The organism is Nonlabens sp. MB-3u-79 (assembly GCF_002831625.1).
Classification (GTDB): Bacteria; Bacteroidota; Bacteroidia; order Flavobacteriales; family Flavobacteriaceae; genus Nonlabens.
Map to the genome: position 1 here is coordinate 1,848,530 of NZ_CP025116.1, position 57,671 is coordinate 1,906,200.

A 57,671-nucleotide genomic window follows, 5' to 3' on the forward strand; every position below is an offset into this window, starting at 1 on the left:
TTCCCCATGCCTAATCAGTTGAACTTTTTACTTCGTTATAGTGTGCAGAACAATGATAATGAGCTGCAAAAACATGTAGTGAACTCCTTGATTAAAATGGCTAATGGTGGTATATACGACCAAGTAGGTGGCGGTTTTTCTAGGTATACTGTTGATGAAGAATGGCACATACCACATTTTGAAAAAATGCTGTACGATAATGCTCAGCTCGTTAGCCTTTATGCGGCTGCATATCAATTAACAGGAAATGAATACTTTAAAATAATTATAGAGGAAACATTAGACTTTGTTCATGTAGAGCTCACTCAGAAGGAAGGAGCCTTTTATTCATCCATAAATGCGGATAGTACAACCAATAGCGGTGGCCTAAAGGAAGGTGCCTTTTATATCTGGACTAAAAAACAGTTAGAAACTGCTATAGATTCAGAGTTGGAGCTATTTTATTCCTATTATAATATCAATGAAGCTAGGAAGTGGGAAGATGATACGTACATTTTATACAAAACAAAATCAGACGTAGTATTTTTAAAAGAATTCGGTTTAACTCAACAGGAATTAAATGTCTTGGTTCGTGATTGGAAGTCAAAACTAGATGCTTATAGAAAAGATAGAGAACGACCTTCTACTGATGATAAGGTACTCACGTCTTGGAACGCATTAATGCTTAAGGGTTACTTAGATGCTTATCGCGTTCTAGGGAACAAAGAATATTTAGACCGAGCAATTAAAAGTGCCGAGTTTATAAAAACGAAACAACTAAATAAGGACGGCTCGCTATTTCATAATTATAAAGATGGTAGAAGTACTATAGAAGGCTTTTCTGAAGATTATGCACACACGATTGATGCCTTTATCGCCTTATATCAGGTAACACTAGACGAAAAATGGCTAACTACGGCTAGTGATATTATGAAGTATTCCATGATCCATTTTTACGATAAAAACAGCGGTATGTTTTATTTTACTTCTGATCAACATACTAACTTGATCACTCGTAAAACAGAGGTTGTAGATAATGTCATCTCTTCGTCAAATTCTGTCCTAGCTACTAATTTATTCCAATTAGGGCATTACTATTCGAATAAAGAGTACTCTAAAATTTCAGAACGTATGCTGTCTAATATTCATAAGGATATGAAAACAACGCCTTCTGCTTATGCTAATTGGTTGAATTTATATTTAAACTATTCTAACCCTTACTATGAAGTAGCTATTTCTGGAAGTAAGGCTATGGAAAAAAGCAAGGAACTGCATTCTTATTACTTGCCTAATATATTAATTGCAGGTGCCGCTGTTGATAGTGACTTATCTATTATGAAAAACAGATTTAATAAAGACAATACGTATATCTATGTATGTGTAGATGGTAGTTGTAAACTTCCTGTCACCGATACGAAAAGTGCGGTTGATCAGCTTTTAAAATAATTAATTCTAAAAAATCTTACCAGGATTCAAGATTCCTTTGGGATCCATAAAACTTTTAAGAGAACGCATCAAAGCAATTTCTTCTGGAGTACGGCACAATTCTAAATAGGCTTTTTTATGAGTTCCTATCCCATGCTCAGCACTTACGGAGCCTCCTATTTCTTGGAGTCCGTCGTAGATGCAATGGTCTATTTCTTTTTTGAGTGCTACACGGAGGTTTTCTTTTCCTATCATAAAATGAATGTTCCCATCTGCCACGTGACCAAAAGCGTAGATTTGTTGCACACCTTTAATCGCAGCTAGAGCTTTATATCTGGCAGCGATATAGGAACCTATTAATGGGATGGGCAAACTGATATCAAAATGCTGGTCGTGGGTCATAAAATCTACCAGGTTATTGACATCTTCTCTGATTCTAAAAAACCACTCTACATCGCTAGGAGATTGCGCCATTACCGCATCTAGAATCATTTCATTTTCCAAGGCTTTTTCTAGTAAATCCTGGAATTCTGCTTGATTGTTAGTCAGATGACTCCCTAATGCTTCTGTCAGAACATAATACTGATAATCATAAGGTAAAGGCGGTTTTACCGCAGCACTGGTACTGGTCATTTGCTCGTAACTATTTTTCCAAATCAGTTCAAAGCCACTTAGCTTTCCAGCAAGATTGCTGTCCATAAATTTTAAAAAATCTACCACTTTATTATAGTCATTAAAACCTATGTACGCGGCGCTGCGGCTTGTAGGCGCTTCTTCTAGTTTTAGAACCGCTCGAGTAACTATTCCTAGGGTACCTTCACTACCTATAAACAATTGTTTGAGATCGTAACCACTATTATCTTTAATGATTTTTTTCATAGAAGAGATCACAGTTCCGTCGGGAAGAACAGCTTCAAGTCCTAAAATAAGCTGTCGGGTCATTCCGTATTTGAGAACACGTAATCCTCCGGCATTTGTTGAAATAACACCACCTATTTGCGCGCTACCTCTTGCTCCAAAGTTCAAAGGGAATAACAATCCTTTCTCATTTACCGCCTCATGTATGTGCTCCAGAATAACCCCTGCTTGCACAGTCATGGTTCTGCTTGCGGTATCGATCTCTTCTATTTTATTCAATCTTTCTGTAGAGATCACTACTTCGTTTCCAGTAGTTTCTGTGCTTCCCACTAGATTAGTGAGACCGCCGTGAACTACAACCGGAAATGCTTCTTGGAAACATATTTTCATGATCTCACTTACCTGCTCCGTGCTTTCTGGCAGGAGCACGCACAAGGCTTTAAGAGGCTCGTCCATATGCCATATATGATGGTACCTATGGGACAAGGCATTTTGCTCAAGTATTTGTTCTTCTTTAAGACAGTGAGAAAAGAACTCGTGTGCGATCATGGATAAAAAATATTGGATAATTACTACAGGTGTAAGCTAATCAATTATAGCTCAATTTTGTTTTGTTTTTTTTACCCTTCCCATAATTGTCCTCGATGTGGCTTCAAAGCATCCCTTACTGAAGGCATATGTTCTTCTTCTAGTGCGATAAAGGCGATGTGATGCCTGTCATTTATCGCTTCTACACCAGTGGCGATGGAAGCTACTTCTTCACTCGCTACAAAATCATCCAAGTGAATGAGGTGGTGTGCTGCTGTTCTAGCTGCATCTGGACCTTTAAAGTCCCAAATCAATTTTAATTTTCTCATGAATCGTTTCTAATAAAATTACCTTTGTTTTCTGCAAAGGTCTTGAAATCTTCCATATGTTGCAGTGTTTGCTGCTTAAATAATTTAGGTTGTGCTTTTGCAACTACTCTCATCATACCCGTAAACTTAAAAATACTGGTAGCATTCCATAAAGTAGTTGCTACTAATTGATTATTGATGCTTGTTTCGCTTTCGCGAAAGCGGTTACTCTGCTTATTAAGTACGCCACTAGTGCGGTAGGTAGCCTCCCATAAGTGAGGTAAGTCTACAGATGTGATTTGTTCCTTCATCGTAATGGTTGTTCCAGCAACTCTAATTTTCATTTCTCTAGTGCTATTTTCTTCTCCAGGATTTCCCGAAAGATCTCGAGAACTTACCAGTCCTTTTTGCCAATGTTTAAAATAACTTTGATTTTTAAACAATTCCATTACTTCATTAATAGGAAGTAAAATTTCAATAGAACACTCGCTTTTTATCATAATGGTTAAGTCGTTCAACCTGTTCTAAACTTAATTAGATTTAATAAAATAACAAGTGAAACACTGCGTTTTGAAAGGCAATGTTAAATAACTATTTTTGCTATCCTTGAAATGAAAGATATGATGTATATAAAATATAAAAAAAGCCTCCTAGGTATAGCGGTGTTGCTATTTTCTTTGGTATCCTACGCTCAAAAAATAGAAGACGCCACCTTTCTTACCATAGATGGGATGGACTATGATGCAGGGACTTTCATGAAATTTTATTTTAAGAATATAGATATCGTTCAAGACGAAGAACAAAAAGATATTGATAACTACCTGGATCTATATATTGACTACCGTTTAAAGTTACAGCAAGCTTATGAATTAGAGCTGGATAAAAAGGAAAGTCATATTAGAGATATTCAAAGTACTCGTTCTAGTTTGGCACAACCTTATTTAACAGATAATAAAGTGACAGCAAGCTTAGTTAAAGAGGGATATGAGCGAGGTTTGCAACAGGTAAGCGCGAGCCATATTCTAATTAAAGTAAGTCGGGGAGCTTCTCCTTCAGATACTTTAATGGCCTGGAATAGGATCGAGGCTATTTATAAAGAACTTCAACAAGGTGCCGATTTTGGATCCCTTGCTAGAACTAAAAGTGAAGGTCCTAGTGCAGGTAACGAAGGAGGTTTAGGCTGGTTCGGTGCTTTTGTGATGGCTTATGAATTTGAGACAGTCGCCTACGAGACGCCAGTAGGTACCTTTTCAAAACCTATAAGAACAGATTTTGGATATCATATCGTTTATGTAAATAATAAAAGAGCAGATCCTGGAGAAGTGACCGTAGCGCACATCATGACTTTTGATAAACAAGAAGAGGGTGAGCAAACAGCAGCGAGCCGTATTCAAGAAATATACCAACAACTGGAGGAAGGAAGAAGTTTTGAGGAACTTGCTAGAGAATTCTCTGATGATGAAAATAGTGCTGCTCGCGGGGGAAGGCTCGATAAATTTGGTACTGGTGGAATAGACGAGACTTTTGCAAATGCTGCTTTTGAACTCCAAGAAAAAGGAGCGTATAGCAAGCCGGTAGAAACTAAGTATGGCTGGCATATCGTTCAACTACTGGAAAAGCATCCTCTAAAAACTTTTGACGAGTTGGAAAGGGAGCTTAGAGATAAAATTCAAAAGTCACCACGTTCTAGAAAGATTACTGAGGCGTTTACGGGTCAGCTTAAAAAACAATATCAAGTTCCTGGAAAATTAGTATTGCCTAAGGAAGTTTATGATCTCGTGAACGATAGTTTAATCTTGGAGAGAAAGTACGTTTTTGATAAGAATCAACCCGCAAACACCACCGAGCTTTTTAAAATTAGAGAAACCAACTATACCATCACTAACTTTCTTTCTTACGTAGAGCAAAAGCAATTAAAGGAATTCACTTTTTACGCTAATAAAAAAGAAAAGTTAGACGCCTTTTATGAGGCTTTTGTAACGGAGAAAATTATTTCTTACTACGATTCTAATTTAGAGAGAGATAACGAAGACTTTAGATTCTTATACAATGAATTTAAAGAAGGCTTCTTAGTGTTTGACCTAATTGAAACACAAATATGGAATAAAGCAGATAATGATTCGGTGGGGCAGCAGGATTATTACAATCGCTATAAAGGCAAGTATACATGGAAACGCAGGTTAGATATTGACCTTACGCAAAGTACATCAGAAGAAGTGGCTCTTGAAGTTAGAAAAATGTTGCAACAAGGAATCGCCACAGATTCTATAAAAGCCCGTCTTAATGTTGATAATAAAACTAAAGTGATGATTTCTTCTGGAATAGTAGAAGACACATACCATAGATTGCCGGACGATTTTGAAGTGCAATTAGGAGTTTCTAAAGTACATCATGATGATGGAGATAGTTTTTATAAAGTCATACAAGTAAATGAAATCATAGAGCCATCTGTTAAAAACATAGAAGAATCAAGAGGTAGGGTCATTAATGATTACAAACAAGAGCTAGAAAAAAACTGGATAGAGGATCTTAGAAAAGGTCATCAAATAGAAATTCATAGAAAGGTGTTCCAAAAAGTAAAAGCTCAAATAAAAACACAACTTGATTAAAAAGACCCTATTTATAACGCTTTTCATTTCCTTAGTCTCTTGTGGGTACTTTACAAAAGAGACCCCGCCAGATACTGTGGTAACTTTAGGTGCGCATTATTTGGATAAAGATGATATCGCGCGACTTTTACCACAGGGGTATACACTACAAGACAGCACTCAAATTGTAGATGCATATATAAATAAGTGGGCAACAGATCATTTGTTAATGGATAATGCAATCGATAATATTTCACAAGACAGACAGGTGCAACTGGATCAATTGATTGAAAATTATCAAATAGAATTATACGCCCAAGAATACCTGGGAGAATTAACCAAGCAAAATCTAGACACACTCATCTCAGAAAAGGCAATTCTAGCTTTCTATGAAAAACGCAAAGAGGACTTTAAATTAAATGAAGATTTGGTTCAGTTTAGGTTCGTTCAACTAGATCCTCTTAACACTGATTTGCAAAAAATAACAAAGTGGTTCAATAAAGGCGACGTAAATTCGTTGAAGAAAGTAGACAGCCTTAGGCTATCTTATCGTAATTATTTTTTAAACGATAGCATCTGGATAAAAAAGAGTGCCCTTTTTGACGCTATGGACGTGATCAACGTAGCAAATGAAAAGTTATATATAAAAGAGAATAAAACGTGGAAGCTAGAAGATAGTCTTGGCGTATATTTGGTGCGATTTAATAAGGTGCTTAAACGCGGGGATCGCGCGCCTTTATCCTATGTAAAACCTACTGTAAAACAGGTGTTGCTCAACAGGAGTAAACTTGCTTATATTAAAAAATTAGAAAAAGATTTATTAAATGACGCTATTAACAGTGATAAACTTCAAATCAATAACTAAATACCTGGCCATTATTACTGTTTTCGTTTTCGCGAAAGCGGTAACTGCACAAACTGCAGTAGAGCAAGATGTTGTAGCTTTAGATAACAAGAATGTACAAGAAACGCTGGCCGCAATGGACAGTGTGAAACCCCGTACAAAAACCCGATTTCTTATAGAAGGAGTGGCTGGAGTCATCGGTGATTATGTCATCTTAGGGTCCGATATCGTAACTGCAAAAGCTCAAGCAAAGAGAGAAGCAGGTATATCTGATATCTCCAGCTGTGAATTGATGGAAAGCTTGCTTTCAGAAAAAATGTATGCACATCATGCCATTCAAGACAGTATCACCATAGGTGATCGAGAAATAGAAGGTAGAACAGAAGGTCAAATTCAATATTTTAAGAATGCCCTTCAAACTAACGATGATCAAAAGATCGCAGACTTTTATAAAAAGGAGAATATTGCACAGGTGAGAGAAGCTTTAAATCGTGTCAATCGTGACGGACTACTAGCACAGCGTATGCAAGAACGTATTACCGAGCAGGTAGAAATCACTCCAGAGGAGGTTCGTGAATTTTATAAATCCATACCAGAGAAAGATTTACCACTTTTTAATACAGAGGTAGAAATGGCTCAAATTGTGGTAATACCAGAGCCAGAAAAGGAAGAAGTAAATCTGGTAATTAATAAATTAGCAGGATATAGAGCAGACGTTATTGATAACGGTGCTGATTTTGCAGCAAAAGCAACGCTTTATTCTGACGATACAGGGACGGAGCGTCAAGGTGGGGTTTTATCGCTTAAGAGGAATGACCCATTTGTAAAAGAATTTAAGGATCAAGCTTTTTCACTCCAAGAGGGTGAAATCAGTGAGCCTTTTGAAACCATGTTTGGTTGGCATATTCTTTATGTAGAGAAAATACGTGGACAAATTAGAGATGTGAGACACATTTTATTAAAGCCCTATATTTCTGTAGCACAAGTTGAAAATTCAAAGGCAGAGTTAAACGCTATGCGAGATCGCATTATCCTAAATGAGATCAGTTTTGGAGATGCTGCAAAAGAAATTAGTGATGAAGAAAAGACAGCTCAAAATGGTGGTAAAATCATCAATCCTAACACAGGAACTGGTAGAATAGAAGTTACCAGATTAGAATCTGATATGGCTTCTACCTTACAATTTCTTGAAAAGGGAGACCTCAGTGGTGTTATAGAAGAAACGGACCCTCGCATGGGATCAACAAACTTTAAAGTAGTTTATATTATTGATAAAATTCCAGATCATAAAGCAAATTATGCCAATGATTATTTGAAAATCAAAGATTTAGCCTTGAAGGATAAGCAAGTAAAGGCTATCAATAAGTGGCGTAATGAAAAAATTACCGATACTTATATCAAGATAGGAGCAGAATACAAAGACTGCGATATTCTTAATGCCTGGAATTAATTCTCATAAAACCATCCCTTCATGTCAGATGTAGCTGCGATAGATCACTTGGTAAAAAAACACCAGGAGCTTAAAAAAGAAATTGCCAAAGTAATAATAGGACAGGACAATGTCATCAATGAGATATTGATTGCGGTTTTCTCTGGGGGTCATGCGCTTCTTGTAGGAGTTCCAGGACTGGCAAAAACTTTAATGGTAAACACTATATCGCAAGCTTTAGGATTAAACTTTAAACGCATTCAATTTACCCCAGATTTGATGCCTAGTGATATTGTAGGTAGTGAAATTTTGGATGAGAATAGGACTTTTAAATTTCTAAAGGGACCTGTTTTTTCCAACATCATTCTTGCAGACGAGATCAACCGTACACCGCCTAAAACTCAGGCGGCACTTCTAGAAGCCATGCAGGAGAAATCAGTAACTGTAGCGGGTCACAATTATAAATTAGATGCTCCCTACTTTGTACTAGCAACTCAAAACCCAATTGAGCAGGAAGGAACCTATCCTTTGCCGGAGGCACAGTTGGATAGATTTATGTTTTCTATCAATTTACAATATCCCTCTTTTCAAGAAGAGGTAGATGTGGTAAAAGCAACTACTGGAGATCATAAGCCAGTGGTAAATGCGTTATTTACAGCCCAAGAAATTGTGGACTTTCAGCAATTAGTAAGACGTATTCCAGTCGCAGATAATGTGATTGAATATGCGGTTACTTTGGTTGGTAAGACACGACCTAAAAGCGATGCAGCACCAGAGATTGTAAAAGAATACTTAGATTGGGGCGCCGGACCTCGAGCTTCACAGAATCTTATTTTAGCAGCAAAAACGCACGCAGCCGTTAATGGTAAATACAGTCCAGATATTGAGGATGTAAAAGCCGTTGCGACAAGTATTTTAAGGCATAGAATCATAAAAAATTACAAAGCAGAGGCCGAAGGTCATACCGAAGAAAGTATCATTGATCGACTGCTGTAGAAAAGAACCCTTAGTTTTGATATACTCCTACCTTTAATCGTTTCCAGACAAAACTGGAAAGAATCGAGCTTTCGTTATGTATGGAGAACGTTTAAATTGATCTTACATAAATTTGGCTTAGACTATACTCTCATCTAATAGTTTTTTAAATCTCTATTTCCGAGCACCTGTTTTCTGTAATGACAGAAAGTGTTTATCTTATATTTAATCGTTCCTCCCAATGTATCATGTGGTTTAGGTCTTTTTTGATACAGAAAATACCATTATAGATATTTCTAATCACGCTTTCGCGAAAGCGGAAACATTACCATCGTTATCGTTAATTGTAGAACTGATAATATAAACAGGGTGAAATTATCAAATTGACAAAATAAGAACCTTGGACAGCTTATTATTTTAAGAATGTCTAAACAACTGTGGTAGCGCGGTGAGACTTTCATTTTACGTAGCATTTTTGTAACTTCGCGTTCCTAAAAAAAATTGATTAATTAAATTTAGATATATGGCTTTTGATATAGATATGATTAAAAAGGTGTATGCTGAGATGCCAGCGCGCGTGAATAAAGCACGTGAAACTACTGGTAAACCACTTACACTTGCTGAGAAGATTTTGTATTCTCATCTTTGGGATGGTGTTCCTGGCAAACCCTTTACTAGAGGAAAAGATTATGTTGATTTTGCCCCGGATCGTATCGCATGTCAAGATGCTACGGCTCAAATGGCTTTGCTACAATTTATGCAAGCTGGAAAAGATAAAGTTGCTGTGCCTACAACGGTACATTGTGATCACTTGATCCAAGCTAAAAATGGAGCGTCTATGGACCTTCAAAGCGCATTGAATACTTCTAACGAAGTGTTCAACTTTTTAGAATCAGTATCTGATAAGTATGGAATTGGTTTCTGGAAACCTGGTGCCGGTATTATACACCAAGTAGTTCTTGAGAATTATGCATTCCCTGGAGGAATGATGATAGGAACAGATTCTCACACCGTAAACGCAGGAGGACTAGGAATGGTTGCCATAGGAGTAGGTGGAGCAGATGCTGTTGATGTTATGGCAGGAATGGCATGGGAATTAAAATTCCCTAAATTGATAGGGGTGAAACTTACCGGTAAATTATCTGGATGGACAGCGCCTAAAGATGTCATTCTTAAAGTGGCTGAAATTCTTACTGTTAAAGGAGGAACTGGAGCTATTGTAGAATACTTCGGAGAAGGAGCAATGAATCTTTCCTGTACAGGAAAAGGAACCATTTGTAACATGGGAGCTGAGATAGGAGCAACGACTTCTACTTTTGGTTATGACGATTCTATGGAGCGTTACTTACGTGCTACAGATAGAGCTGATATTTCAGATGCAGCAAATGAAGTCAGAGAGCATCTTACAGGAGATGCTGAGGTGTATGCTAATCCAGAGCAGTATTTTGATCAAGTAATTGAGATCAATTTAGATACCCTAATGCCACAAATTAATGGACCATTTACTCCAGACCTTGCGACAGAATTGGGTGCCATGAATGAAAAGGCGACTAAAAATGGATGGCCACTTAAAGTGGAATGGGGACTTATAGGTTCTTGTACCAACTCTTCCTATGAAGATTTATCACGCGCGAGCTCTATCGCCCAACAAGCCATTGATAAAAAGTTAAAAACTAAAGCAGAATTTGGTATCAACCCAGGTTCAGAAAAAGTGCGTTACACCACCGAGCGTGACGGAATCTTAGGCATATTTGAAAAATTAGACGCTAAAATATTTACAAACGCTTGCGGACCATGTATAGGTCAGTGGGCGCGTTATAGCGATCCTAAAAATGCTCCTAAAAACTCCATCATTCACTCGTTCAATAGAAACTTTGCAAAACGTGCCGATGGTAACCCTAACACTCACGCCTTTGTAGCTTCACCAGAAATGGTTGCCGCAATTGCGATTGCAGGACGTCTGGACTTTAATCCTATCACTGATACATTGATCAATGAAGACGGAGAAGAAGTGATGCTAGATGAGCCTACAGGATGGGAATTGCCTCCTAAAGGTTTTGAAGTAAAAGATGACGGTTACTTAGCGCCGCAAGAAGATGGAAGTGGTGTAGTAATTAAAGTGGATGAAGATTCAGAACGCATTCAAATATTAGAGCCATTTACACCTATAGGTACGGATATTTCTAAAGCAAAATTGTTGATCAAAGCATTTGGTAAATGTACCACCGATCATATTTCTATGGCAGGGCCTTGGTTGCGTTACAGAGGTCACTTAGATAATATTTCTAACAACTGTTTGATAGGTGCAGTAAATGCGTACAACAAGCAAACCAATTTGGTGAAAAGTCAGTTAGATGGTGAATATGATGCTGTGCCGGCAACGGCCAGAGCTTATAAAGCTGCTGGGATTCCTTCTATTGTTGTAGGAGATCATAATTATGGGGAAGGTTCTTCTAGAGAGCATGCTGCCATGGAGCCACGTTTCTTAGGTGTAGTTGCTGTGATTGTGAAATCATTTGCACGTATTCATGAGACCAACTTGAAGAAACAAGGGATGTTAGGACTTACGTTTGCAAACGAGGCAGACTATGACTTGATCCAAGAAGATGATACCTTTAACTTTGTAGATTTAGCCTCTTTCTCTCCAGATAAGCCACTTACGATCGAAGCTACTCATGCAGACGGTTCTATGGAAACGATTATGGCAAACCATACCTATAATGCTGCTCAAATCGGCTGGTTCCATAAAGGAAGTGCCTTGAATAAAATTAAAGAAGAAAACGCCGCTTAATAAAGCGTTTTCATTATATTAAAAAGCCTCTTAAGAAATTAAGAGGCTTTTTTTATGGGTTGGGTTTTCGCTTGCGCGAAAGCGAGGACTATATAATCCTTTTTAAGATTTTAATCTTTTATCAGCTCTTCTAAATTTCTTGTAAAAGGATATTCCAAATAGAGCTAATTGAACGAGAGCTACTAAAAACAGCAGTTCATAAGTTGATTTCTCTCCTCCACTAAGAACAAAGTATACAGCTAGGAATAAAAAGATCTTTGAAATGACTAGATATCTAAAAGGGGATCGTATAAATGTATAAATCTTGCTCATGTTTCATTTTTTACTACTGCAATATAGAAATTTGATCTGATATTTCTAAAACTTTATTTATACGTTGGTCCTGAAGCTAGTATTGTTTTTCATAAGTTTTAAGTTATCAATAATCTGTCAGTCTTATCTGTGTTTCTCCATAAACGCTGTGGAGTTTTTAATGGGTGGCATTTCTGAGCTCGTCAGATCATGGCGACTATTTTTACTGGAAAAAAGTAAGAGAGTTAGTAGTAATGAAGTATATTTCATAAGAATTGGTTGGATGCTTTTTTACAACAATAATTTAACCATTTTAATTGCAGTGCGATCTATCTTTGTTTCATGTCTCAACAAATTACAACCCTCACATTTTTCAAATATCCCAGCCTCCAACAAAAGCTTTGGGCTTTTGGAATGATGCAATTTGCTCATGCACCTTTAAAGAAAGTAAAAGGATTAGAGTTTTACAAGCTTTTAGGTTCGGGTAAAAAGAATTTTGATCCCCTACCAGACTGGGGTGTTTATGGTTTGTTGCAAGTTTGGGATAATGAAGCAAGTGCAAAGGACTTTTTTGCAGAGGCTAAGCTCTATAAACGTTATGTAAACCACAGTGCACAACAGCTTACTTTTTACCTCAAAAGCATCAAAGCTCATGGACAGTGGTCCAAGCAAAATCCATTTGAATCTAGTGACTTATTAGATGAGAATAATGAGATGATTGCTGTTATTACTAGAGCTACGATTAAGCTTAGAATGCTTAAGAAGTTCTGGGATTACGTGCCTATTTCTCAAAAGGATCTCGTAGATAATCCCAGTTTATTGTTTACCGCTGGAGTAGGAGAGCGACCAGTGACACAAATGGCCACTTTCAGTTTGTGGGAAGATGCAAGGGCTTTAAAAAAGTTTGCTTATCGCAGTCAGAATCATCGCCACGCGGTGCAACAAACACAAGCCTTGCAGTGGTATAAGGAAGAGATGTTTACCAGATTTCAACCTTTTAAAATTACAGGTCAGTGGAGTGGGTTTGAAATTCCACCATCTTTAATAAGTAACGAACAATAGATTTGGAAGAGCATAAAGAAAAAAAATTCAATGACTTTGGTTTAGCTGAGAAGTCAGAATCTGATGGGTACCGAGCGGTCAATAAAGACGGTTCTTTTAATATCACTAAAACGAACGTTCCTTTTTTTGAAAGACTCAACTTCTTTCATAATCTGGTTACGATGAGTTGGTTCCATTTTTTCGTTTCTATTTTAATAGGATATTTTATAGTTAATTTTCTGTTTGCAGGTATCTACATGTGGATCGGTGTAGAAAACCTGACAGGAACTTATGGCATCACCAACTTAGAACAATTTACAGAAACCTTTTTCTTCAGTGCTCAAACAATTACAACCTTAGGCTACGGTCGGGTAGCACCTATAGGACTTGCAGCAAATATAGTTGCAGCGATAGAATCCATGCTAGGATTGTTGACCTTTGCACTGGCTACAGGTTTGCTTTATGGTAGGTTTTCAAAATCACGCACCAAAATAAAATACAGTGATATAGGTGTTATTGCTCCATACTTAAATGGCAACGGCTTTATGATACGGGTGGTGAACCCACAGAATAATGAATTGCTAGAGGTCAATGCAGATTTAAGTGTCTCCTTTAGAAAGGAAGGATCACAGCATAGAGAATTCCACAATTTAAAACTAGAAAGAAACATGGTGTTTTTCTTTCCATCAGTCTGGACAATTGTGCATCCTATTGATGAGATGAGTCCGCTTTATAAAATGACAGAAAAGGAATTTGAAGAAAGAAACGTTGAGTTCATTGTGATGCTCAAAGCATTTGATGAATCTTCTTCTCAAACGCTGTACTCTAGATCTTCGTACAGGGCAGAAGAAATAGTTTGGGGGGCTAAATTTACGTACCTCGGGCAACATAAAGATGGAAAGCTGCATATAGACGTCAGTGGCTTGAATACCTATGATCAACGAGATTTACAGTAAGAATTTTTAGAAAAGCCTTTTAAAAAAGGCACTCAAAAATGGTTTTGAGGTCATAGGAAGCATGATGCTTAACTCTTGTACAAAACTTGTTTCTTCATCTAGAAAAGCAAATATCCTTTTGATCTTATTCTTCTTGTAAAGGGTGTGAAACACTCGAGCACCCCGGTCGTTATCGCCATGCAGTACGTCTAACATGATCTCATCATAAAAGCGAAATTTCTTAGAGATCATTCCGTGATTTATATCTCGATCTGAAAGAATATTGTCGACCAATTGAGCGGCTTTTTTCTCACTCATTTTAAAACTATAACCTGTAGAAGGTTTTACCCAGCCGCCAGCAGTTCCAATTTTAAAAATATTTTTTTTATGGTGTTGTTCAAACTTATAGGTGCTCATAGGGATGATACCTTGCTCGGTTTTCTCAACACTATAATTCTCTATTTTTAAAAAATCGCTGATGTATTCTTTTAGATACCTGTCGTAGGTTTCATCGCTTACCACATCTTTAGAGAAGTAGGTAAACTCTACCAGTGCTTCTGTTTTTGAATAGGGTAAAATATAAGTAAAACTCGTGGTTCCTAGATCTCTTAAACGGTAATCCATCATCACAAATTCTTCGGGATTAAAAACCGGTTGTTCTGTTTTGATGACCCAACCTTTAAAATGTTGTAGTAAGGTGATGGCCTGTGTGTCTGTAAAAAAGGCTTTGTCGATTCGGCTGTCCAATACCAAGTCTGCAGTAATTCTCGAGTGATCGCATTCTATTTGTTGCACCTTATTTCCGTACACCTTCTGTACTTTCTCTTCTAAGAGTTGGAAGTTAGGGTGTTGTTGTAATTTCGCTTTCGCGAAAGCGATAAAATCACGGCTCTCAATGGTCTTATAAACATATCCATCAAGATCCAGATGTATAAAATCATGAGGCATGATAAAGCTGCCTTTATCCCAGCTGTGAGAGATCAAATGATCCCAGAGACCTTTACCTTGCTCCCAATACGACCAAGTTTTTTCCAAAGAATTTGCTTTAAAGTCATCGATGACGACGACTTTAAGATTGGTTTTACGACGCAATAATTCTTGCACCACATGACTGCCAGCGCAGCCCATACCTATAATCGCTATATCGTAATGATGATCCATAGACTAATTGCAAAAAATAGTTGAACGCCATATAGATGATAAGAAATAAGCTTATTACCTCGGAGTTTAAATTGAAGTGAAACGGCATGAAGTGCCCCCGCAATAATGAACCAGCAAAGATAGTTGAACCAGTCTGCGCCGCCCTCAAAATGCCAGAAACCTGCAAAATCACAAATTTGTTCTAGAAAATAATCAACACCTACCATTAAGGCAGCTCCTGTGGCAATGATGGCGATGGGAGACTTGAAAATGCTTTTGGCAATTACATGAGTAGTAAAGGTGAGCAGGGCCCAGTTCACCCCTATGAGTAGTGGAATGCCATCTAATTTAGGGCCAAAGTTTTTACCGTAATAATAATCGCCAAAAAGACTCCCTGTATGCACACCTATCCATTCGACCCCTATTCCTGTGATCATAAATGCCATAAATAAAAGCAGTTTATTACGAGAATCAATTTTAAAAAAGAAGATTAAAAAGAACAGCAAATACATGATGGTAAATGGCGACTTAGGAAGAAAGAAATCTTCATACCCAATCGCAATTCCTATCAATGCTGCTAGGTGCAAAACCCATAAAAAAACAATGGCTATTCTCATAGAGCTGTTTTTAAAATAAGGTCAGAAGTGATTTGAGCACTTAATAAACACAAAGGGATTCCTCCCCCAGGATGCACTGAACCACCCACATGATACAAGTTTTTAATTTTATTATTGAAATTAGGATGTCTTAAAAATGCGGCAAATTTATTATTGCTCGCTGCCCCGTAAAGGGCACCTCTATAAGAGCTAGTATTGGATTCAATCCCCTGAGGGGTAAGGATGTATTCGGTTTTAATATGCTCTGCGATGTCTACGTTTAGGCATTTTTTAATTTTCTGGATGATGCGCTCTTTTGATTGGGTAACCATCTTTTCCCAGTCTTGTCCATAATCACCAGGCGCGTTGATCATCACAAACCAATTTTCATGACCTTTAGGCGCGTCTTCTGGAGATTCTTTGCTCGTTATGTTGATGTAAACGGTAGGGTCTTCAGAGAGCGTCTTGTGTTGAAAAATATGCTCAAATTCAGCTGCGTAATGTTCAGAGAATAGAATGTTGTGTAATTCTAAATCAGGAAAAGTGCTGTCAATTCCCCAATAGAAAATTAGTGCACTACTGGAGCGTTCTTGTTCCAGTGTTTTTTCTGGAGCTTTAACGTCACGGATTAATTTTTTATAAGTCGGATAAATATCCATATTGGATACGACTAGATCTGTTTTATAAGAACCATTTTCGGTAGTGACAGCAGTAACTTTTTTCTTGTGGTGATTGATTTGGGTGACGCTTTCGCGAAAGCGGAATTCAATTCCAACTTCTTGTGCGAGTTCAAATAGGGATTGTGAAATACGGTGCATACCTCCATGCGGATAATAGGTACCTAAACCAAGCTCAAGATGTGGTATCATACTCATAATACCTGGTGTTTGATAAGGCGATGAGCCGTTATAGGTGGCGTATCTATTAAAGAGTTGGGTGAGCTTCGGATTTTTAAAAACCTGATTCTCTTCATCTAAAGTATTTGATATTCCTAAAAAAGGGGCATTGATTAAAGCTTTTACCGTATCCAGGGACAGGTAAGTAGCAACTTTATGCAGTGATTTTTCTAGGAAAAGACTTTTGGTAAGTTGGTACTTTTTCTTGCTCTTGCAGAGATAAGTTTCAATGGTGTTTTGATCTTCAGAAAAAGTCTTTGCTGCTGTTTCTACAAATTTTTGATTATCTGTACTCGCTTTAAAAACAGTACCGTCTTCCCAAAAATAGTGACAAGCTGTTTGCTTAGTTTTATAAGAAAAAGGAACTTTTGAATTAGGGAATAAGTCTAATAGGTCATCGATAAGATGTGGAAGAGTGAATAAAGAGGGTCCCAAGTCAAATCGGTAGCCGCCTTGTCGTATGGCGTGTAATTTACCACCAGCATAGTCATTCTTTTCAAACACCTGTACTTTAAAACCTTGTTTATGAAGTCTCAAAGCCGTGGCGAGTCCACCTATTCCAGCGCCTATAACGATGGCTGTTTTCATAATTTATTTGAAATACTTGAAAGGAACTACCAGCATACCGAAGTTTTCGCCGTCTGCTTTTCCTATGTGTTTATGGTGCATTTTGTGAGCACGTCTTACGCCTCTTGCATATTTATTGTCTGCTTTGCGCAACCATTTAAAGCGTTGGTGTATAAAGACATCATGCACCACAAAATAGGCGATACCATAGGCTAAGATCCCTGCGCTCATAGGTAATGCCCACCATAAATCTAACTCACTATGAGCCACTTTAAGTGCTATACTGATCACCGCATAAAAGACAAAAAACCAGTCATTTTTTTCAAACCAACTGTCGTGTTTTTTATGATGATGGTCTTCATGAAGATTCCATAAAAAACCATGCATAACATATCTGTGCATCCACCAAGCATTAAATTCCATAATGGAAAATGTGCCTATAAATATTACTGTCCACAATACTATATCCATGTTTTAGATCAAATTGAGCCTGTAAGTTACGTATCCTTTAGAAAGAAGGAAAATTTTCTCATAATTAGGAACACGTATTCTTGTGTTTCTTATTTCTTTAGAAGGGGTGCGTTCTAATCTAGTAAGCAATCTTCTATAATAGGTATAAGCGGTATAAACCCCTAATTTAGCTTCTATAGGTAGTCGTTGAATACCTCGTAAACCTGCATCAAAATCTTCTTTTATTTCTGCAATTAATCGAGCTTTATCTTCTTCACTCAGATCGTGAAGATCTGTGTTAGGAAAGTAGCTTCTTTCCAGCGTGTCAAGATCTGCTTTAAGGTCCCGTAAGAAATTCACTTTCTGAAAAGCGCTTCCAAGGCGCATGGCGTCATCTTTAAGGTCATTATAGAGTTCCATATTCCCTTTTACAAAAACCTTTAAGGACATCAAACCTACAACATCTGCACTGCCATAAATATAATTTCTATATTCTTCATCTGTCAAGTAAACAGACTTGTCTAAATCTAAGCGCATGCTATGCATAAACGCTCCATACATATCTGGAGTGATGTCATATTTGTTTACCGTTTCTTGAAATGAGTTTAAGATAGGGTTAAGGCTTATTTTTTCCTCTACAGCGCTTAAAAGATCTTTTTCAAATCTATCGAGTAAGCTGCGTTTATCAAAGTTGTGAAAGGTGTCCACGATCTCATCTGCAAATCTTACAAAGCCATAAATATTATGAATATCCTGCCTGATTGTAGGTCCCAGCATTTTGCTCGCAAGTGAAAAAGAGGTGCTGTAATTCTGAGTAACAGTCTTACTACAATCTCTAGAGACTTTATCAAATAAGCTTTTCATTATTGATCGTGTTTGTTAATAAGTTCAGCAGCTAGTTTTCCAGAGATGAGTGATGGGGGTACTCCTGGTCCTGGAACGGTTAACTGACCCGTGAAATAAAGATTTCTAACTTTGCGACTTCTTAAATTAGGTCTAAGAAATGCCGTCTGTAATAAAGTATTTGCCATACCGTACGCATTTCCTTTATAGCTGTTGTATTCTGAAATAAAATCATTCACACAAAATGACTCCTTAAAGATAATATGATCTGAGACATTTTGCTCTGTTCTCAATTCAAATCTTTTAATGATTTTATCAAAGTATTTTTCTCGTAGCTCTGGGGTGTCCTCTAAATCAGGTGCTAAAGGAATCAAGAAAAATCCGTTTTCACAACCTTCAGGTGCTGTTGATGCATCTGTTAAGGAAGTGAAATTTGCGTAAAACAAAGGTTCTTCAGGCCATTTTGGATCTTCATAAATCTCATTGGCATGCTTTGTAAAATCGGTATCAAAAAACAAGTTGTGATGATCTATGTTTTTTAATTTTTTATCAAAGCCTACATAGAATATCAAGGAGCTAGGGGCAAAGGTTTTCTTTTCCCAATAGCTTTCAGAGTACTGTCGATAATTTTGAGGGAGTAAAGTCTCAGAATGATGGTAGTCTGCTCCAGACAATACTATAGGATAAAGATGTTTCTGACCACCTGTCATAATTCCTTCCACACGTCCATTGTCATCTACTAAAATTTCATCGATAGGGCTATTTGTTTTTATGACTACACCTAACTCTTCAGCAAGTTTCTTCATCGCGATGATCACCTCATACATTCCACCTTTAGGATGCCATGTTCCTAAGCCAAAATCTGCATAGTTCATGAAGTTATAAAAGCTTGGAGTTTTTTGAGGAGTTGCTCCTAAAAACAGCACTGGAAACTCAAGAATACTTATCAATTTAGGGTTGGTAAATTTTCTCCTAACATCTTTAGAGACGTTACCTATAAAAGCACCTACCTTTTTTGCTGTCTGAGGTGTAATCAATTCTAAAGGAGATTCACCAGGTCGGTATACGAGGTTTTTGATGGCAATCTCATAGTTTTCCTCAGCTTTGGACATGAATTGCTGTAAAGGTTTGGAACTTCCTTTTTCTACCTTTTCAAAAGTAGCTTTGATATCTTCGAGGTTATCTGGAATTTCAATTTTTTCATCCTCAAAAACTACCGAATAAGCAGGGCTTAGTTTATCCAATTGATAATAGTCAGAAGGTTTTTTATTAAAGTCTTCAAAAAAACGTTCAAAGATATCAGGCATCCAGTACCAAGAGGGGCCTATATCAAAGGTAAAACCATCTTTTACAAGTCTTCTTGCTCTTCCACCTACGGTGTCATTTTTTTCATAAATACTCACTTCATGCCCTGACTGTGCTAAATAGCAGGCAGCAGCTAATGAAGAAAATCCAGATCCTATTACGGCTACTTTACTCATGCTTCAACTAATTCAGGTATTTTTTCTATTACTTCTGAGATCCCTCTAAAAACAGTTTGATTTTTTGAAAGATCTTTAGGTTTAATTTTCTGTGCAAGATGTCCTAAGATCCATAATTCTATATCATCATTTTCAGCAACCTTACGGTTAAACTTTCTTAAAAATGAAGGAAGTTCCTTTTCTGTAGGTTTTACGGTGATATAGGTAATGTAGGTTGGTGTAACGCCTTGGTTCTTAAAGAACGGAAGGGCTTCTAGAACCATGCTTGCTCCTAAGTAAACGGTTTTATAGCCCTTGCTTAGTAATTCATAATTTAAAAATAAAAGTCCAAGATCATGCATCTCATTTTCAGGGAGAAATAAAACGTAAATCTTGTCGGTATGAGTCACTTCTTGATACTGCACCTTTTCCAGATTTACTAAAACTTTTTGTTTGATCAAATGACTGATAAAATGTTCGTGTGCTATGTTTATGGTTTTTGATTGCCATAAGTAACCTAATTCCTCTAAAAACGGAATAAATAGATCATAAAAAACACCTGAAAAACCAACTTCTTTTAAGACAGAGTCATAAACGCGTTGAAACATAAACTGATCAAAGTTAATCATGGCAAGTTTCAATTCTTGAACAGCGTGATCGTTTTTATTATTTCTGATGGCAAGATTGCGTACCTGTGTTTCTATTTCATCGGTAGTTAAACTGGCGATGGTTGATATTTTTATGCCCGCATTTTTTAAATAGCTGACATTTAATATTTTACATAAAGAAGAAAGGTCGTAAGATCTGATGTTCGTATCTGTTCTATCTGGTTCCAAAAGGTCGTACCTTTTTTCCCAAATTCTGATAGTATGAGATTTGATACCACTAAGGTTCTCAAGATCTTTGATACTAAACTTACTTTTTATCAAAATATATTTGTTTACTTATTACGCTGTAAAGTTAAACAAATTATTCAGAAAGGTTTGAGTTTGATATTTTATTAACTTAAAGAAGATGGATTGGTCTGGAATAAAAAAAATCAGACCTAAAGTCTGATTTAAAAAGTACCTGGAATGGGACTTGAACCCACACGTACAAAGTACACACGGCCCTCAACCGTGCCTGTCTACCAATTTCAGCACCCAGGTAAATAAAAAAGTCCTTAAAAATAAGGACTTTTTTTGAATAAAAAGTGATCTGGCTGGGGCTCGAACCCAGGACCCTCTCCTTAAAAGGGAGATGCTCTGCCAACTGAGCTACCAGATCTTTTTGCGTTAGCGGCTGCAAATATAGTGCTTAAGATTAGGAGCAACCTAATTTAAATTAGATTAATTTTATAAAATAATATTTACTACAAAAAAGAGAATAAAAATGGCGTTTAAAATTGTTTTATTAGGTTATATGGGTTCTGGCAAAACCACTGTGGGAAAGGAACTTGCAAGAATACTATCTGTTCCATTTGTAGATTTAGATACTGAAATTGAAAAGTCAGAAAATAAAAGTGTTTCTCAAATTTTTGATGAGCGTGGTGCTATTTATTTTAGAAAAAAAGAAAAATTAGTTCTGGAAGAGGTGTTGAGCTCTGAAAAAAATACGGTTTTATCTTTAGGAGGTGGAACCCCCTGTTACTTTGAATCTATGAATTATCTCAACAATATGGACGAAGTTTATACTATTTATTTAGATGTTTCTATCCCTGTCTTAGTGAAGCGTTTATTACCAGAAAAATCCCAACGTCCTATCTTAAACGAGATCGCTTCAGAGCAAGAATTATTGGAATTTATTGGGAAGCATCTTTTTGAAAGACGGCCTTATTATCATCAAGCAAAACAAATTTTAAAGGTTGCTGATGAAACGGTAGAGGAGCAAGCTAGAAAGATAGTGGCACTCTTATTTTAAAGCCACACGATAAGGCTTCTGATCTAATTGCACCTCAATGTGCTCTTCCATGGTAGTAGACAAGGAAATCCCTTTAAAATCAGCTTTAACTGGATATTTTTTATGATTTCTATTGACTAATACAGCGGTTTTTAATCGGTCTAAGGGAACGTCTAAAAAGTGCTTTACGGCATAAATCAATGTGGTACCGCTATTCAATACATCATCACAAAGGATCACACCACAGTTTTTGTACTCCTCTGGTTTGAGATTTGTTATTACAGGCTCTAATGGGTTTGTTTTATTAATGGTGACCTTGCACAGTACTATTTCAGAAGAAATGATGTTGGATAGCGCCTTTTTCAACTCTTTAGCAAAGGTATATCCTCCATTTGCGATTCCAGCGAGTATGATACGATCATCTTTTAAGTAAACTTCAGCAATTTGATATGCTATTCTTCTTATTTTATGCTGTACCTGATTGTGATCTAGAATTTGATTTTCAGTCATTTTTTTTCATCTTTATAATAAGTTCTTTTCCCTGTCTAGCTTCTTCAGAAATTAGACATCTATCTAAATTTATGATGTCAAACTTTTTTTGAAACAGGTTCGTATATTCCTTTTTAGTTGCCGGATAAGGCGGTTCATTTGTTTTGGATTCAAAATCAAATAATACCCCTTCTATACATCCATTTTTCTTTAATAATTCATGGCATTTATTAATGTAGCTTTCGCGAAAGCGAGATTCTAATGCACAAAAGAACGTCTGTTCTAAAATAAGATCATAACTCCCCTCGTGTTTAAAAAAATCATTTTGAACAATAGCAATACCGTCAGTATTTTTTAACCTTTCTTTTAATTGCAATAGGGGCTGCAAGGCGATGTCCAGAACGGTGATGTTGCTAAAACCCTTTTCAATCAAATACTCTGCTTCATAAGCATTCCCTGCTCCGGGAATTAAAATATGCAATTCTTTATTTTCAATTTTATCCACGATACTTTTAAGAGGTTTAGAGGCGCGCCCTAAATCCCAACCTGTAATATGATCTACATATCTTTTTTGCCAGTAATTTTGATCGTGTTTCATTCTTCTTCTTCCTGATTAAGTATACCAGTTAAATCACGGCGATCTTTCTTTGTAGGTCTTCCTTCCCCTTTTATCCTGTAGTAATCTTGATTGAGTGCGATAAGTTTTTTTGCATCAAAATTCTCCTTAGGAGTTCGATCCATGCGGTATAGATCAACAATTTTATTCCCCACACGACCGCTTGGTAAATCAATAACCTCCACTTTATAATCGATCTGGTCCTTGCGCAATTCAATGAGGTCGCCAGGAAACACATCCCTGGAAGGTTTAACGATAGAATTATCTATACGTACACGACCTTTTTTTGCGGCCTCGGTCGCCTTGCTTCTAGTCTTGTAGTAGCGCACACTCCATAAAAATTTATCTACTCGCATAAGATCCTTTGTTATTAAACGTTATCACAACACCACAAAAATAGTGGAAAATACTATCTTTGACTGCTTTAAAAAATGATGATGAAAAAAATTAAATATTTATTCTCTTTTCTTATTACTGGAATTGTTCTGACTTCCTGTGGGAACGACGATGACAACCGAATTGTGATAAGAGACAGAGGTGAAGTCTACACGGAAGATCTTGTCAAATTACAAGATTATCTAAATACTCACTTTTATAACTATGAAGAGTTTGCTGCAAATCCTGCCGGGGCTGATTTTGAAATAGCATTTGATACCATTGCAGATGTAAATGCTAGTAAAACACCACTCGCAAGCCAAGTGGTTTCTAAAGTATTGAATAGAGATGGAATAGATTATACCTATTATACTTTAAATGTACGTCAAGGTGGTGGGGTTGCACGGCCTACTTTTGCTGATAGCACTCTTGTTTCTTACGAAGGAAGATTACTCGACAACACTGTTTTTGATAGTTCAACCAATTCACTTTGGTTTGATTTACCTAATGTTGTCGACGGTTTTATGGCTGGAATTACAGAGCTTAATGAAGCTGCCAGTATCACATCTAACGGTGATGGAACTCTTGCTTATACAGATTCTGGGATAGGAGCTGTTTTTATGCCTTCGGGATTAGCTTATTTCAATCGTATTCAAAATACTATACCACAGTACTCACCATTAATTTTTACCTATCAATTGAGAAAAGTAAAAACTACAGATCACGATAATGATGGTATCCTCTCAAAGTTTGAAGATTTAGACGGTGATCAAGACGTAAGGTCTCCAGAAGATAGAGATAATACAGATAATGATATTGTCAATGGGGGTTATAACTACATTGATGCTGACGACGATGGTGACGGCGTACCTACATTATTTGAAAACCCAGACCCTAATGGAGATGGTGACCCTAGCGATGCAGAAGATCTCGATGGCGATGGTATTCCTGGATATCTAGACGCTAATGAAGTGAATATAGACCTTGATAATGATGGTATTCAAAACCGATTTGAACAACCAGACCCTAACAATAACGGTAGCCCTGGAGATGCTCGTGATACGGATAACGACGGTATACCAGATTATCTAGATGACGATGACGACGGTGATGGTATTCCTACTTCACAAGAAAATGCGGACCCTAATAATAACGGTAATCCTGTAGATGCCCTCGATACTGATGGCGATGGTATACCAGATTACCTAGATGCCGACTCATAAAGCTGCAACAGAAATTTATAAAAATGGAGTTTTCATACTATGAGAGCTCCATTTTTTTTTTGCGCCCTCAATTTGTGTTTTTTGCAAAATAAATTTCTGATTTAACACAAAATAAAAATGTATTGATCTTATAAGTTGGAGTAATTAAATCTATTAGTTATGAAAGCGATGATCATTAGAGTATTGTTGATAAGCTCTTTAGTTTCTGTAAGAGCACAAAACCACAACTAATATCAGACCTATTTAGATTTCGTAAATGCGGACTCTTAACAGCAAGAGCCTTCTTATTTAAAATTAGGAGTAGGTTATTGTTGCCCAAAGGAAACTTATCCCACTTTACAGGCAACTTCCCGTTTATTTGAACTGGCTTTAGTGATTCCAGACACCAAGAGGTATAAAGCCTTTGAATTGTTTATACAGCTCGCAGTGTCCGAACACTATTTTTTTCATTTTAAAAGATGGTGTGGATCAATTTGATGTAGAAGATACTTCTGGAGTAAAGGCTTATCTCCAACTCCATAAGTATGTTTATAAAAAATCAAAAGGGAGATTATGTTTGGGAATTTCTTTGGAACTGCTTCCTTTTTTTAGATCCATTAGAAAACCACCGAGCAGAGGTCTTAGATGATGACAGTAGCCATTCTGTTCTAGTAGCTCCAGGATTGTCTTACCACAATACATTAAATAACAGCTCTATGTTGCAACTATCTCTAGAGGTCCAGTATACTCTGTTTAAAATGCAATAAAGGCCATTAGGAGGCATTTAAGCTCCTTGAACGTACGTCCTAAAATAGGATACCGATTTTAAAATAAGCACAAAAAAAAAGTCCTCGTTTTTAAATGAGGACTTTGTAATAAAATAGTACTGTACTATTTTCTTTTGATTACTTTTTCAGCTTTTAGTGTGATGTTTTCTGCATTCAGACCGTATTTCTCAAGTAATTGTGCAGGTGTTCCACTTTCTCCAAAGGTGTCATTAGTCGCCACAAATTCTTGTGGTGTAGGACTGTTAAGAGATAAAGTTCTGGCAACGCTTTCACCTAATCCACCTAAGAAGTTATGTTCTTCAGCAGTTACAACGCAACCTGTCTTTTTAGCAGATTTGATAATCGCCTCTTCATCTAGAGGCTTGATGGTGTGAATATTAATCACTTCTGCACTGATTCCTTTTTCATTTAGAGCTTTAGCAGCTTCTAGTGCTTCCCAAACCAAGTGTCCAGTAGCAATAATAGTAACATCAGTTCCTTCTTGAAGTACTACTGCTTTTCCTATCTTAAACTCGCCATTCTCTGGGGTAAAGTTAGCTACTTTAGGACGTCCAAATCTTAAGTAAACAGGGCCGTGATGTTCAGCAATAGCAAGTGTTGCTGCTTTGGTTTGATTGTAATCACAGGTGTTAATTACTGTCATTCCTGGAAGCATTTTCATCAATCCAATATCTTCAAGGATTTGATGAGTTGCACCGTCTTCTCCAAGTGTTAACCCAGAGTGAGAAGCACAAATTTTTACATTTTTATCAGAATAAGCAATACTCTGTCTGATTTGATCGTAAACACGACCTGTAGAGAAGTTAGCAAATGTTCCTGTAAATGGAATTTTACCACCTATAGTCATACCTGCAGCCATTCCCATCATATTAGCTTCTGCTATTCCTACTTGAAAGAAACGTTCTGGGTGATTGTTTGCAAAAGCGTTCATTTTGAGTGATCCGGTAAGATCTGCACAAAGCGCTACTACATTTTTATTTTTTTGTCCTAGTTCTGTAAGTCCATCACCGAATCCGGATCTGGTGTCTTTACTTCCTGTATTTTCGTAAATTTTCATATCTAAAATCTGCTGGGCAGATGCTCTTTAAGTTAATAGTCGCCTAAGGTTTCTGGATTTTGTTTCAATGCTTCAGCCAGTTGCTCGTCATTAGGAGCAATACCATGCCATGCATGAGATCCCATCATAAAGTCTACTCCATTACCCATTTCTGTGTGTAAAAGAATACAAATAGGTAGTCCTTTGCCCGTAAAGGAAAGCGCTTCTTTTAAGCCTGCGAGAACAGCGTCTACATCATTCCCTTTTGAAACAGTAATGACCTTCCATCCGAAAGCTTCAAACTTATTTCTTAAATCTCCTAGAGCGAGAACCTGTTCGGTACTTCCGTCTATTTGCTGACCGTTTACATCAATAGTAGAAATCAAATTATCTACTTTGTTTGCGGCCGCATACATTGCTGCTTCCCAGATTTGACCTTCTTGAAGCTCTCCGTCACCATGTAAAGTGAAGACTGTTTTACCATCTCCATTTAATTTCTTTACAGCAGCTGCTCCTATAGCAACACTCATTCCTTGGCCCAAAGAACCACTTGCGATACGCACACCTGGTAGTCCATCGTGGGTAGTAGGATGGCCTTGTAACCTGGAGTTTAATTTTCTGAATGTGCTTAATTCTTCTACTGGAAAATAACCAGATCGAGCTAAAACGCTGTAGAAAACAGGGGAAATATGACCGTTAGAAAGAAAAAATAAATCTTCATTTTTTCCATCCATGTCAAAGCTAGGATTGTGGTCCATCACCTCGTTATACAAGGTTACTAGAAATTCTGCACAACCTAGCGATCCACCTGGGTGTCCACTACTTACTGCGTGTACTTGTCTAACGATATCGCGACGTACTTGCGTTACTAAATCTTTTAAGTGCTGTGTATCAGCCATTTTGGAGTTTTTAAATGATCCACCAAAAGTAGGCTTAATGAGGCTTAAGAAGAATTTTTCTTAAAGCCAGTTATTAACGATATCATGTGTTTTGTGAACAAATGCAGGCTGTTTCCAAAGTAAAAACTAAAGTAAGCTTGTTTTAAGGGCTGTTGGGTATCTCGCTTTCGCGAAAGCGGAACCTTTCAAAATTTGATCCCTATTATTTTTACTATTCAATCATTACCTATTTGTTCCCCTGTTCTTGACAACAAATTCAATTTCATATAAGTATCTTTGCCCCTCATGAAATTTGATTTACTACAAAGCGATTCACAGAGTCAAGCGAGAGCTGGAGTGATACACACAGACCACGGGAAAATAGAAACTCCTATTTTTATGCCAGTAGGTACCATAGGTACTGTAAAAGGAGTACACCAGCGGGAGTTGGAAGAAGAGGTGAATCCAGATATTATACTGGGAAACACCTACCATTTATACCTGCGACCAGGTACCGATATTTTAGAAAAAGCCGGAGGCCTTCATAAATTCATGAATTGGGATCGACCTATCTTAACTGATTCTGGTGGCTATCAAGTCTATTCTTTAAGCTCTAATCGCAAGATTAAGGAAGAAGGGGTGAAGTTTAAGTCTCATATAGATGGGTCTTACCACACCTTTACTCCAGAGCGTGCCATGGATATACAGCGCAGTATAGGTGGTGATATCATCATGGCTTTTGATGAATGCACTCCTTATCCATGTGATTACAATTATGCAAGACGTAGCATGCACATGACTCACAGGTGGTTAAAAAGATGCATCACTCATTTTGACAATTCGCCAGATTTATACGCACACAAACAAACACTTTTTCCTATAGTACAAGGGAGTACTTATGTGGATTTAAGACAACAAAGCGCCGAGGCTATAGCTGCGACAAATCAGTTTGGTAATGCCATAGGCGGACTTTCTGTTGGGGAGCCAGCTGAAGAGATGTATGCCATGACTGAAGTAGTAACCGCTATTCTTCCCAAAGAAAAACCTCGTTACTTAATGGGCGTGGGAACTCCTATTAACTTATTAGAAAATGTAGCCCTAGGTATAGATATGTTTGATTGTGTTATGCCTACACGTAACGGTCGTAACGGTATGATCTTTACCGCTCATGGTACCATGAACATGAAAAACAAAAAATGGGCTGAGGATTTCACCCCATTAGATGCTGCAGATTATGCTTGGGTAGATACGGCTTATACCAAAGCTTATGTACGTCATTTATTTACCGTAAATGAAATGTTGGGAAGACAAATTTGTACCATACACAATCTTTCTTTCTATTTGTGGTTAATGAGAGAAGCACGCAAACATATCATTGCGGGTGATTTTAGAACATGGAAAGATAAAATGGTCAAGCAATTGGATAACAGACTCTAGTGCTAAGTATATTAGATAAATACATATTAAAAAGATACCTAGGCGCGTTTGCGCTTTTGTTGGTTTTGTTCTTACCTATAATGGTAACAGTACATATTGCCGAAAAAATAGGTAAAATAATAAGTAATGATGCTCCTTTTGGTGAAGTAATCATATACTTGCTAGACTTTACTATTTACTTTTCTAACTTCTTGTTTCCTCTCTTTTTGTTTATCTCTACTATGTTTTTCACGTCAAAACTGGCGATGAATACGGAGGTAATTGCCTTCTTAAGTTCTGGGGTTTCCTTTAACAGATTTTTACGTCCTTATATTATAGGAGCTACTATAGTATGTGTCATTGCACTGATCCTTAGTGCGGTGTTTGTACCTAATGCTTCTTCGGGTTTTAATGAATTTCAAAACAAGTACTTCAACCGTGGTGGTGATAAAAAGACCACTAATGTTTTTAGACAAATCAACGATAGCGACTACATATATGTAAGCAATTACCAGCCGTCTTCCCAAATAGGTTTTGATTTTACCTTAGAACATTTTGAAGGAAATGAGTTGAAATATAAGATCTATGCCAATCGCATCAAATATGAAGATTCGACTTATGTATTAAGTGGTTACAAAAAAAGAACGATTCTTGAGGACGGAGAAAAAATAGAACGAGAACAGAGAAAGGACACTTTATTTTCCTTTGATATCGATGAGCTTACACCCTCAGACTATATTGCAGAAACCCTTCAATTCTCTGAATTAAACGACTTTATCGAGTTAGAAGAAAAACGCGGTAATGCAGACATGAATATCTATTATGTGGAAAAGTACAAGCGTACTTCCATCCCTGTGAGCGCTTTTATTTTTACGCTTATTGCTGTAGCGGTTTCCTCTGTTAAAAAACGTGGAGGTATGGGGTTGAATCTCGCTATTGGAATCGTTATCGCAATGACTTATGTGTTTTTAGATAAAGTCTTTGGTACCATTGCTGAGAAAAGCACTTTTAATCCATGGATAGCCGTGTGGTTCCCTAATATATTCTTTGCTGTAGTGGCCTTTTTCCTGATTAGAAATGCGAGACGATAAACTCCTTAATTACCTGCACTTACATTTTATAGTATTCATCTGGGGTTTTACCGCAGTACTGGGTGCGCTGATCAGTATAGACTCTATTCCGCTGGTTTGGTGGCGCATGAGTATGGCTGTTGTACTTATCTTTATCTATATGAAATGGAAGAATATTCCTTTTCAATTGGTTGGTAAAGGTTCGCTTTCGCGAAAGCGGATCATAGGATTTCTAATCGCAGGAATAGTCATTGCCTTGCATTGGGTCACTTTCTTTGGAGCAATTAAAGCTTCAAATGTTTCTGTAACTCTTGCGATGATAAGTATGGGAGCTTTTTTTACCGCTATACTAGAACCCTTGTTTACTTCCAAAAAATTTGTGTGGTACGAACTTATTTTTGGAGTGGTGATCATTGGTGCACTGTACTATATCTTTCAGATTGAGACAGAATATGTGACTGGAATGATCTTAGGATTGATTAGTGCTTTATTGAGTGCTGTTTTCTCCATTCTGAATGTAAAATGGGCAAAAGAGCATCCGCCATCATTGATTTCTTTTTATGAGTTGTTAAGTGGCGTGATCTTGCTGTCCTTGTTTTTTGTATTTCTTCCTGTGGATTTTGTACGGCCATCAGAGCTCACTCAAATGGATTGGTTGTGGTTAGGTATTCTCGCCTCTTTTTGCACAGCTTATGCCTTTATAGCTAGTGTAAAAGTGATGAAGTTTTTAAGTGCTTATACGGTTATGTTAACCATAAATCTAGAACCAGTATACGGTATTTTTCTTGCGTTTTTAATTCTAGGCGATTCTGAAGAAATGACTCCTGAGTTTTATATAGGAGCGGTAGTGATTCTAGTCGTTATTATCAGTAATGGTATTATAAAGACACGTCTGGCAAAGAAGTAGCTTTTTAGTCGCAGTGAACAGTCTCCATCTACATCTCATTGGGCAGTCCCAGTCTCAGTATCAGTTCCAGTTTTAAATCGGCCTGTTGGATCAATGTGATCTAAAGTCTATTCTAATCTAGTCATGCCGCATTAAAAGGAGTGGCTCACAATTATTTCACAAGCTAACTTATAGGGTTTCTTTAATGTGGAGATGTTTGAATTCCTCCGCACTTTTGTCGGAGTAGGGCTCAACAGACTTGGAATCTGATTCCAATTGAAATTCAGCTACAGTTTCAAATTCAAATGTGTTTTTACTTCAACTCATATCACTATATTTGTTGATCCAAAAAACGAATTCCCTCATATGGAATATTTAGAATTTGAATTACCGATTAAAGAGCTGGAAGAAAAATACCAGCAAACGATTACCTTAGGAGAAGAGAGTGATGTTGATGTAAGTGCTACGATCAAGCAAATAGAGAAAAAACTTAAGGAAACCCGTAAAGATATATATGCTAATTTAACGGCATGGCAACGTGTGCAGATGTCTCGTCATCCTAGTCGTCCTTATACCTTGGACTATATCAAGGCAATTTGTGGTGATACTTGGTTAGAATTACACGGTGATCGCAATGTCAAAGACGACAAGGCGATGATAGGTGGGCTAGGCAAGATAGGTGACCAGAGCTTTATGTTTATAGGGCAGCAAAAAGGTTTTAACACTAAAACACGTCAGTACCGCAACTTTGGTATGGCAAATCCTGAAGGTTACCGCAAAGCACTTCGTTTAATGAAAAGTGCAGAGAAATTTGGTGTACCAGTGGTGGCTTTAATTGACACCCCAGGCGCCTATCCAGGCCTCGAAGCAGAAGAACGTGGTCAAGGAGAAGCTATAGCAAGAAATATTCTTGAAATGACACGTCTTAAAGTGCCTATTATTGTTATGATTATTGGTGAAGGAGCTAGTGGTGGAGCATTAGGTATAGGAGTAGGAGACAAAGTTGTCATGTTAGAAAATACCTGGTACTCTGTTATATCTCCTGAATCTTGTTCTTCTATTTTATGGAGAAGCTGGGAATACAAAGAAAGAGCTGCAGATGCACTTAAACTAACTTCTACAGATATGAAGAAGCTAAAACTAGTAGACGAAATTCTCAAAGAACCAGAAGGCGGTGCGCATAAAGATAGAGAGACTACTTTTAAATCGGTCTCTGAATGTATACTCAGGTATTATGCAGAATTAAAAGACTTATCACCTAAAGATCTCGTAGAGCAGCGCATGGATAAATATGCTAATATGGGAGTTTATAAGGGGTAGAGTAATATTTATATTTCAGTAATCTATTGAAAAAAAGCTACAAAGTTTATGGTATAACTTTGTAGCTTTTCAATTGGTTATTTTTTGATTTCTAAGGTCCAAACGACTTATCAACCTAAAATACGACAAAGAAGAATACCATCTTTTTTTGTGAGTACTGATGGTTCCTAGCTTTTATAAAAAACCAATGCTTGTTAACATGTTATGAACTGTATTTTTGGTGTAATTGTTGATTAAGTTATCATAACCCAACACGAGTAAAACCTATTTAAAACCCTACTTTTGAATCCTATGGAAAAAGTACAGCAACGCCCTAATATCACTTCAGGAAACACTTCTGTTGTCACACTTGAAAAAGGTAAAATACCGCCTCAAGCAATTGATTTAGAGAAAGTTGTCATAGGAGCTTTGATGATTGATGGTAAAGGAGTAGATGAGGTGATCGACTTACTTACTCCAGACGTTTTCTATCAGAAAAACCACCAATTCATTTTTGAAGCCATAGATATTCTCTTTAAAGAAGGGAAGCCAGTTGACTTATTAACCGTTAGCGCTCAGTTGCGTAAAATGGAAAAAATAGAAGCCGCTGGTGGAGATCATTACCTCGTTCAATTGTCGCAGTTAGTAAGTTCTACAGCACATATTGAATTTCATGCGAGGATCATTCTTCAAAAATTCATACAACGCAGCCTGATCAAAATTTCTACGGAGATCATCAATGAATCTTACGAAGAATCTACTGACGTTTTTGATTTACTAGACAAGGCAGAATCTAAACTTTATGAAGTTACCCAAGGGAACATCAGAAAAAGTACAGAAACTGCTATGGATTTGGTGCGTCAGGCAAAGGAGCGTATTGAAGAAATAGCAAACCGCGATGGACTCTCAGGGATTCCATCTGGTTTTACAGATTTAGACCGTTTAACAAGTGGCTGGCAGCCTTCAGATTTAATTATTATTGCTGCACGTCCAGGTATGGGTAAAACCGCCTTTACCTTGAGTATGGCTCGTAACATTGCCGTAGGAAATAATATTCCCGTAGCCTTCTTCTCTCTAGAGATGAGCTCGGTACAATTGATTACTCGTTTGATTTCTTCAGAAACAGGCTTGAGTTCTGAAAAACTACGTACGGGTAAACTAGAGCCACATGAATGGGAACAACTCAACGTTAAGGTAAAAGACTTAGAACAAGCTCCTATTTTCATTGATGATACCCCATCACTTTCTATTTTTGACTTACGTGCAAAATGTAGAAGACTTGCCTCTCAATACGGTATCAAGTTGATCATGATTGATTACTTGCAATTAATGACTGCCCAAACCGGTAACAAAGGAGGGAATCGCGAACAAGAAATATCTACGATCTCTCGTAACTTAAAAGCACTTGCCAAAGAATTGAGCGTACCTGTAATTGCTCTTTCACAGCTGTCTCGTGCGGTTGAATCTCGTGGGGGGTCAAAGCGTCCATTACTTTCTGACTTAAGAGAATCTGGAGCGATTGAGCAGGATGCAGATATTGTATCCTTTATCTACAGACCAGAGTATTACGGTCTGGATGAATGGGATGATGACGACCGCAGCCCTACTGCAGGTCAAGGAGAGTTTATCGTAGCAAAACACCGTAATGGTGCTACTGACTCCATACGTTTGAAGTTCTTAGGACAGTTCGGTAAGTTTGATAACCTCGATCAGTTTTTTACTACTCCAGAAGAATTTGGTTCAAAAATGAATGCCGCAAACGACGACACCTTAAAGCCAGATCCTTTTGACAGTCCTAAAGCGGGGAGTCCTGGCGATGCCTTTGGAATTCCTAATGACGATATGCCGTTCTAGTGGAATAACTCGTTTGAATTAGTACAGTCTGTTCCACATTCAATTATTATATTAGTAGGCAGCTTGTGGGATGGTGGTATTTTTGAAATTCCGCTTTCGCGAAAGCGGTATAATTACACACTTGAAGAATGCTAAAAAGAACTCTCTTACTCTTATTATTTTGTGCCAGTGGACTCTTTGCACAGTCTCAATATTTATTCATACCCATGGATGCAGAGACTCAAGCAGACCATTTAAAAGCTTACGGGATCTCTTATTGGGTGCTTTCTAAAGGGACCAAAGTGAAGTGGTTGCTCAACTATCGAGGCGGCTCCTTTTTAGTGCCCAACGTAGAAGAAATCAAAAAAGAATTGATCGTAAGAGGCGTGAGCTTTGAAGAAAAGACAGAAGCTGAGGTAAGTTCTATCTTAGAATTAATAGCCAGCCCGTCTCAAAACATGCAAGAAGTCTTGCTAGAAAAAGCTCCTAAAATAGCGGTGTATTCTCCTACAGGTACCTCGCCTTGGGACGATGCGGTAACTATGGTGCTCACCTATGCAGAGATTCCATACACCAAGATTTACGACGAGGAAGTACTTTCTGACCAACTTATATTATACGACTGGTTGCACTTGCATCACGAAGATTTTACGGGGCAGTACGGTAAATTTTATCGCAGTTTTAGAGCAGCGCATTGGTATGTAGAAGAAAAGAAGCAAGCCGAAGAATTGGCGCAAAAGCTAGGCTACGATAAGGTAAGTGAAGAAAAACGTGATGTGGCACTTAAAATTAGAGACTATGTAGTCGGTGGAGGTTTTATGTTTGCGATGTGCAGCGCGACAGACAGTTTTGATATAGCGCTTAGTGCAGAAGGAGTTGATATTGCAGAACCTATGTTTGACGGTGATGCGAGTGATCCTGGGTATCAAAATAAAATAGATTACTCTAAAACCTTTGCTTTTACAGATTATACTTTGGAGCGTTCTCCTATGGTGTACGAATTCAGCTCTATTGATATGACTACCAAGCGTACGATCGATCGAGAACTGGATTATTTCTCTTTAATGGATTTCAGTGCTAAATGGGATCCTATTCCTACCATGCTCAATCAAAACCATACCAGTCTTGTCAAAGGATTTATGGGGCAGACCACTAGTTTTAATAGGAAAGAAGTAAAGAAAAATGTTTTGGTGCTAGGGGAGAACAGAATCAACAAAGAAGCCAAATACATACACGGCATACGCGGTAAAGGATTTTTCACTTTCTACGGCGGCCATGATCCAGAAGACTACCAGCATCGAGTAGGAGATCCACCTACAGAGTTGAGCTTGCATCCCAACAGTCCAGGTTATCGCTTGATTTTAAATAACGTACTCTTTCCAGCAGCTAGAAAAAAGAAGCAGAAGACTTGATAAGGCATTTGTTTTGCTATAATGATTACTATCCTGGCGGTATGCTCCTAAATAATAGACATGGAAGTGTGGATTCTGAAGTCTACAGGTACGGTTTTAACGGTAAGGAAAGAGACGATGAAGAGAAAAAACATGAGAATGGGTAAAAAAAACAACTTCATTTACCCTTTACTTCTAATTCTCTTAGTTTGTTCAGGTTGTAATGATGAAACGACAAAAAGATGAAGTTTCTACCCAATATAAAAAGAAATAAATTCATATTAATCGGTATGTTGATATGGGTATCTACTAAATTTGTTGATTATCAATTTCTAAAGCTAAAAATAATAATATTTGTTGCTGGGTTAATATTTACGTCTTACGGTATTTATTTACATTTTAAACAAAGACCTTGATTTTTTCAAAACAAATACTCCTATTCTAGAAATGCGTTGTTAATGTTATAGCACCAGCTGGCGCGAGCGTCTCGCTCGTGATCCATAACAAACTGTAGTTTAATAAATTAATAATTAAACATAAACAAAGTCCTTGCTTTAAAGTTTAGAGAGTTATTGTGTTGTCCATAGTTTAATATCTATTTATTGTACTTTTAATTTTATGAGTAGGAAATATAAATTCAAAAATGAGGAAGGAGCGTACTTTATAAGCTTTGCGATAGTGAATTGGATTGATGTGTTAACTAGAGATATTTATTTTTCTTGTATTGTTGAGTCATTGGATTTTTGCAGAAAAAATAAAGGAATGGAGATTTATGGATATTGTATTATGCCTAGTCATATACATTTAATTTTCCGTTCTTCAAATAACGACCCTTCTGGATTGATAAGAGATTTTAAAGGCTTTACTTCAAAGAAAATGATTAATTTGATTAGAGATAATACACAAGAAAGTAGGAAAGAATGGTTATTATGGATGTTGGAGAGAGCTGGTAAAAAGAATAGTAACCTAACTAAATATCAATTCTGGCAGCAAAATAATCATCCTATTGAGATATGGACTTTAAAAGTATTTGAGCAAAAATTAAACTATGTTCATCAAAATCCTGTTCAGACTGGTTTTGTAACAGATCCTATAGATTATAAATACAGCAGTGCAAGAAATTACGGTAATGATGATCAAACTGTTCTAGAAATAGACTTGAATTGAGTGAGGTCACGAGCGAGACGCTCGCGCCAGCAATGGGCAAAACCTATTCAGAGATTTTCACTGAGCTACGAGACTATGATAGGCTACTTAATGCCAAGATATATGCTATACATGAAGGCGGAAAAAAGAAAGATGATAAAGCAGTTCCACAAAACGGAGGTTAATTATGAACAAAAATAAATTTATTGGTTTTATTCTATTGATGTTACTAATCTCGTGTAATCCTTTTGACCCAGGTGAGATTGTTTTGACCAGAACCTATATTAGCAATGAAGCTTGGGACGAATATAACAACCAAATCAAGGTTGAAAAAATGCAGATACGTGATTCAGTCCAGATAATAAGAACTGATTTGAATAGCATAAGTAAAAATTTCACACTGTTGCAAGTGGAAAGTGCCTATATTTATGAGTATAGCGGTTTTAGAGATAAGAGACCAAACCCTAAAGGCAAGGTTTATTTTAATAAGGACAACGGCTGGAAATGGGTCAAAGTAGCAAGTAATTATAAGGATAACGAAAGGTATACTACCATCGGTAATTTGCAAAAAGATCAATGGTATCGATTTTCAAATCTTCGTGGTAAAGGCGGTTTTTTTATTTATGCCTATGTCGATCAAAAAGGCGACTTGCATCAGTACTACCAAGATTTAAGAAATGGTCCATAATGGATTGTCATTCTTCGTTATAAAGAAGCATTTGCAATTGGAATAATTATAAAGAAGTCTTTACAACAACGTAGAGGCTTTTTTTATGGAATGATATCCCCCAGCTGGCGCGAGCGTCTCGCTAGTGAACTACGCAATAAGACCCCAGCGAAAAAGCAGAAGACTTGATCTTAGGTTTTCTTTCAGTCGTAAGAGCTTCCATTACTGTTGCAATTATCCACAACCGCTAGCCTTTGTTTGCAAGTAGCAGTGTAAGGAGCTTTGTTAACCTAAGCGCATTTTGTCCTAATGGGGCGCGCATGTCTACTTTTACCAAAGCTATATCACAGCCGCCTTATTCCTTAATAATCTTAAAGGTCTTTGAAGCGGTATCTGTAGCTATATGTAAGAAATATATACCAGATGAATAATCACTGTAATCTAATTCTAAAGCAGCTTCTATAGATACGTAGTTGTATAATTGCTGTCCTTGTACATTGTAGATAGTAGCTTCAAACTTTTCTAATGAAGTATTGACAAATAGCCGGTCTCGCACTGGGTTAGGAAATATAGCAACCAATTGATCTAATGGATTAGATGCGCTACTTGCGGTAGCAGTATCCATCACGACGATTTTAAGATCGTCAAAATAGAACCCATCGCCAGTGACACTTTGATCGGTAACCAACTGAAATCGCACTAAAATTTGTTGTCCTAGGTAATCACTAAGGCTGATGCTTTCTTCTACCCAAGAGGATTGTATACCGTCGTATAAGGGCTGTCCGTTTGCGGGTTGGCTAGCAACTCCTGTGTTGGTGTAATTACCGCATTGTGGAGTCCAAGAAGCGCCATTGTTGGTAGAAATTTCTACTTGCACATAGTCGTAATTATTTTCAATATCCCATTTGGCTTGGAACATCAGATTTGCTTCTAATAAAGAGGTAGAAGTAAGGTCAACACTACTTGCATTGTTTAATATAATGGACTTATTCTGATTATTGTTATAAGTTCCAACTGGAGAATCTGTAAAGGATTGAGAAGGAGAAAAGAATTCGGTGGTAGAAATACCCCAACCGTTTAGTTGCCAATTATTAGCATTTACAACCCTATCTTCAAAAACAGGAGTGAAGTCACCATATACTTTAGTAATCGTTTGTGTAGACGTGTATAGTCCATTAAAAAGCGCTAGTTCATAAGTAATAAGATCACCAGGACTGATCGTGTTGTCCAATGTCATAGAAATATTATCTGATACCGTTTGATTTAAATTGAGGTTATTAAAAGATCGGGCACTTCCCACACTTGCGATGTTTGCACTAACAGGGTTGATAGTCACATTAAAACTTGTAAAATCTTGCAATCCTAAACGTGTAAGTGAAAAAGGAACTGTCACGTTAGTAGTTTCAAAAGAACTGGGTGCGTTATCTTCTAGCTTTCCATAGTTACCTGTCAATTGGGCTGCAGTAATGTTATGGAACATCATTTCTTTACAAATCCCATCTATTTGACTAGCTGCCGGCCAAAAAGAAGCGCCTATTTCTGGAGTCATGGCATATATCTTTTCTCTTGTTCCACCAGAGGCGGTGGTGAGCATGCCGTACATAAAATCATCACTATCTCCTGCAGCTGGATACAAGTCGGAGCTGATGATGTTGTTGTACCCGTTTTGCGACACCATTACTTGAGATATATTTTGAAATAACGTATCGTCTGTGGTAGGTTGATTATTTGCATAGCCAAAAGGATATAACAACAACTCACTAAAGCTATGGTTGTTCAGTGCCATTTTAAAGTTGTGATTCTCTATAAAATAACGAACGGCTCTTGTTTCTGGTTCGCTGAAAGGTCCAGCGCCGGCATAAGTATCGTTATTTTGATTTGTAGAAGTGCCAGCAGTATTCCACACTTGATTTCCTTGAGGTGTGATGTAACTGTAATTTCTGTTAGGATCAACTCCGTAGCCACCGCGTCGGTTCTTACGCCATAGACCACCTCCATTTGGGTTGGTTGTTTCATTATAAACATACCCATCTGGATTAAGCACCGGAATGAAATACAACTCTGTGTTATCTACTATAGCTTGAATTTCTGGATCAGTACTGTAGTTTTCTAGTACGTACCACATAAAAAAGATAAGCTGTTGCATAGAAGCTGGTTCACGGGCATGGTGAATAGCAGTATATAACATTTGAGGCTCGGCAATTTCTGTAGTAGTTGGGTTGTCAGATATTTTCACCCATTGCTGGTAACGGCCTTCACTGGTTACCAGATCATTTGGGTTGCTTGGATTTATGTTATCTGCTCTTGGAGTAATAATGTTTAAATTATTTGCTTGAGAATAGATAAACATGTCGTCCAATTCCTGTAGCATTTCAGTATAGGTAAGAAAACCACCCATACTACCTTGATTGTAATTTTGTGGTGTTGTATAGTTTATTTGACTGCTGTTATTGGTGCAGCCTGCGTTTTTTGAATCTAGTTCTGGGGCGACATATTTAGGACTTCTTGGATTATTTTGGTCTAAATAAAACTGTTTTACATCATTAATGATGATGTTGTAAGCAACACCTATAGAAGATAAGGTCCGTAATTCTTTTACTGAAAAGTCCGATTCAAAGGAAACATCTTTTTTATGATAACCGTGATCCATGGAGACACCAGCTTCTTGAATCTGTTGGAATTGCTCATATGAATTGTAATAGACCTCTGCACGGTGATACAATTCTTGTTGTGCAAAGGAGGCACTAGAAAGTAGAAGAAGTAACAGTGTTAAAAAAGATTTCATAAATAGGAGTCTAATTGATGATAAGATTGCTAAGATACTTTAATACACGAGGCTAGGCTATTTAACTCTATGGAAAACTAGTTTTTGACGTTTGTCAACAATGTTTAAAGGCCTACAGATCGCTTATTTTTTTTGCAGAACAAGTAGCTTGAAATACGATCAATAGAAGAAGTTGATGCGAGTTCAGGAGGCTGTTTTAGTTTCGCTTTCGCGAAAGCGAGATAAAAAAAGCATTAAAGAAATACCTCAAAGCTGACAAAAGTCATCGTTTGAAACACCTGTCTCCTCTTAGCTTTGTACTCTAATAATTAAATATTTAAGGTATGAGCTCTCTGTATGTAAGACTAGAAAAAGACTGGAAAGATCATTTTATGCTGCACACCGCGGCTGCTATTATCGTTTGTACCTGCCTAGGAGGAATAACAGTATTGTCTGTTTTTCAAAACGGTAGTGGTATTTTCCAGATGATTGAAATATTTGCTGTGGTGGTATGTTGCAACTTAGTGCTAGCCTCTATTTTAACGGTGCAAAAACCAGCGTTAGTATTAAAAGCGGTGATCACCAGTATCGTGGTTTGTACCATTATCGCAGGATTCAACTTTATATTTTAGACCTATGTGTTCACTTGTTTCTAAGTATAATGTTGCTGGACCTAGATATACCAGCTATCCTACGGTTCCCTATTGGGATCAGTATAGCTTTTCTATTTCTAGTTGGAAAGAATCCCTGCAAAGAAGCTTTAAAGAAAGCAATGCTTCTGAAGGAATAAGCCTTTACATACACCTTCCTTTTTGCGAGAGTATGTGTACTTTTTGCGGTTGTAATAAACGCATTACAAAAAATCATTCGGTAGAAATTCCTTATTTAGAATCTGTAATAAAGGAATTTCAATTGTACTTAGAATTATTTGATGAAAAGCCTCGGATCAAACAAATACATCTCGGTGGGGGAACACCTACCTTCTTTTCTGCTGAGAATTTAGAGTATTTATTGAATCAAATTTTTTTGATGGCAGTTAAAACTGAGGATGTAGAATATAGCTTTGAGGGACATCCTAATAATACAACTTTAGAACATCTTTCTACCTTAAGTAAATTGGGATTTAATCGGGTATGTTATGGTGTGCAGGATTACAATTTGTCGGTTCAAAAAGCCATTCATCGCGTACAAGCTTTTGAAAACGTACAGCGAGCGACAGAAGACGCTAGAACAGTAGGTTATGAGTCTATAGGGCATGATCTCATTTATGGGCTGCCATTTCAGACCATCGAGAATGTGGTACATACGATGGAGAAAACTATGGAACTCATGCCAGACCGCATTGCTTTTTACAGTTATGCGCATGTGCCTTGGATCAAAGGTAATGGACAGCGAGGTTTTAAGGATGCCGACCTTCCTACTGCAGCGATAAAACGCCAGCAATATGAAATAGGGAAGGAGTTGCTTGCTCAAGCCGGCTATATAGAAATAGGTATGGATCATTTTGCCTTAAAGACAGACGCTCTTTATAAGGCGCAAGAATCAGGAGAACTACACCGCAATTTTATGGGGTACAACTCTAGTAAAACCCAAGTGATGATAGGCCTAGGGGTTTCTTCTATTAGTGATTCATGGTACAGTTTTGCCCAAAATCTAAAGAACCTTGATGAATATCAAAGTCTTATAGAGGATCGAGAATTACCTGTTTATAGAGGTCATATGTTAACTGCGGAAGATTTAATCATACGCAAGCATATCTCTAATTTGATGTGCAAGTTGGAGACCTCCTGGAGTGATGAGTCTTTGTATTTTAAGGAGCTACCCAAGGTTCTAATGAGCCTTGTAGCGTTAGAAAAGGACAGTTTGGTAGAGATACATAGCAATAAACTGATGGTGACAGAAAAAGGAAGAGCTTATGTTAGAAATGTATGTCTGCCTTTTGATCTCAGGTTACAAAGAAAAAAACCAGAAACGCAGTTATTTTCTATGACGGTTTAAATGAGACTCCTTTCATCTATCGATATACAACGTATAAGTTAATTTGATGTTTTTAATACCTGAAAAGCTCCAGTTGACATTCTTAAAGGGCCATTATCCACATATACAAACATTCTCAATTGGTCTCCAGCATTAAAGTGTCCCACTCTAATGTAAGGATAAGTAGTTCTATCATTGGGGTTAGATGTATATAGAACGGCATGCCATAAAAACCAAGATCCATCAATATTAGACGTGTGAACACCTACTCCATATTGAACACCTGAAGAGCTTCTATCTGCCACACGCATAGTTCCTGTTATTTGATAGATACCATCACTTGGTATTGTTATAACACCTGTACTGGTATTATAAGCACCGGTAGGATCGTAATTCACACTTGGGTGCACATAGGTAGTGAAAGCGTTAGAAAATGTTCTGTTATCTCGTCCAGAAACATCTACAAAAAATGGGTCAAATGTACGTGAAGCCAGCTCTGTTAAAGCTCCTTCAACATTGCTAGAGCCAAAATTATTTGCAGTGTCGGTTATGTTTAGGGTACTAGAAGTTTGAATTTCATTTGTAGAACTGGTGTCACCATCTGATCCCACAATTTCATTTTCAGACCATAAAGATCCATTCCAGACCCAAATAGAGTTTGTAGCTAAATCAAATACCATCATTCCTATTTGTTCAACACCTGTTACCAGCGCATTATGATCTGCAATACGAGGCATAAGGAACCCACTATCTGTACTGGTAACATCTAATGCCGCTTTGGGATCTGATGTTCCTACGCCAACTTGGGAATAACATAAAAAACTGAATACAGTAAAAACTAGACTAATAATAAATTTATTCATATCGGTTTTTAATAAAGATTGATTTGACAACCATTATTTTGCAATATAATGTTTATCAAATCAGCAGTTGGCATTTATGACATGAATTCATGTGACAAGAGTTGAACGCCCATAAGATCTGTTAAAAGTGCTTTATAGTAAGGTTTACTACATATTTTAGTTTCATTAGTTCATTTCGAGAGGAGGTGAGCTCATCAATCGATTTATTGTTGAGTTTTTTTTACAATTTATATGAGGTTTGAAGTATAGGAGTGTATGAATGGGGCATATGAAGTCATCGTATTTATTCATCTGTTGTATCTTTTTTACCAGTAGTTACCATGTTATAAACGATAAAGATCATAACGACACCTACTACAGCAAAAATACCTATGAGTATAGCGCCCATTCCCCAATTTACTAAAGGTATTATCGATGTTGTTTTCATAATTATATGTTTAAAAAAAGTTGTTTTAATGACACTCATATTGTGAGGAGACCTGTTCTACGGCAACCTTTTCAGAAGGGGATACATAGGGGATGCCTAGTCCTAAACCACGTAAACACAAGTTAAAGAAAACCTGTAAAAATAATTAAAGAGATCAAGCTGCCTACATGATTAAAAGGCACTTCTGGGATATATCTTTTTAATTGATGCAACGCATTGCAGAAATATTGCGTTATCTGGAAGATAATTTTGGTAAAGATGAAGAGGGGTTTATAAAAATGATTCTCACACGAGAAGATATTGCCAACTTGGTAGGGACTGCAAAAGAGGCTTGTATAAGACACTTAACCGCATTTAAAAAAGCAGGCTGGATCCATACATAGGGCAAGCGCATCAAAATTATAAATGACAAAGCCCTCTATAATTTAATAGAAGGCTTTGAGTAATGGGCAGTTTTTTAGTGCTAGATTTTAAAAGTTATAATGGGTAAGGAAGAATGGTTGACCATAGCCTCTCCTATACTACCAGATAAGGCGTGTGATATTCCCTTACGGCCATGGGTATGAATACCGATAATATCAGCCTGTTGCTTTTCTGCAAAATGAAATACTCCACTCTCCACACTGAAGTCAGAAAATATGGTGACCTCTGCGGGGGAGAATTTATAAGCATCTGCTAAGGTGTCAGAAAATTTTGTGATTTGATCATGGATCTGATTGGTGCTTTGAAAACTTCTTTTTGGCAGGTTGACATACAATAAGGAAACCTCTATTTTTAGTTTTTTAAAAAGCTGCATGGCTTTTATAAAAATTTCTTTACTCTCCAGTTTGAAATCACATGCAAACACCCCTTTATGTGGTGTAAATTTTTTCTCACCTTTAATTACCAAGACAGGGATATTTGATGTTCTAACTACTTTTTTAGTATTAGAACCTATAAAAACGTTCTGAATGCCATTACTTTTATGAGAACACATAACAATAAGGTCTCCACGATGTTCTTTTGCTACCTGATTTAGTTCACTAAAGACTTTATAGTTCTGCACAACAGTTTGAACAGTAACTTCTTTTAAATAATCTTTATCTAGAAATTTGTCAAAGCGTTTTTGAGTGAGTTCTATGAAATAGCGACCTTCTTCAGATTTCTTTTCTTTAGATAAATTCACCTCTTGAAAGCTTATCATGTGTACTATAGTAACCGTAGCTTGATGCTGTTTTGCAATGCGTACAGCAGCTTTAAGCGCGTTTTCTGAATGTATTGAAAAGTCTACTGGGACAATTATATTTTTCATTATTTTCTGTTATAAGGCTTTCATCAATGCGTTTAAAAGTAATGTGCTTCTATGATTTAAAAGCTGATATAAATCAGCTTTAGCCTTTTCTAATGCATTCGAGTCATCAAAAAAGGAACCTCTAAAGCTTCTAAGGCTAGTTAGTTGTAGATGCTCTTTAAGAGTTGGTAACTAATGGGATACCACGAGCTCCAACGACTCAGTAATACTTAGTTTATAGCCGAACTGGCAGAGAATTATTCTCACCTTCTGAAAAGGCACAAGGTTTAGGATTTGATGCGGATACAGGCCGGGACTTCATCGGGTTGGAAAACCTCCAAATCAGCTAGTGACTGGCGCAGAGACCTCTTATTGGAAAAACAACTATTTAAAGAGGATCAACAGTTTGTTTTAGTAAGGTCATGTTTCCGTCATAAGCAATACAACAAACGCTAAAATAAAAAACCCTGATAATCAGATGATTATCAGGGTTACTGCGGAGAAGAAGGGATTCGAACCCCTGGAGGTTTAACCCTCGCTGGTTTTCAAGACCAGTGCATTCGACCACTCTGCCACTTCTCCTAGTCATTCAACAAAAAATACTTTTTGTTTAAGCGGTTGCAAATATACAATTATTCTTTAAAAATTGAGCGTAATAATAAAAAAACATACCGAATTCTATTTTTATAATTCCAAGAGAAAACCTCAACCTAAATTTTAAAATTCCCATAAAAATTTGATAAGTATTTGAAGAACATTTTTCACTTTATTATATATGAAAGATGGAATTTGTAAACCTCTAACCTATAACTCCTAATAAATCAACCTTTATCATGAGACAGTTTACTGTCGCCGGTAATCGGGATCACCTTTCCAGAATAGGTTGGGGTTTTTTCAATATTAAGTTCTATCCAAGCTTTCATATTTGCCAGCCACTCTCTTCTTGCAAATCTACTGTTGCCGGGGTACTCATGCTGATCTGCTACATAACCCTGCACATTCAACCCCATATTTTTACCAATATAAATTGCTCTAGGGAGGTGAAATTCTTGTGTAAATACAATCGCACTTTTTACCTTAAAAACATCCCTAGCTCTAAACATAGTGTCGTATGTATCAAAGCCCGCATGATCTAAGAAAATATCTTTGTCCGGAACTCCTCTATCGTTGAGGTAATTCTTCATGGCGTTTACTTCATCGTAGTTTTTTTTACCGTGATCACCGCTCAGAAGGAATTTTTTAAACTTTTTGTTTTCATAAGCTAGTAATGCTGCATCCACGCGATCTTGTAGGATAAGAGAAAGACTTTTATCTGGTTTTACACTTGCACCTAGAACAATACCAGTATAAGCCTCTTTAAGTTGGTTTACATCTGTTACAATAAGATCTCTGGAGGTGCGCTTAACGTGCAGTTGAAGAATGAGGATACCTACTACAGCTAAGATGACACTAAAAACGAGTATGTTTAATATGCTGCGCATTAAATGATAGATGTAGGTTTTTTGTCGTCGCCTATGGCGACAAAAGTAAAGATTCCGGTCACCACTTTTTCACGAGAATAGCTGTACATATCTTCCATATAAATGCTGGTTTCTACCACACAACTGGTCTTACCTACTTTAGAAATATGACCTACCATTTCAATAATACTTCCCTGTGGGATAGGTTTTTTAAAATCTATTTTATCAGTGCTTATAGTCACTACTTTTTTTCTAGAGAATCGAGTGGCGCAAATAAAAGAAACTTCGTCCATAAGCTGTAGAGCCATACCCCCGAAAAGCGTGTCGTAATGATTGGTTGTATTAGGAAAAACAGCCTTGAAAATGCTCGTCTTGGATTCCTTAATTCGTAAATCGATGTCCTTCATTGAAAAATCTTATAGTAAAGCCCTTAATGGACATGAGTTGAACGTTATTTTTGCATATTAATTAGAAAAGTATTGGTGTGGATCTCGCTTTCTATTCTCATTTGAAAATAGAACTTTATCCTGTACTTGATTCAGTTCTAAAGCAGAATATTTACCAAATTCTCAACTACAAAGATAACGTATGACAACTATGGATAGTATAGAAAGTTTGCAATGGAGATATGCAACCAAAAAATTTGATTCTGAAAAAAAACTGGAAACAAGCCAATTGGAGTTGCTTGCTCAAGCCTTTAATCTTACCGCTACATCTTACGGTTTACAACCTTGCAAGTTAATTGTTGTTCAAGATCAAGACCTTAAAGAGAAAATGGTGCCTCATTCTTATGGTCAGATGCAAGTTAAAGATGCCAGTGCTGTATTAGTGATATGCACAACTGCTGTAGATGAACAATATGTAAAAGATTATTTTTCTATAGTTAAAAAGGAGCGTAACACACCAGATGAGGTGATTCAACCTTTTCAAGATTTCTTAACAAGTACCTTTTCCAAGAAAGAGTCTGAAGAAATTGAATTGTGGGCAAAGAACCAAGCTTATTTGATTTTAGGAAACTTACTCACCGTTTGCGCCCAACAGCAAATCGATTCCTGTCCTATGGAAGGTTTTGTGCCTGAGAAAATAGATGAATTACTAGATTTAAAAAACAAAGGTTTAAAAAGCACCTTACTACTTCCTGTGGGGTACCGAGCGACTGACGACTCCATGTCTCAATTAAAAAAGGTACGTCGACCACAGCAGGAGATGGTTTTCTATTTATAGAAAGTAGTAAAATAATAGAATATAGAATCCGCTACGAACTAAATAAAAAGCGGTAAGCATGATTTGATGTGTAATCCTATTCTAAATGCATTGATTTTTAAACTGTAGTTTGTAAAGGGTTCCTTAGAAAAAAAAAGAGTGATTTTCATTTTGAAAATCACTCTTTTTTATGTTTAAAATTTATTTTGTCTACTGTCTACTGTCTACTGTCTACTGTCTACTGTCTACTGTCTACTGTCTACTGCCTTCTGTCTACTGAAGGGTATATTCAATTTCAAAAGCCTCAGAAATTCTAAAGTACCCAAATGGGGACCGCTTTGAATCTGTGGTATTGATGATGTTACCTCTTACAACCGCTGGTTGTGTAGCAAATGGACCGCCACCTCCTTCTCCTGCTTGTTGTAACAGGGTCTCATAGAAGTTAAAACAACGCTGGTCTATTCCTATGATGCGTATAGTTGCCACTGTTCCAGGAACTGCTTCTTCTATAAAAAAGGTAGTTTGAGTGCGGTTTCCATCACTAAACTCGTCATCTCTGGTGTCTACTTGCTCATTGTCTATATCAGTATATTCAAAAAGGTAATAATTACCAAGACCTGAAGGATCGTTAAAGAAAGCAGTGACCTCAGTAAGATCATCTCCAAAACCGCTTATAGTCTCTTGCTCTACATCTGTAAATGGTACCGTAGGCTCTAAACTTTCGGTAGCGGTGTAGATATCTCCGTTATCATTAATAGTTAAGGTGTAGCTGTTTTCAGTAGGATTGTTCATTCTTATAAATGGAAAGTTAGTGCTATAAACTCCATCTGAGACAAAAGGAATAGGGATGAGGCTGCCATCGGCATCAGTGATGCTGACTAAGGCATCATTTACAAAAACGATTTCCTCGTCATAAAACCCGGCAGATCTAGTAAGTTGTACTCTAGTAGAAGAGGTTCCAGATTCGTTGAGCTCTATGGAGGCATCTATAACTAGTCGTGGATCTGAATTATTGAGATCTAATTGAACTACATCAGAGCAAGAGGAGAACAATAATAAAGTAACTGCATATATATATAAATTCTTCATCTCTTAAAATTTAAAATTATAAGTAATTGCAGGAATAACTCCAAAAATAGCAAGCCTTGTCGCTTCATTTCTATTGGTATCTTCATTCTCTGCAAAGGAGATACTCACCGCATTTCTTCTGTTGTAAGCATTGTATAAGCTAAAAACCCAACTCGATTGCCAGCCGTTTTTCTTATTGGGTTTAGGAGTGTAAGTAGCAGAGAAATCCAATCGATGCACAATAGGCAAGCGGCTGCTATTTCTAGCTTCAAACGTAGGGATAAACAAACCGTCAAATTCATACTGCCCATTCGGATAGGTAATAGGTTGTCCGGTTTGTAAGGTAAAATTAGCTCCTAGATCCCATTTCCTATTGAGTTCATAATTTGCCGTTAGGGTAAGGTCGTGTGTTTTATCCCAAGCAGCGCTGTACCATTCTCCATTATTAATTCCAGGTTCTAAAGCAGTTCTTCCAGGCGTGCGTTGTTCACTTCTGGAAAGTGTGTAGGCGATCCATCCTTGAAGTTTCCCTTCATTTTTTCTAAGTAAAACCTCCAGACCATAAGCTCGAGCTTCTCCTTCTAATAAAATTTGCTCTACGGCATCATTGGCAATTAAATCGGCACCATCTATATAATCCAGTCTGTTTTGAACGGTTTTATAAAAGGTTTCGGTTTCTATGGAGTAGTTTCCTATATTCTTAAAGAAACCAGCAGCGACTTGAGTTCCCTTTTGTGGTTCTATAAAGGTTCCGCTAGGAACATAAAGATCAAATGGAGTAGGAGCATTGGTATTAGAAATCAAGTGTATATATTGATTGATACGCTGGTAGCTGGCTTTGATACTTGTATTGTCATCTAAGGAGTAAGCGATGGAAAACCTAGGCTCTAAGTTGACAAAGGACTTTAGGGTTTCACTGCGACTGCTAGAAAAAGAAGCTGTAGGGGCTGCACTTTCATAAATTTCTAAATCTTCATTGTATAAGAGAGGTTGGTTATTTTCATAGATATGAAGACTTTCTTGTCCTAACCTATTGAAACTACTTATTCTTAAACCTGCATTGATATTGATTTGGTTACTTATTTTAAACTCTCCATCTGCATAGACGCCATTTTCCCAAGCGTATTTTTTAATCAGCTGCCGGTCGTTGATACCACTTGTAGAAGTAGTAGGCTTTATTCTTCCTGGATCAAACTCGTAATAAATGGAGTTGATACCGTATTTCATTTTTACCTTATCATTTACAAAATTAGTAAGGTCGTATTTTACATTCATATTAGTAATACCACTATCAAAGGTAAACTCGACAAATTGTAACTCCAGTCCGTAGTTGTAATCGCTATAAATTACAGAAGCGTTGGAAAACCATTTTTCATTATAAATATGGTTCCATCTGACATTCACAAAACTGTTACCGAAAGTGTTACCAAAAAGATTATTCACATTAAAGACATCCCTACCAAAGTAACTGGACATATAAAGACGGTTATTATCATCTAGATTAAAACTGGCTTTAGCGTTGAGGTCGTAGAAATAAGCAACATTATCTACGTCAAATAATGGCAAGAATAAATGCGCATAACTACTACGTCCTCCTATTAAAAAGGAGGCCTTTTCTTTAATAATAGGACCTTCAAATAGCAACCTGCTTGCTACAACGCCTATTCCTCCTGTACCGCTAAACTTTTGTTTGTTTCCATCACGTTGATAAATGTCCAGTACACTAGAAACGCGACCGCCATATCGTGCTGGGATTCCACCTTTGTACAGTTTTAAATCTTTTATGGCATCTGGGTTGAAGACCGAGAAAAAGCCAAATAAGTGGTCACTTCCATAAAGAGTAGCTTCATCTAGTAGTACCAAGTTCTGGTCTGCAGCGCCACCTCTTACATTAAAACCAGCAGATCCTTCACCGGCATTACTAACTCCAGGAAGTAATGTAAGTGCTTTGATGAGATCAGTTTCTCCCAGTACTACAGGAACTTTCCTAATCGTTTCTATAGAAAGTGCGTTTACACTCATTTGAGGTGATTTAGTGCTCATTTTCTCCACATCTGCAGTGATGACAATGGCGTCTAGTTCCTCACCTTGTTCTTTTAGGGACAGGTCTATTTTTATGTTATCGTTGAGAGAGATCTTTTTTTCTACAGTGGCATATCCTATGCTGGAATATTGCACGGTATAAGCTCCTGTAGGCAAGGTGATCGAATAATAACCGTAGGCATTGGTAATGGTTCCGGTTTGTAATTCGATGATGCTTACCGTAACGTTGAGCAAAGTTTCACCAGTTCCATCTTCGATAACGGTCCCGGAGAGCGTGGCTTTTTGTGAGTACGCTTTCGCGAAAGCGAGAAAGGTAAAAACTCCTATGAGTACAATATTCTTCAATAGTTAGGTTTTAGGTCTTGAAAATTAATGATGTAAATAAAAATATCCTGCAAAAATAAAGGCCAAATGCTTCCCAAAGCGAACCTTTACATTTAATTTAATATCTTTTTAAACTAGGGTGCAAACATCATAAATCACTTTAGTAACTTTGATAAAAACTATTTCCATGACAACAGCACAACTTACCGACCAACTTTCCTTACCTGTAGTGGCAGCGCCTATGTTTTTAATATCTGGGCCAGAACTTGTCATTTCTTGTTGTAAAAACGGAATAGTAGGTACATTTCCAGCGTTGAATCAACGATCTAGTGAAGGTTTTGAAGAATGGTTGGTGCAGATCAAAACAGAACTCACACAATGGGAAGAAGAAACGGGGAAGAAAGCAGCGCCTTTTGGTGTGAACTTGATTGTTCATGGCAGTAATCCACGACTTCAAGCAGATTTGATGTTGTGCATGAAGCATCAAGTGCCGTTGATCATTACTTCTTTAGGAGCAGTAAGTGATGTGGTAGATGCGGTACATAGTTATGGAGGTGTTGTTTTTCACGATGTGATAAAAAAACGCCATGCTCAAAAAGCACAAGAAGCAGGAGTAGACGGATTGATCTTAGTTTGTGCAGGAGCAGGAGGACATGCGGGCATTCTCAATCCGATGCCTTTTATAAGAGAAGTTAAAGAGTTCTTTGACGGTACCATTTTGCTTGCCGGAGCCATGAGTTCTGGTCAGGACGTTGCTAGTGCTTTACAAATGGGTGCAGATCTCGCTTATATGGGAACACGTTTTATCAATACAGAAGAATCTAAGGCAACAGACGAATACCGAGACATGATCATAAAGGCTGGTTGTAGTGATATCGTATACACTGCTGCCATCTCTGGTGTGAGTGCTAATTTTTTAGGCGATAGTTTGCAAGCCGCAGGAATTACAGAAGAGCAAATGAAAGCCAAAGTGAAAATTGACTTTGGTAAAGAAATGGATACCGAAGCCAAAGCCTGGAAAACCATCTGGAGCGCGGGACAAGGTAGTGCCACTATAAAAGAGAGTATGCCAACCGAAGCCCTTATAGCTAGAATGAAAGCAGAATTTAAAGCCGCTATAGAAAAGCAAATAGAAAACTTGAAAAAGTACAGTTGATTCATATGACCCTTTGTTGATTTGTTGATGTCGCGATTTGAGGAGATAGAAAAGGTCGATCTCGGCTGAGTCGAGCGTCGGAAAGGTGGAAAGGAATTTGTTTTAGATAATTTATTATTTTTCGTTCTAAAGACTTCTTTTTAGAGCGTTTCAACTAGTAGTTTTGTAGGTAATAGATGTAAAACTCAAAACGTTCTCGACTCTCGCTCCAATTGACATATCACTTGGAACTTTGAACGTTCATTTTTGATTTTTGATTTTTCATTTTGGAATTTTTTCCAATTACCTTTGCCCCATGAGCCAACTTGTACAAATTTCTATTTTACCGCATCATCTAGAAGATGAAGATCATATCCTGAAGAAGGTTTTTGAAAAAATAGATTTGCGCATGGATGATGTCCAGAAGTGGAATATCAGAAAGCGCTCAATAGATGCAAGACAGAAAAAAGTAACATTCAATTTACAAATAGAAATATGGCTTAAAGGAGAAGATATTCCTCAAAGAGAAGTGTTTCAAATTCAAGATGTTTCTCAGTCAAAAGAAGTTGCCATCATAGGAGCTGGTCCCGCAGGTTTATATGCAGCATTAAGAGCTATTGAGGGCGGCTTAAAACCTATCGTCTATGAACGTGGTAGAGATGTACGCTCTAGAAGACGGGATCTTGCTGCGATTAATAAAGATCATATCGTCAACCCAGAATCCAACTATTGTTTTGGAGAAGGAGGGGCTGGAACCTACAGTGATGGTAAATTATATACCAGATCTAAGAAAAGAGGGAATGTGTTAAAAGCCTTGGAGTGGTTTGTTGATTTTGGCGCTATACCTGATATACTGGTAGATGCACATCCTCATATAGGGACTAATAAGTTACCGCAAATCATTACTTCTATGCGAGAAGCGATTGAAAAAGCTGGTGGAAAAGTACATTTTGAAGCTAAAATGACTGACATACGTCACGAGAATCAACAAATTAATGCGATTCAGATTAATGACAAGGAATGGATTGCCTACGACAACCTCATACTAGCAACTGGTCATTCAGCTAGGGATATTTTTTATTTGCTTCACAAAAGAGGTATAAAAGTACAGGCAAAATCATTTGCTATAGGAGTACGGGTAGAACACCAACAAGAATTGATTGATCAGATTCAATACCATGGGGATGATCAAAATCCTTATTTGCCGCCGGCTAGTTACAGCCTTGTAGAGCAAGTAGACGGAATGGGAGTTTACTCTTTTTGTATGTGCCCTGGTGGTATTATTGCACCATGTGCTACAGCTACCGATGAGGTGGTTACGAATGGCTGGAGCCCGAGCAAACGTAATAATCCATATGCTAACAGCGGTATTGTGGTAAGCGTATCTCCAGAAGATTTACCTAACTACGATCCTGAAGATCCATTTGTATCCCTTAATTTTCAGAAAAAAGTGGAATATGATTGTTGGGTTGCTGCTGGGAAAACTCAAAAGGTTCCAGCGCAACGTATGCAGGACTTTGTGGAAGGAAAACTGTCTACAGACTTCCCTAAAACCTCGTATTACCCGGGTTTAACTAGTGTTGATTTGAACAAAGTACTTCCAGAAATGCTGGCCACTCGTTTAAGTGCTGCTTTTATTGCCTTCGGTAAAAAGATGAAAGGCTACTATACCAACGACGCTGTGCTGCATGCTCCAGAAAGTCGCACAAGCTCACCAGTAAGTATACCTAGAGACCCCTTTACAATGGAGCATATAGAAATCAAAGGTTTATATCCTTGTGCCGAAGGAGCAGGATATGCTGGAGGTATTATTAGCGCAGCAATAGATGGGATCAACTGCATGGATCGCATCATTGAAAAGAAAAACCTGTAAATAAAACTTCTTTATTTAAATGATTACTATTCTTTATATCCAAATAAGCTTTTAATTTTACAACGAATTATAAGAACCCCTATGTTACCTATCACCTATTACGACTTATCCTATGCAGAGCTTTTTGTATTCCCTAAATACATGATTGCGCAAATGAAGTCAGGAATCATCCTCGCACCAGAAAATAATGACGAACTCAACGCCATTGCACAAAATCACTTTGCAGGTAAGAACTTTGTTTACATATCCAACCGTATTTTTGATTATAATGTGAGTCCGGTTATATATTTGGAAGCCTCAAAAATCCCCAACCTTATAGGCATGTCTATAGTTACCGATAAAGAAAAACGCACTGCTCTATTTGAAAGTAAGTTCTATGCAAAAGAGTTTCTGGTAGCTTCTACTATTGAGGAAGCAGTAAATTGGGCTGTTGACTTAATAGAAAAAAATAAACCTTAATAAAAGCAGGCTTTAGTCGGTAGTCAAGTTTCCTAGAAATTCCTATTTTAACAAAAATTAGAAGTTCATCAAAGATTCACTTTTCGGCCTTCTGTAGATATTTGAACCGACGCCGAGACTAATAATGGAGTATGGCGTGTAGGTCATGTCCTGATAAAAGTGCTCTTCCTTTTAAAAAATCAAGCTCGATTATAAAGCTATAGCCTAATATAGAAGCTCCAGTTTGATTGATTAATGAATATGCCGCTGCTGCAGTACCTCCGGTGGCTAGCACGTCATCATGAATAAGAACGCTATCGGTACTTTTAATAGCAGCTTCCTGCATTTCAATAGTGTCAGACCCGTACTCTAGTTGATATTCTTGACTCATGATCTTTCCTGGTAGTTTACCAGGTTTGCGTATCATAACAAATTTTGCATTCAGCGCTTTTGCCATGAGCATTCCAAATAGAAAGCCTCGTGATTCTATTCCAACAACTACATCAATTTTTTGATCTTGAAAAGGCTCGATTAATGCTTGAGTCATTTGATCTCTAGCCTCCTGAGAGGCTAATAATGGTGAGATATCTTTGAAAATAATACCTGGTTTTGGAAAATCAGGAATGTCTATGATATGTTGTGCTAAGAAAGGATTGTTCATGGGTTAAATATAGAAAAGGCAAGTCTTAGTTGACTATTTGAAGAAGCATATTTTAAATATAATTTCCAGAGAGAAATAATTATAAGTTTATTGTCGAATAAAGTTGGCAATATTCTAAATTCCCGTATATTTGCAGCCGCAAAAGCAACAAGCCTTTTGTTTATTAGGCCTCGTAGCATAACTGAATAGTGCACCACATTACGGCTGTGGAGGTTGCAGGTTTGAATCCTGCCGAGGTCACCATCACCCACAACGGCGTTGTGAATTAAAATATAAAAACCTTGACAAGCTCGCTTGATCAAGGTTTTTTGTTTTAAGACACTAAACTTACAAAGGCTGGTAGTGGTATGTGCAAAATGGACTTCATTCAGGATCAATAAAATTCATCCTGCCGAGGTCACTAAACGGGAATTTTCAATATTATTTTGAAAGTTCCCGTTTTTATTTTCTGCTAACTTATCTGATAGGAGGCAATTTTAGCAATAATAGAGTTCACTCTAAAAGTTTGAACTCTTTTGTTTTTGAAGTCGTACCCTAAACCGTCTGGAAAGGCCATATATTGAAGTTTTCTTTTAACCCCAATGTCTCCAGAACTCCATAACAGCGGTTGATTGTAATTGCAACAAAAAAGCGTACAAGACATGGACTAACTATTTTTTGCTATTAAGCCGTTAAAATGGTAAGACAATGGATTCTGGATTAATAAAATCTTTGGTATACGGATTTTCAAGAAAGCTAAGTGGCGGCTTTTGAAATTTAAGAATATCTTCTCTTTCAATACCGTAAACCTGCCAATAATTGGATAGCAATTGGGCATATATATCCTCATCCCAAAATCCGAAATGAGGTTGCTTACCAGCCGTTTCAACTTCTATGGTAATCCCATTGTCTTGGTTTTCAATTTTGTATTTAGGTTTGTACTGTAATATATAATCAGAATAATGAAACCTCGCGTACAACTCTTCAAACTGGACGGGATGTAAAACATGACCTTCCATTTTATCGAGGATCTCTTTTTGCTTCTCCCCAATTACCCCGTTATCTTGTAAACATGCGATAAAACCAAAGCCATTGACTCCAAATGAGAACATTAAATTAACAGCATCGTCGCGATAGCTAAAAATATCGGCAGAATATTTAAGTGGAAATACGGCGATACTCCATGGTTTTTTTCCAACGAAGGAAATCGGTTCTATTAAGGATTGTAGCATTAAATGGAAGTTACCAAAGCGTTCCCTGAGAGTGACGGAAAGCCCAAAATCTTCACCTTGCCTTAACAGTCTGTCTCTTTCATAAAGCATTTCGTAGTATAGCATACCATAGACCATTCTGCCTGTCCACAGAAAAAGCAACTCTTGATCGAGTGACGCCATGCCTTCAAAACCTTTTTTATACGCAGCCTCAACTTTTACATCCAGCTCCTCAAAAGCTGTTTTCACTTTGGAAGAACAGGGTAATTTAAGATCTCTATAATTATAAGATTTGGCTTTATCCATCATCTCAATTCTTTCATTACCTAATTTAAAATGATCCATCAGCCATCCTGGAAAAACGGTCATGTTTTCATTTGTCAAAGCTCCTGAAAGGAAGCAAAAATGTTCGTCAAAATTCAAATCCTTAAAAGGATTAAAAAGCGTTTGTGTCATCAATATTCAGATATATTAAGTTTTAAATCTTTCCAAATGTAGCCATAAATTATTGTTTGTTTTACCTAATTTATATAGAATCAAAAATCTCAAATTTTGGACAGTACCGTAAAACCTTCCCTTAAAGGAACCGCTCAACAATGTTGATTATTACGACCCATATTTTTCAGCCCAGCTCTTCCTAAAATAGGTAAGGCTGCAAGGGCGGTTTGGAAAGCAGCAAACTCACTTTTACCATTTATAAAAGTTTCCAAATTTGCTATTTTCTCTCTAATAATGGACTCTTCAGTTGGTGGCGTGTAAATGGTTTGCCCTTGCTCATTTTTTAGAGTAATTCTAGGAGTTGTTCTAATCCCAACTTTACTTTTTTTAATATTTTGTACAATTTCGATACACAAGTTTGTACTTATAAAAGGACGCTTTTCAATATCTCGCAATCCATTATAAAGCGCCTCTTTATAACTGATAACTTCTTTCGTAGCTGGATTATCAAACTTTTTGTCGGCTACCAAAGATTTATATAAATCGTCATTAGTGGTAATAATGTTTTCTATTTCAGAACTCGCTTTTGCTTCTAGTAGATGAATAGTGTCTAAGAATAAAGTAGGATTAGTTAAATTAGTTAGCATACCGTTAAGTTGTGCTAATGCTCTACTGGCATCAATAGTCTTACGTAAAACCTTAGTTGTTTCTAATATAGTTTTAGGAGGCAATAATGGTAAACCATTATAAGGATTAGTTTTATTGAAATCTTTCATTTTTAATAAGGGTAATAATTACCTGCATTAATTTAACAAGGGTAAACACATAAAAATATCACCCTCGTTAGGTACTTAGGGTAAGAATTACTCGTATTTATTAATGTAGAAAGTCTAAATGCTAACTACCAGTGCCGTTTTTTGGAAGGATAATTACTACTCATTAATTGCTGGAACCAGAAGTCGTTGAACAGAAAGGCTGTCTACTAAAACACTGTCTATCTTCATTGGTGGATAGGCTAACAAGGAATCTCTAATCCTTAAGCTTTCCATGTAGGTACTGTCATTTTTATAATAGTCAGTAGCCTCTAAGGCTTTGATATCGCTGTAATCAGGACAGGAGAAGTAGGGTTGATCGTATTCAAAATTAGTCAACAAGGGGTTTTTCCAACGGCTTAAACTTTTAAACATATTTGCTACCATAGGCATTGCTGTACCAGCACCACTACCCATATAAGTGCTTTCAAAATGCACTCGCTTATCTCGAGCACCTACCCATGAGCCTATCACGATTTCTGGGGAGCAAGCAATAAACCAACCATCACCATTATTCTGCGTAGTACCTGTTTTTCCTATGATGTTATAAGGGATTCCATAATTGCTAAAACCAGCACCAGTTCCATTTGTTAAGACTTCTTCCATCATTTGTTGAAGTTTTTTGACGCTTTGTCTACTCGCCACCTTAGCTTCATATTTAGGCTTTGCTTGGTATAAAACAGTTCCTTTTTGATCGGTTATTTTTTGAATCATGTAGGGTTTTACAAGACTTCCACCATTAGAAATACTTGCGTATGCCGTTACCATTTCCATCAAGCTGATAGGTGCTGTTCCCAAAACTATGGAAGGA

At 37.2% G+C, this 57,671-nt stretch carries 54 protein-coding genes and 4 tRNA genes (2 of these 58 running past the window's edge); 27 read left to right on the top strand and 31 right to left on the bottom strand.

The window, feature by feature from the left end:
- Positions 1-1,425 carry the 3' portion of a thioredoxin domain-containing protein gene (locus CW736_RS08125; RefSeq protein ID WP_101013483.1) on the top strand. The gene continues 699 nt to the left of window position 1, outside the view, so the window shows 1,425 of its 2,124 coding nt (coding positions 700-2,124); the start codon falls outside the window, past its left edge; it ends in the stop codon at positions 1,423-1,425.
- A 6-nt stretch (positions 1,426-1,431) separates the two neighbouring features.
- Here the strand turns inward: CW736_RS08125 and CW736_RS08130 are convergent, their stop codons facing one another.
- From CW736_RS08130 to CW736_RS08140, 3 genes are all read right to left on the bottom strand, one after another.
- A complete protein-coding gene (locus CW736_RS08130) occupies positions 1,432-2,811 on the bottom strand; it encodes an FAD-binding oxidoreductase (protein WP_101013484.1) in 1,380 nt (459 codons plus the stop codon).
- A gap of 71 nt (positions 2,812-2,882) precedes the next feature.
- Positions 2,883-3,119 (bottom strand): hypothetical protein, encoded by a 237-nt coding sequence (locus tag CW736_RS08135; RefSeq protein ID WP_101013485.1) that lies wholly within the window; start codon positions 3,117-3,119, stop codon positions 2,883-2,885.
- On the bottom strand, positions 3,116-3,598 hold the full coding sequence (locus CW736_RS08140; RefSeq protein ID WP_232735320.1) for an SRPBCC family protein: 483 nt from the start codon (positions 3,596-3,598) through the stop codon (positions 3,116-3,118). The genes CW736_RS08135 and CW736_RS08140 overlap by 4 nt, the downstream gene beginning before the upstream one ends.
- Positions 3,599-3,718: 120 nt before the next feature.
- Here CW736_RS08140 and CW736_RS08145 point away from each other — a divergent pair, with 120 nt between their 5' ends.
- The 7 genes from CW736_RS08145 (at position 3,719) to CW736_RS08175 (ending at position 14,013) form a co-directional block, all read left to right on the top strand.
- Positions 3,719-5,707 carry a peptidylprolyl isomerase gene (locus CW736_RS08145; RefSeq protein WP_232735321.1) on the top strand — a complete coding sequence of 663 codons (1,989 nt, stop codon included), beginning with the start codon at positions 3,719-3,721 and terminating at the stop codon, positions 5,705-5,707.
- Positions 5,700-6,551, top strand: coding sequence for a peptidyl-prolyl cis-trans isomerase (locus CW736_RS08150; RefSeq protein WP_232735322.1), 852 nt, complete (start codon positions 5,700-5,702; stop codon positions 6,549-6,551). The genes CW736_RS08145 and CW736_RS08150 overlap by 8 nt, the downstream gene beginning before the upstream one ends.
- Positions 6,511-7,980, top strand: coding sequence for a peptidylprolyl isomerase (locus CW736_RS08155; RefSeq protein WP_101013486.1), 1,470 nt, complete (start codon positions 6,511-6,513; stop codon positions 7,978-7,980). Before CW736_RS08150 ends, CW736_RS08155 begins: the two co-directional genes overlap by 41 nt.
- A 21-nt stretch (positions 7,981-8,001) precedes the next feature.
- On the top strand, positions 8,002-8,955 hold the full coding sequence (locus CW736_RS08160; RefSeq protein ID WP_101013487.1) for an AAA family ATPase: 954 nt from the start codon (positions 8,002-8,004) through the stop codon (positions 8,953-8,955).
- A gap of 502 nt (positions 8,956-9,457) precedes the next feature.
- On the top strand, positions 9,458-11,725 hold the full coding sequence (locus tag CW736_RS08165) for an aconitate hydratase (RefSeq protein ID WP_101013488.1): 2,268 nt from the start codon (positions 9,458-9,460) through the stop codon (positions 11,723-11,725).
- A gap of 633 nt (positions 11,726-12,358) precedes the next feature.
- Positions 12,359-13,078, top strand: coding sequence for a DUF3291 domain-containing protein (locus tag CW736_RS08170; protein WP_101013489.1), 720 nt, complete (start codon positions 12,359-12,361; stop codon positions 13,076-13,078).
- Between the two features lie 2 nt (positions 13,079-13,080).
- Positions 13,081-14,013: an ion channel gene (locus tag CW736_RS08175; RefSeq protein WP_101013490.1), complete on the top strand. Its 933-nt coding sequence runs from the start codon at positions 13,081-13,083 to the stop codon at positions 14,011-14,013.
- 6 nt (positions 14,014-14,019) lie between these two features.
- Here the strand turns inward: CW736_RS08175 and CW736_RS08180 are convergent, their stop codons facing one another.
- The 9 genes from CW736_RS08180 to CW736_RS08220 form a co-directional block, all read right to left on the bottom strand.
- Positions 14,020-15,153, bottom strand: a complete 1,134-nt coding sequence (locus CW736_RS08180) for a lycopene cyclase family protein (RefSeq protein WP_101013491.1) — start codon at positions 15,151-15,153, stop codon at positions 14,020-14,022.
- Positions 15,132-15,749 (bottom strand): carotenoid biosynthesis protein, encoded by a 618-nt coding sequence (locus tag CW736_RS08185; protein ID WP_101013492.1) that lies wholly within the window; start codon positions 15,747-15,749, stop codon positions 15,132-15,134. The genes CW736_RS08180 and CW736_RS08185 overlap by 22 nt, the downstream gene beginning before the upstream one ends.
- A complete protein-coding gene (gene crtD, locus CW736_RS08190; protein ID WP_101013493.1) occupies positions 15,746-17,212 on the bottom strand; it encodes a 1-hydroxycarotenoid 3,4-desaturase CrtD in 1,467 nt (488 codons plus the stop codon). The genes CW736_RS08185 and crtD overlap by 4 nt, the downstream gene beginning before the upstream one ends.
- A gap of 3 nt (positions 17,213-17,215) precedes the next feature.
- On the bottom strand, positions 17,216-17,662 hold the full coding sequence (locus tag CW736_RS08195; RefSeq protein ID WP_101013494.1) for a sterol desaturase family protein: 447 nt from the start codon (positions 17,660-17,662) through the stop codon (positions 17,216-17,218).
- Positions 17,663-17,665: 3 nt separating this feature from the next.
- Positions 17,666-18,505 (bottom strand): phytoene/squalene synthase family protein, encoded by an 840-nt coding sequence (locus CW736_RS08200; RefSeq protein ID WP_101013495.1) that lies wholly within the window; start codon positions 18,503-18,505, stop codon positions 17,666-17,668.
- On the bottom strand, positions 18,505-19,965 hold the full coding sequence (locus CW736_RS08205) for a phytoene desaturase family protein (RefSeq protein WP_101013496.1): 1,461 nt from the start codon (positions 19,963-19,965) through the stop codon (positions 18,505-18,507). Before CW736_RS08205 ends, CW736_RS08200 begins: the two co-directional genes overlap by 1 nt.
- Positions 19,962-20,873: a MerR family transcriptional regulator gene (locus CW736_RS08210; protein ID WP_101013497.1), complete on the bottom strand. Its 912-nt coding sequence runs from the start codon at positions 20,871-20,873 to the stop codon at positions 19,962-19,964. Before CW736_RS08210 ends, CW736_RS08205 begins: the two co-directional genes overlap by 4 nt.
- 136 nt (positions 20,874-21,009) lie before the next feature.
- A tRNA-Leu gene (locus tag CW736_RS08215) sits at positions 21,010-21,092 on the bottom strand.
- A gap of 45 nt (positions 21,093-21,137) precedes the next feature.
- A tRNA-Lys gene (locus CW736_RS08220) sits at positions 21,138-21,210 on the bottom strand.
- 105 nt (positions 21,211-21,315) lie between these two features.
- Between CW736_RS08220 and CW736_RS08225 the strand changes: the two genes are divergently transcribed.
- Positions 21,316-21,843 (top strand): shikimate kinase, encoded by a 528-nt coding sequence (locus tag CW736_RS08225; RefSeq protein WP_101013498.1) that lies wholly within the window; start codon positions 21,316-21,318, stop codon positions 21,841-21,843.
- Here CW736_RS08225 and CW736_RS08230 read toward each other — a convergent pair.
- Genes CW736_RS08230 through CW736_RS08240 form a run of 3 tightly spaced genes read right to left on the bottom strand, consistent with a single transcriptional unit; the run spans position 21,835 to position 23,283 of the window.
- The gene (locus CW736_RS08230) at positions 21,835-22,332 is read right to left on the bottom strand and encodes a phosphoribosyltransferase family protein (RefSeq protein WP_101013499.1); all 498 of its coding nucleotides are present in this window, start codon (positions 22,330-22,332) and stop codon (positions 21,835-21,837) included. The genes CW736_RS08225 and CW736_RS08230 overlap by 9 nt on opposite strands.
- Positions 22,325-22,909 (bottom strand): methyltransferase domain-containing protein, encoded by a 585-nt coding sequence (locus CW736_RS08235; protein ID WP_101013500.1) that lies wholly within the window; start codon positions 22,907-22,909, stop codon positions 22,325-22,327. The genes CW736_RS08230 and CW736_RS08235 overlap by 8 nt, the downstream gene beginning before the upstream one ends.
- Positions 22,906-23,283 (bottom strand): RNA-binding S4 domain-containing protein, encoded by a 378-nt coding sequence (locus tag CW736_RS08240; RefSeq protein WP_101013501.1) that lies wholly within the window; start codon positions 23,281-23,283, stop codon positions 22,906-22,908. The genes CW736_RS08235 and CW736_RS08240 overlap by 4 nt, the downstream gene beginning before the upstream one ends.
- A gap of 81 nt (positions 23,284-23,364) precedes the next feature.
- Here CW736_RS08240 and CW736_RS08245 point away from each other — a divergent pair, with 81 nt between their 5' ends.
- Together CW736_RS08245 and CW736_RS08250 are read left to right on the top strand one after the other, a co-directional pair.
- Positions 23,365-24,525: an FKBP-type peptidyl-prolyl cis-trans isomerase gene (locus CW736_RS08245; protein WP_101013502.1), complete on the top strand. Its 1,161-nt coding sequence runs from the start codon at positions 23,365-23,367 to the stop codon at positions 24,523-24,525.
- A gap of 524 nt (positions 24,526-25,049) precedes the next feature.
- On the top strand, positions 25,050-25,271 hold the full coding sequence (locus tag CW736_RS08250; RefSeq protein WP_101013503.1) for a hypothetical protein: 222 nt from the start codon (positions 25,050-25,052) through the stop codon (positions 25,269-25,271).
- A gap of 124 nt (positions 25,272-25,395) precedes the next feature.
- On the opposite strand, the gene CW736_RS08255 is transcribed toward CW736_RS08250, so the two are convergent.
- Positions 25,396-26,349, bottom strand: a complete 954-nt coding sequence (locus tag CW736_RS08255) for a transketolase family protein (protein WP_101013504.1) — start codon at positions 26,347-26,349, stop codon at positions 25,396-25,398.
- 32 nt (positions 26,350-26,381) lie between these two features.
- The gene (locus tag CW736_RS08260; protein WP_101013505.1) at positions 26,382-27,227 is read right to left on the bottom strand and encodes a transketolase; all 846 of its coding nucleotides are present in this window, start codon (positions 27,225-27,227) and stop codon (positions 26,382-26,384) included.
- A gap of 285 nt (positions 27,228-27,512) precedes the next feature.
- Here CW736_RS08260 and tgt point away from each other — a divergent pair, with 285 nt between their 5' ends.
- The 8 genes from tgt (at position 27,513) to CW736_RS08300 (ending at position 36,935) form a co-directional block, all read left to right on the top strand.
- Positions 27,513-28,643 carry a tRNA guanosine(34) transglycosylase Tgt gene (gene tgt / locus CW736_RS08265; RefSeq protein ID WP_101013506.1) on the top strand — a complete coding sequence of 377 codons (1,131 nt, stop codon included), beginning with the start codon at positions 27,513-27,515 and terminating at the stop codon, positions 28,641-28,643.
- Positions 28,643-29,713 (top strand): LptF/LptG family permease, encoded by a 1,071-nt coding sequence (locus tag CW736_RS08270; RefSeq protein ID WP_101013507.1) that lies wholly within the window; start codon positions 28,643-28,645, stop codon positions 29,711-29,713. Before tgt ends, CW736_RS08270 begins: the two co-directional genes overlap by 1 nt.
- Positions 29,700-30,599, top strand: a complete 900-nt coding sequence (locus CW736_RS08275) for a DMT family transporter (protein ID WP_101013508.1) — start codon at positions 29,700-29,702, stop codon at positions 30,597-30,599. The genes CW736_RS08270 and CW736_RS08275 overlap by 14 nt, the downstream gene beginning before the upstream one ends.
- Positions 30,600-30,944: 345 nt before the next feature.
- The gene (locus tag CW736_RS08280; protein ID WP_101013509.1) at positions 30,945-31,898 is read left to right on the top strand and encodes an acetyl-CoA carboxylase carboxyltransferase subunit alpha; all 954 of its coding nucleotides are present in this window, start codon (positions 30,945-30,947) and stop codon (positions 31,896-31,898) included.
- Positions 31,899-32,189: 291 nt separating this feature from the next.
- The gene (gene dnaB / locus CW736_RS08285; protein ID WP_101013510.1) at positions 32,190-33,731 is read left to right on the top strand and encodes a replicative DNA helicase; all 1,542 of its coding nucleotides are present in this window, start codon (positions 32,190-32,192) and stop codon (positions 33,729-33,731) included.
- Positions 33,732-33,859: 128 nt separating this feature from the next.
- Positions 33,860-35,122 carry an asparagine synthetase B gene (locus tag CW736_RS08290; RefSeq protein WP_101013511.1) on the top strand — a complete coding sequence of 421 codons (1,263 nt, stop codon included), beginning with the start codon at positions 33,860-33,862 and terminating at the stop codon, positions 35,120-35,122.
- 597 nt (positions 35,123-35,719) lie between these two features.
- Positions 35,720-36,268, top strand: a complete 549-nt coding sequence (locus CW736_RS08295; RefSeq protein WP_101013512.1) for an REP-associated tyrosine transposase — start codon at positions 35,720-35,722, stop codon at positions 36,266-36,268.
- A 166-nt stretch (positions 36,269-36,434) separates the two neighbouring features.
- Entirely contained in the window at positions 36,435-36,935 is a 501-nt protein-coding gene (locus CW736_RS08300; protein ID WP_157810912.1) for a hypothetical protein, read from the top strand.
- A 334-nt stretch (positions 36,936-37,269) separates the two neighbouring features.
- On the opposite strand, the gene CW736_RS08305 is transcribed toward CW736_RS08300, so the two are convergent.
- Complete coding sequence (locus tag CW736_RS08305; protein ID WP_101013514.1) at positions 37,270-39,699, bottom strand: M14 family zinc carboxypeptidase; 2,430 nt, start codon at positions 39,697-39,699, stop codon at positions 37,270-37,272.
- 323 nt (positions 39,700-40,022) lie between these two features.
- On the opposite strand from CW736_RS08305, the gene CW736_RS08310 reads away from it, so the two are divergent.
- Positions 40,023-40,310, top strand: a complete 288-nt coding sequence (locus CW736_RS08310) for a hypothetical protein (RefSeq protein ID WP_101013515.1) — start codon at positions 40,023-40,025, stop codon at positions 40,308-40,310.
- A gap of 4 nt (positions 40,311-40,314) precedes the next feature.
- Positions 40,315-41,676: an oxygen-independent coproporphyrinogen III oxidase gene (gene hemN / locus CW736_RS08315; RefSeq protein ID WP_101013516.1), complete on the top strand. Its 1,362-nt coding sequence runs from the start codon at positions 40,315-40,317 to the stop codon at positions 41,674-41,676.
- 38 nt (positions 41,677-41,714) lie between these two features.
- Here hemN and CW736_RS08320 read toward each other — a convergent pair whose 3' ends face one another.
- Together CW736_RS08320 and CW736_RS14200 are read right to left on the bottom strand one after the other, a co-directional pair.
- Positions 41,715-42,518 carry a hypothetical protein gene (locus CW736_RS08320; protein WP_101013517.1) on the bottom strand — a complete coding sequence of 268 codons (804 nt, stop codon included), beginning with the start codon at positions 42,516-42,518 and terminating at the stop codon, positions 41,715-41,717.
- 283 nt (positions 42,519-42,801) lie between these two features.
- Positions 42,802-42,945, bottom strand: coding sequence for a hypothetical protein (locus CW736_RS14200; RefSeq protein WP_198519309.1), 144 nt, complete (start codon positions 42,943-42,945; stop codon positions 42,802-42,804).
- 206 nt (positions 42,946-43,151) lie between these two features.
- On the opposite strand from CW736_RS14200, the gene CW736_RS08330 reads away from it, so the two are divergent.
- On the top strand, positions 43,152-43,328 hold the full coding sequence (locus CW736_RS08330; protein WP_101013519.1) for a helix-turn-helix domain-containing protein: 177 nt from the start codon (positions 43,152-43,154) through the stop codon (positions 43,326-43,328).
- Positions 43,329-43,408: 80 nt separating this feature from the next.
- On the opposite strand, the gene CW736_RS08335 is transcribed toward CW736_RS08330, so the two are convergent.
- The 4 genes from CW736_RS08335 to CW736_RS08350 all read right to left on the bottom strand — a co-directional run bounded on the left by CW736_RS08335 (position 43,409) and on the right by CW736_RS08350 (position 46,082).
- The gene (locus tag CW736_RS08335) at positions 43,409-44,236 is read right to left on the bottom strand and encodes a universal stress protein (RefSeq protein WP_101013520.1); all 828 of its coding nucleotides are present in this window, start codon (positions 44,234-44,236) and stop codon (positions 43,409-43,411) included.
- Between the two features lie 476 nt (positions 44,237-44,712).
- Positions 44,713-44,797 (bottom strand) — tRNA-Ser (locus CW736_RS08340).
- Positions 44,798-45,036: 239 nt separating this feature from the next.
- Positions 45,037-45,696 (bottom strand): vancomycin high temperature exclusion protein, encoded by a 660-nt coding sequence (locus CW736_RS08345; RefSeq protein WP_101013521.1) that lies wholly within the window; start codon positions 45,694-45,696, stop codon positions 45,037-45,039.
- Positions 45,696-46,082 carry an acyl-CoA thioesterase gene (locus CW736_RS08350; RefSeq protein ID WP_101013522.1) on the bottom strand — a complete coding sequence of 129 codons (387 nt, stop codon included), beginning with the start codon at positions 46,080-46,082 and terminating at the stop codon, positions 45,696-45,698. Before CW736_RS08350 ends, CW736_RS08345 begins: the two co-directional genes overlap by 1 nt.
- A 190-nt stretch (positions 46,083-46,272) precedes the next feature.
- On the opposite strand from CW736_RS08350, the gene CW736_RS08355 reads away from it, so the two are divergent.
- Positions 46,273-46,899 (top strand): NAD(P)H-dependent oxidoreductase, encoded by a 627-nt coding sequence (locus CW736_RS08355; protein WP_101015082.1) that lies wholly within the window; start codon positions 46,273-46,275, stop codon positions 46,897-46,899.
- A 252-nt stretch (positions 46,900-47,151) separates the two neighbouring features.
- Here the strand turns inward: CW736_RS08355 and CW736_RS08360 are convergent, their stop codons facing one another.
- On the bottom strand, positions 47,152-47,967 hold the full coding sequence (locus CW736_RS08360; RefSeq protein WP_101013523.1) for a DUF4249 family protein: 816 nt from the start codon (positions 47,965-47,967) through the stop codon (positions 47,152-47,154).
- Between the two features lie 3 nt (positions 47,968-47,970).
- Positions 47,971-50,334 (bottom strand): TonB-dependent receptor, encoded by a 2,364-nt coding sequence (locus CW736_RS08365; protein ID WP_101013524.1) that lies wholly within the window; start codon positions 50,332-50,334, stop codon positions 47,971-47,973.
- Positions 50,335-50,500: 166 nt separating this feature from the next.
- Between CW736_RS08365 and CW736_RS08370 the strand changes: the two genes are divergently transcribed.
- The 3 genes from CW736_RS08370 (at position 50,501) to CW736_RS08380 (ending at position 53,780) form a co-directional block, all read left to right on the top strand.
- Positions 50,501-51,469 (top strand): NAD(P)H-dependent flavin oxidoreductase, encoded by a 969-nt coding sequence (locus tag CW736_RS08370; protein ID WP_101013525.1) that lies wholly within the window; start codon positions 50,501-50,503, stop codon positions 51,467-51,469.
- Between the two features lie 295 nt (positions 51,470-51,764).
- Positions 51,765-53,321 (top strand): NAD(P)/FAD-dependent oxidoreductase, encoded by a 1,557-nt coding sequence (locus CW736_RS08375; protein WP_101013526.1) that lies wholly within the window; start codon positions 51,765-51,767, stop codon positions 53,319-53,321.
- A gap of 81 nt (positions 53,322-53,402) precedes the next feature.
- Positions 53,403-53,780: a hypothetical protein gene (locus tag CW736_RS08380; RefSeq protein WP_101013527.1), complete on the top strand. Its 378-nt coding sequence runs from the start codon at positions 53,403-53,405 to the stop codon at positions 53,778-53,780.
- A 118-nt stretch (positions 53,781-53,898) separates the two neighbouring features.
- On the opposite strand, the gene CW736_RS08385 is transcribed toward CW736_RS08380, so the two are convergent.
- Complete coding sequence (locus CW736_RS08385) at positions 53,899-54,420, bottom strand: adenine phosphoribosyltransferase (RefSeq protein WP_101013528.1); 522 nt, start codon at positions 54,418-54,420, stop codon at positions 53,899-53,901.
- Between the two features lie 166 nt (positions 54,421-54,586).
- Here CW736_RS08385 and CW736_RS08390 point away from each other — a divergent pair.
- Positions 54,587-54,663, top strand: a tRNA-Arg gene (locus CW736_RS08390).
- 208 nt (positions 54,664-54,871) lie between these two features.
- On the opposite strand, the gene CW736_RS08395 is transcribed toward CW736_RS08390, so the two are convergent.
- From CW736_RS08395 to CW736_RS08410, 4 genes are all read right to left on the bottom strand, one after another.
- Complete coding sequence (locus CW736_RS08395) at positions 54,872-55,063, bottom strand: hypothetical protein (protein ID WP_198519310.1); 192 nt, start codon at positions 55,061-55,063, stop codon at positions 54,872-54,874.
- Between the two features lie 28 nt (positions 55,064-55,091).
- Positions 55,092-56,033 (bottom strand): hypothetical protein, encoded by a 942-nt coding sequence (locus tag CW736_RS08400; protein ID WP_232735323.1) that lies wholly within the window; start codon positions 56,031-56,033, stop codon positions 55,092-55,094.
- Positions 56,034-56,200: 167 nt separating this feature from the next.
- Positions 56,201-56,824 carry a Fic/DOC family N-terminal domain-containing protein gene (locus CW736_RS08405; RefSeq protein WP_232735324.1) on the bottom strand — a complete coding sequence of 208 codons (624 nt, stop codon included), beginning with the start codon at positions 56,822-56,824 and terminating at the stop codon, positions 56,201-56,203.
- Between the two features lie 156 nt (positions 56,825-56,980).
- Positions 56,981-57,671, bottom strand: partial view of a transglycosylase domain-containing protein gene (locus CW736_RS08410; RefSeq protein WP_101013530.1) — the 3' portion only. Its footprint extends 1,658 nt past the window's final position; the window shows 691 of its 2,349 coding nt (coding positions 1,659-2,349); its start codon lies beyond the right edge, outside the window — the gene reads right to left on this strand; it ends in the stop codon at positions 56,981-56,983.

Coding starts and splice junctions, on each gene's coding strand:
- CW736_RS08195 (WP_101013494.1), bottom strand. CDS start 17,662: ATGGATATAGTATTGTGGACAGTAATATTTATAGGCACATTTTCCATT.
- CW736_RS08230 (WP_101013499.1), bottom strand. CDS start 22,332: ATGACTGAAAATCAAATTCTAGATCACAATCAGGTACAGCATAAAATA.
- CW736_RS08280 (WP_101013509.1), top strand. CDS start 30,945: ATGGAATATTTAGAATTTGAATTACCGATTAAAGAGCTGGAAGAAAAA.
- CW736_RS08165 (WP_101013488.1), top strand. CDS start 9,458: ATGGCTTTTGATATAGATATGATTAAAAAGGTGTATGCTGAGATGCCA.
- CW736_RS08405 (WP_232735324.1), bottom strand. CDS start 56,824: ATGAAAGATTTCAATAAAACTAATCCTTATAATGGTTTACCATTATTG.
- CW736_RS08180 (WP_101013491.1), bottom strand. CDS start 15,153: ATGGATCATCATTACGATATAGCGATTATAGGTATGGGCTGCGCTGGC.
- CW736_RS08345 (WP_101013521.1), bottom strand. CDS start 45,696: ATGCGCAGCATATTAAACATACTCGTTTTTAGTGTCATCTTAGCTGTA.
- CW736_RS08250 (WP_101013503.1), top strand. CDS start 25,050: ATGTTTATAAAAAATCAAAAGGGAGATTATGTTTGGGAATTTCTTTGG.
- CW736_RS08320 (WP_101013517.1), bottom strand. CDS start 42,518: ATGAATAAATTTATTATTAGTCTAGTTTTTACTGTATTCAGTTTTTTA.
- CW736_RS08145 (WP_232735321.1), top strand. CDS start 3,719: ATGATGTATATAAAATATAAAAAAAGCCTCCTAGGTATAGCGGTGTTG.
- CW736_RS08245 (WP_101013502.1), top strand. CDS start 23,365: ATGAAAAAAATTAAATATTTATTCTCTTTTCTTATTACTGGAATTGTT.
- CW736_RS08240 (WP_101013501.1), bottom strand. CDS start 23,283: ATGCGAGTAGATAAATTTTTATGGAGTGTGCGCTACTACAAGACTAGA.
- CW736_RS08160 (WP_101013487.1), top strand. CDS start 8,002: ATGTCAGATGTAGCTGCGATAGATCACTTGGTAAAAAAACACCAGGAG.
- CW736_RS08375 (WP_101013526.1), top strand. CDS start 51,765: ATGAGCCAACTTGTACAAATTTCTATTTTACCGCATCATCTAGAAGAT.
- hemN (WP_101013516.1), top strand. CDS start 40,315: ATGTGTTCACTTGTTTCTAAGTATAATGTTGCTGGACCTAGATATACC.
- CW736_RS08385 (WP_101013528.1), bottom strand. CDS start 54,420: ATGAACAATCCTTTCTTAGCACAACATATCATAGACATTCCTGATTTT.
- crtD (WP_101013493.1), bottom strand. CDS start 17,212: ATGAAAACAGCCATCGTTATAGGCGCTGGAATAGGTGGACTCGCCACG.
- CW736_RS08380 (WP_101013527.1), top strand. CDS start 53,403: ATGTTACCTATCACCTATTACGACTTATCCTATGCAGAGCTTTTTGTA.
- CW736_RS08330 (WP_101013519.1), top strand. CDS start 43,152: ATGCAACGCATTGCAGAAATATTGCGTTATCTGGAAGATAATTTTGGT.
- CW736_RS08305 (WP_101013514.1), bottom strand. CDS start 39,699: ATGAAATCTTTTTTAACACTGTTACTTCTTCTACTTTCTAGTGCCTCC.
- CW736_RS08170 (WP_101013489.1), top strand. CDS start 12,359: ATGTCTCAACAAATTACAACCCTCACATTTTTCAAATATCCCAGCCTC.
- CW736_RS08395 (WP_198519310.1), bottom strand. CDS start 55,063: ATGTCTTGTACGCTTTTTTGTTGCAATTACAATCAACCGCTGTTATGG.
- CW736_RS08155 (WP_101013486.1), top strand. CDS start 6,511: ATGACGCTATTAACAGTGATAAACTTCAAATCAATAACTAAATACCTG.
- CW736_RS08225 (WP_101013498.1), top strand. CDS start 21,316: ATGGCGTTTAAAATTGTTTTATTAGGTTATATGGGTTCTGGCAAAACC.
- CW736_RS08300 (WP_157810912.1), top strand. CDS start 36,435: ATGAACAAAAATAAATTTATTGGTTTTATTCTATTGATGTTACTAATC.
- CW736_RS08275 (WP_101013508.1), top strand. CDS start 29,700: ATGCGAGACGATAAACTCCTTAATTACCTGCACTTACATTTTATAGTA.
- CW736_RS08355 (WP_101015082.1), top strand. CDS start 46,273: ATGGATAGTATAGAAAGTTTGCAATGGAGATATGCAACCAAAAAATTT.
- CW736_RS08295 (WP_101013512.1), top strand. CDS start 35,720: ATGAGTAGGAAATATAAATTCAAAAATGAGGAAGGAGCGTACTTTATA.
- CW736_RS08260 (WP_101013505.1), bottom strand. CDS start 27,227: ATGGCTGATACACAGCACTTAAAAGATTTAGTAACGCAAGTACGTCGC.
- CW736_RS08205 (WP_101013496.1), bottom strand. CDS start 19,965: ATGAGTAAAGTAGCCGTAATAGGATCTGGATTTTCTTCATTAGCTGCT.
- CW736_RS08130 (WP_101013484.1), bottom strand. CDS start 2,811: ATGATCGCACACGAGTTCTTTTCTCACTGTCTTAAAGAAGAACAAATA.
- CW736_RS08140 (WP_232735320.1), bottom strand. CDS start 3,598: ATGATAAAAAGCGAGTGTTCTATTGAAATTTTACTTCCTATTAATGAA.
- CW736_RS08185 (WP_101013492.1), bottom strand. CDS start 15,749: ATGAGAATAGCCATTGTTTTTTTATGGGTTTTGCACCTAGCAGCATTG.
- CW736_RS08360 (WP_101013523.1), bottom strand. CDS start 47,967: ATGAAGAATTTATATATATATGCAGTTACTTTATTATTGTTCTCCTCT.
- CW736_RS08370 (WP_101013525.1), top strand. CDS start 50,501: ATGACAACAGCACAACTTACCGACCAACTTTCCTTACCTGTAGTGGCA.
- dnaB (WP_101013510.1), top strand. CDS start 32,190: ATGGAAAAAGTACAGCAACGCCCTAATATCACTTCAGGAAACACTTCT.
- CW736_RS14200 (WP_198519309.1), bottom strand. CDS start 42,945: ATGAAAACAACATCGATAATACCTTTAGTAAATTGGGGAATGGGCGCT.
- CW736_RS08200 (WP_101013495.1), bottom strand. CDS start 18,505: ATGAAAAGCTTATTTGATAAAGTCTCTAGAGATTGTAGTAAGACTGTT.
- CW736_RS08350 (WP_101013522.1), bottom strand. CDS start 46,082: ATGAAGGACATCGATTTACGAATTAAGGAATCCAAGACGAGCATTTTC.
- tgt (WP_101013506.1), top strand. CDS start 27,513: ATGAAATTTGATTTACTACAAAGCGATTCACAGAGTCAAGCGAGAGCT.
- CW736_RS08255 (WP_101013504.1), bottom strand. CDS start 26,349: ATGAAAATTTACGAAAATACAGGAAGTAAAGACACCAGATCCGGATTC.
- CW736_RS08335 (WP_101013520.1), bottom strand. CDS start 44,236: ATGAAAAATATAATTGTCCCAGTAGACTTTTCAATACATTCAGAAAAC.
- CW736_RS08310 (WP_101013515.1), top strand. CDS start 40,023: ATGAGCTCTCTGTATGTAAGACTAGAAAAAGACTGGAAAGATCATTTT.
- CW736_RS08135 (WP_101013485.1), bottom strand. CDS start 3,119: ATGAGAAAATTAAAATTGATTTGGGACTTTAAAGGTCCAGATGCAGCT.
- CW736_RS08290 (WP_101013511.1), top strand. CDS start 33,860: ATGCTAAAAAGAACTCTCTTACTCTTATTATTTTGTGCCAGTGGACTC.
- CW736_RS08235 (WP_101013500.1), bottom strand. CDS start 22,909: ATGAAACACGATCAAAATTACTGGCAAAAAAGATATGTAGATCATATT.